The organism is Flintibacter porci (assembly GCF_041925195.1).
Lineage (GTDB): Bacteria > Bacillota > Clostridia > Oscillospirales > Oscillospiraceae > Lawsonibacter > Lawsonibacter porci.
Genome location: NZ_JBHEVB010000003.1, coordinates 55420 through 110521, shown reverse-complemented (window position 1 = coordinate 110521; position 55102 = coordinate 55420). Strand labels below are relative to the sequence as shown.

56 protein-coding genes (2 of these 56 running past the window's edge) are annotated in these 55102 nt (G+C 58.4%); 43 read left to right on the top strand and 13 right to left on the bottom strand.

The genetic code is table 11. The features are described from left to right. The 5 genes from argS to rsmI all read left to right on the top strand — a co-directional run. Positions 1–1072 carry the 3' portion of an arginine--tRNA ligase gene (gene argS / locus ACEVJL_RS04040; protein ID WP_235395846.1) on the top strand. The gene continues 677 nt to the left of window position 1, outside the view, so only the last 1072 of its 1749 coding nucleotides appear in the window; its start codon lies beyond the left edge, outside the window; the stop codon is at positions 1070–1072. Positions 1073–1144: 72 nt separating this feature from the next. Further along, the gene (locus ACEVJL_RS04035) at positions 1145–1480 is read left to right on the top strand and encodes a hypothetical protein (RefSeq protein ID WP_235395848.1); all 336 of its coding nucleotides are present in this window, start codon (positions 1145–1147) and stop codon (positions 1478–1480) included. Continuing rightward, positions 1480–2118: an NUDIX hydrolase gene (locus ACEVJL_RS04030; RefSeq protein WP_374736941.1), complete on the top strand. Its 639-nt coding sequence runs from the start codon at positions 1480–1482 to the stop codon at positions 2116–2118. The genes ACEVJL_RS04035 and ACEVJL_RS04030 overlap by 1 nt, the downstream gene beginning before the upstream one ends. Further along, on the top strand, positions 2111–2737 hold the full coding sequence (locus ACEVJL_RS04025) for a tRNA1(Val) (adenine(37)-N6)-methyltransferase (RefSeq protein ID WP_374736940.1): 627 nt from the start codon (positions 2111–2113) through the stop codon (positions 2735–2737). The genes ACEVJL_RS04030 and ACEVJL_RS04025 overlap by 8 nt, the downstream gene beginning before the upstream one ends. A gap of 18 nt (positions 2738–2755) precedes the next feature. Beyond that, positions 2756–3589 (top strand): 16S rRNA (cytidine(1402)-2'-O)-methyltransferase, encoded by an 834-nt coding sequence (gene rsmI, locus ACEVJL_RS04020; RefSeq protein WP_302667994.1) that lies wholly within the window; start codon positions 2756–2758, stop codon positions 3587–3589. A 57-nt stretch (positions 3590–3646) separates the two neighbouring features. Here the strand turns inward: rsmI and ACEVJL_RS04015 are convergent, their stop codons facing one another. Next, positions 3647–4540, bottom strand: a complete 894-nt coding sequence (locus ACEVJL_RS04015; RefSeq protein ID WP_374736938.1) for a LysR family transcriptional regulator — start codon at positions 4538–4540, stop codon at positions 3647–3649. 193 nt (positions 4541–4733) lie between these two features. On the opposite strand from ACEVJL_RS04015, the gene citD reads away from it, so the two are divergent. The 8 genes from citD to ACEVJL_RS03975 all read left to right on the top strand — a co-directional run bounded on the left by citD (position 4734) and on the right by ACEVJL_RS03975 (position 11106). Next, positions 4734–5036 (top strand): citrate lyase acyl carrier protein, encoded by a 303-nt coding sequence (citD, locus tag ACEVJL_RS04010; RefSeq protein WP_235395858.1) that lies wholly within the window; start codon positions 4734–4736, stop codon positions 5034–5036. After that, positions 5033–5947, top strand: coding sequence for an aldolase/citrate lyase family protein (locus ACEVJL_RS04005; protein WP_374736937.1), 915 nt, complete (start codon positions 5033–5035; stop codon positions 5945–5947). Before citD ends, ACEVJL_RS04005 begins: the two co-directional genes overlap by 4 nt. Beyond that, on the top strand, positions 5944–7512 hold the full coding sequence (gene citF / locus ACEVJL_RS04000; protein WP_374736936.1) for a citrate lyase subunit alpha: 1569 nt from the start codon (positions 5944–5946) through the stop codon (positions 7510–7512). Before ACEVJL_RS04005 ends, citF begins: the two co-directional genes overlap by 4 nt. A 64-nt stretch (positions 7513–7576) precedes the next feature. Then, positions 7577–8617 carry a [citrate (pro-3S)-lyase] ligase gene (citC, locus tag ACEVJL_RS03995; protein WP_374736935.1) on the top strand — a complete coding sequence of 347 codons (1041 nt, stop codon included), beginning with the start codon at positions 7577–7579 and terminating at the stop codon, positions 8615–8617. A gap of 14 nt (positions 8618–8631) precedes the next feature. Next, a complete protein-coding gene (citG, locus tag ACEVJL_RS03990; protein ID WP_374736934.1) occupies positions 8632–9987 on the top strand; it encodes a triphosphoribosyl-dephospho-CoA synthase CitG in 1356 nt (451 codons plus the stop codon). A gap of 23 nt (positions 9988–10010) precedes the next feature. Beyond that, the gene (locus ACEVJL_RS03985) at positions 10011–10343 is read left to right on the top strand and encodes a chromate transporter (protein WP_374736933.1); all 333 of its coding nucleotides are present in this window, start codon (positions 10011–10013) and stop codon (positions 10341–10343) included. Positions 10344–10351: 8 nt separating this feature from the next. Next, positions 10352–10573 (top strand): hypothetical protein, encoded by a 222-nt coding sequence (locus ACEVJL_RS03980; RefSeq protein ID WP_374736932.1) that lies wholly within the window; start codon positions 10352–10354, stop codon positions 10571–10573. Continuing rightward, on the top strand, positions 10570–11106 hold the full coding sequence (locus tag ACEVJL_RS03975) for a chromate transporter (RefSeq protein WP_374736931.1): 537 nt from the start codon (positions 10570–10572) through the stop codon (positions 11104–11106). The genes ACEVJL_RS03980 and ACEVJL_RS03975 overlap by 4 nt, the downstream gene beginning before the upstream one ends. Positions 11107–11140: 34 nt before the next feature. Here ACEVJL_RS03975 and glgB read toward each other — a convergent pair whose 3' ends face one another. Continuing rightward, entirely contained in the window at positions 11141–12928 is a 1788-nt protein-coding gene (gene glgB / locus ACEVJL_RS03970) for a 1,4-alpha-glucan branching protein GlgB (protein WP_374736930.1), read from the bottom strand. A gap of 139 nt (positions 12929–13067) precedes the next feature. Between glgB and ACEVJL_RS03965 the strand changes: the two genes are divergently transcribed. From ACEVJL_RS03965 to ACEVJL_RS03930, 8 genes are all read left to right on the top strand, one after another. Further along, positions 13068–13622: a TetR/AcrR family transcriptional regulator gene (locus ACEVJL_RS03965; RefSeq protein WP_325207371.1), complete on the top strand. Its 555-nt coding sequence runs from the start codon at positions 13068–13070 to the stop codon at positions 13620–13622. Between the two features lie 282 nt (positions 13623–13904). After that, the gene (locus ACEVJL_RS03960; protein WP_374736929.1) at positions 13905–14324 is read left to right on the top strand and encodes a DUF3887 domain-containing protein; all 420 of its coding nucleotides are present in this window, start codon (positions 13905–13907) and stop codon (positions 14322–14324) included. A 23-nt stretch (positions 14325–14347) separates the two neighbouring features. Then, positions 14348–17020: an alanine--tRNA ligase gene (alaS, locus tag ACEVJL_RS03955; RefSeq protein ID WP_374736928.1), complete on the top strand. Its 2673-nt coding sequence runs from the start codon at positions 14348–14350 to the stop codon at positions 17018–17020. A gap of 120 nt (positions 17021–17140) precedes the next feature. Next, complete coding sequence (locus ACEVJL_RS03950) at positions 17141–17635, top strand: RNA polymerase sigma factor (RefSeq protein WP_302667984.1); 495 nt, start codon at positions 17141–17143, stop codon at positions 17633–17635. After that, positions 17622–18644, top strand: coding sequence for a hypothetical protein (locus tag ACEVJL_RS03945; RefSeq protein WP_374736926.1), 1023 nt, complete (start codon positions 17622–17624; stop codon positions 18642–18644). The genes ACEVJL_RS03950 and ACEVJL_RS03945 overlap by 14 nt, the downstream gene beginning before the upstream one ends. 159 nt (positions 18645–18803) lie before the next feature. Beyond that, a complete protein-coding gene (locus tag ACEVJL_RS03940; protein ID WP_374736925.1) occupies positions 18804–19298 on the top strand; it encodes an RNA polymerase sigma factor in 495 nt (164 codons plus the stop codon). Next, positions 19285–20301, top strand: coding sequence for a hypothetical protein (locus tag ACEVJL_RS03935; protein ID WP_302667982.1), 1017 nt, complete (start codon positions 19285–19287; stop codon positions 20299–20301). The genes ACEVJL_RS03940 and ACEVJL_RS03935 overlap by 14 nt, the downstream gene beginning before the upstream one ends. Before the next feature lie 67 nt (positions 20302–20368). Continuing rightward, entirely contained in the window at positions 20369–20707 is a 339-nt protein-coding gene (locus ACEVJL_RS03930) for a histidine triad nucleotide-binding protein (protein ID WP_008981778.1), read from the top strand. 62 nt (positions 20708–20769) lie between these two features. On the opposite strand, the gene ACEVJL_RS03925 is transcribed toward ACEVJL_RS03930, so the two are convergent. Then, positions 20770–21465, bottom strand: coding sequence for a helix-turn-helix domain-containing protein (locus tag ACEVJL_RS03925; protein ID WP_302671001.1), 696 nt, complete (start codon positions 21463–21465; stop codon positions 20770–20772). A gap of 563 nt (positions 21466–22028) precedes the next feature. On the opposite strand from ACEVJL_RS03925, the gene cysE reads away from it, so the two are divergent. From cysE to ACEVJL_RS03900, 5 genes are all read left to right on the top strand, one after another. Continuing rightward, positions 22029–22700, top strand: coding sequence for a serine O-acetyltransferase (gene cysE / locus ACEVJL_RS03920; RefSeq protein WP_008981781.1), 672 nt, complete (start codon positions 22029–22031; stop codon positions 22698–22700). 15 nt (positions 22701–22715) lie between these two features. After that, entirely contained in the window at positions 22716–24158 is a 1443-nt protein-coding gene (cysS, locus tag ACEVJL_RS03915; protein ID WP_374736924.1) for a cysteine--tRNA ligase, read from the top strand. A 168-nt stretch (positions 24159–24326) separates the two neighbouring features. Next, complete coding sequence (gene rbr / locus ACEVJL_RS03910; protein ID WP_110440064.1) at positions 24327–24863, top strand: rubrerythrin; 537 nt, start codon at positions 24327–24329, stop codon at positions 24861–24863. Between the two features lie 199 nt (positions 24864–25062). Continuing rightward, complete coding sequence (locus tag ACEVJL_RS03905; RefSeq protein WP_110440065.1) at positions 25063–25686, top strand: DUF6198 family protein; 624 nt, start codon at positions 25063–25065, stop codon at positions 25684–25686. Positions 25687–25834: 148 nt separating this feature from the next. Further along, positions 25835–26251, top strand: coding sequence for a WapI family immunity protein (locus ACEVJL_RS03900; RefSeq protein ID WP_374736922.1), 417 nt, complete (start codon positions 25835–25837; stop codon positions 26249–26251). Positions 26252–26439: 188 nt separating this feature from the next. On the opposite strand, the gene ACEVJL_RS03895 is transcribed toward ACEVJL_RS03900, so the two are convergent. The 3 genes from ACEVJL_RS03895 to ACEVJL_RS03885 all read right to left on the bottom strand — a co-directional run bounded on the left by ACEVJL_RS03895 (position 26440) and on the right by ACEVJL_RS03885 (position 28883). Further along, entirely contained in the window at positions 26440–27186 is a 747-nt protein-coding gene (locus ACEVJL_RS03895; RefSeq protein WP_151076173.1) for an amino acid ABC transporter ATP-binding protein, read from the bottom strand. Beyond that, positions 27170–27907, bottom strand: a complete 738-nt coding sequence (locus ACEVJL_RS03890) for an amino acid ABC transporter permease (RefSeq protein ID WP_235395900.1) — start codon at positions 27905–27907, stop codon at positions 27170–27172. The genes ACEVJL_RS03895 and ACEVJL_RS03890 overlap by 17 nt, the downstream gene beginning before the upstream one ends. Before the next feature lie 94 nt (positions 27908–28001). After that, positions 28002–28883, bottom strand: coding sequence for a transporter substrate-binding domain-containing protein (locus ACEVJL_RS03885; RefSeq protein WP_374736921.1), 882 nt, complete (start codon positions 28881–28883; stop codon positions 28002–28004). Between the two features lie 282 nt (positions 28884–29165). Between ACEVJL_RS03885 and alr the strand changes: the two genes are divergently transcribed. Then, the gene (gene alr / locus ACEVJL_RS03880) at positions 29166–30284 is read left to right on the top strand and encodes an alanine racemase (protein ID WP_020989925.1); all 1119 of its coding nucleotides are present in this window, start codon (positions 29166–29168) and stop codon (positions 30282–30284) included. 179 nt (positions 30285–30463) lie between these two features. Further along, positions 30464–32296, top strand: a complete 1833-nt coding sequence (locus ACEVJL_RS03875) for an LTA synthase family protein (RefSeq protein ID WP_374736920.1) — start codon at positions 30464–30466, stop codon at positions 32294–32296. A 28-nt stretch (positions 32297–32324) separates the two neighbouring features. Here the strand turns inward: ACEVJL_RS03875 and ACEVJL_RS03870 are convergent, their stop codons facing one another. Next, positions 32325–33713 carry an alanine/glycine:cation symporter family protein gene (locus ACEVJL_RS03870; RefSeq protein ID WP_374736919.1) on the bottom strand — a complete coding sequence of 463 codons (1389 nt, stop codon included), beginning with the start codon at positions 33711–33713 and terminating at the stop codon, positions 32325–32327. Positions 33714–33853: 140 nt separating this feature from the next. On the opposite strand from ACEVJL_RS03870, the gene nrdR reads away from it, so the two are divergent. Continuing rightward, positions 33854–34309 (top strand): transcriptional regulator NrdR, encoded by a 456-nt coding sequence (gene nrdR, locus ACEVJL_RS03865; RefSeq protein ID WP_008981790.1) that lies wholly within the window; start codon positions 33854–33856, stop codon positions 34307–34309. 41 nt (positions 34310–34350) lie between these two features. Here nrdR and ACEVJL_RS03860 read toward each other — a convergent pair whose 3' ends face one another. Next, on the bottom strand, positions 34351–34782 hold the full coding sequence (locus tag ACEVJL_RS03860; protein WP_325207895.1) for a hypothetical protein: 432 nt from the start codon (positions 34780–34782) through the stop codon (positions 34351–34353). Between the two features lie 123 nt (positions 34783–34905). Then, the gene (locus ACEVJL_RS03855) at positions 34906–37014 is read right to left on the bottom strand and encodes a glutamine synthetase III family protein (RefSeq protein ID WP_302667498.1); all 2109 of its coding nucleotides are present in this window, start codon (positions 37012–37014) and stop codon (positions 34906–34908) included. Positions 37015–37301: 287 nt separating this feature from the next. On the opposite strand from ACEVJL_RS03855, the gene dapF reads away from it, so the two are divergent. The 4 genes from dapF to glmS all read left to right on the top strand — a co-directional run bounded on the left by dapF (position 37302) and on the right by glmS (position 42350). After that, positions 37302–38141, top strand: a complete 840-nt coding sequence (gene dapF / locus ACEVJL_RS03850) for a diaminopimelate epimerase (RefSeq protein WP_484489533.1) — start codon at positions 37302–37304, stop codon at positions 38139–38141. A 76-nt stretch (positions 38142–38217) separates the two neighbouring features. Next, positions 38218–39441, top strand: a complete 1224-nt coding sequence (locus tag ACEVJL_RS03845; RefSeq protein ID WP_374736918.1) for an LL-diaminopimelate aminotransferase — start codon at positions 38218–38220, stop codon at positions 39439–39441. Between the two features lie 199 nt (positions 39442–39640). Continuing rightward, a complete protein-coding gene (locus ACEVJL_RS03840; protein ID WP_374736917.1) occupies positions 39641–40216 on the top strand; it encodes a sugar O-acetyltransferase in 576 nt (191 codons plus the stop codon). A 301-nt stretch (positions 40217–40517) separates the two neighbouring features. Beyond that, entirely contained in the window at positions 40518–42350 is a 1833-nt protein-coding gene (glmS, locus tag ACEVJL_RS03835) for a glutamine--fructose-6-phosphate transaminase (isomerizing) (RefSeq protein WP_374736916.1), read from the top strand. A gap of 53 nt (positions 42351–42403) precedes the next feature. Here the strand turns inward: glmS and ACEVJL_RS03830 are convergent, their stop codons facing one another. Both ACEVJL_RS03830 and ACEVJL_RS03825 read right to left on the bottom strand, forming a co-directional pair. Then, positions 42404–42784 carry a DUF4363 family protein gene (locus ACEVJL_RS03830; RefSeq protein WP_191905318.1) on the bottom strand — a complete coding sequence of 127 codons (381 nt, stop codon included), beginning with the start codon at positions 42782–42784 and terminating at the stop codon, positions 42404–42406. Between the two features lies 1 nt (position 42785). Then, a complete protein-coding gene (locus ACEVJL_RS03825; protein ID WP_235395915.1) occupies positions 42786–43463 on the bottom strand; it encodes a DUF421 domain-containing protein in 678 nt (225 codons plus the stop codon). 214 nt (positions 43464–43677) lie between these two features. Between ACEVJL_RS03825 and ACEVJL_RS03820 the strand changes: the two genes are divergently transcribed. From ACEVJL_RS03820 to ACEVJL_RS03785, 8 genes are all read left to right on the top strand, one after another. Beyond that, positions 43678–44766, top strand: a complete 1089-nt coding sequence (locus ACEVJL_RS03820) for a carbamoyl phosphate synthase small subunit (RefSeq protein ID WP_235396335.1) — start codon at positions 43678–43680, stop codon at positions 44764–44766. Next, the gene (gene carB / locus ACEVJL_RS03815; RefSeq protein ID WP_374736915.1) at positions 44766–47975 is read left to right on the top strand and encodes a carbamoyl-phosphate synthase large subunit; all 3210 of its coding nucleotides are present in this window, start codon (positions 44766–44768) and stop codon (positions 47973–47975) included. The genes ACEVJL_RS03820 and carB overlap by 1 nt, the downstream gene beginning before the upstream one ends. 340 nt (positions 47976–48315) lie before the next feature. Next, on the top strand, positions 48316–49857 hold the full coding sequence (guaA, locus tag ACEVJL_RS03810) for a glutamine-hydrolyzing GMP synthase (RefSeq protein ID WP_151076162.1): 1542 nt from the start codon (positions 48316–48318) through the stop codon (positions 49855–49857). A gap of 148 nt (positions 49858–50005) precedes the next feature. Further along, positions 50006–50980 carry a tyrosine-type recombinase/integrase gene (locus ACEVJL_RS03805; RefSeq protein WP_374736914.1) on the top strand — a complete coding sequence of 325 codons (975 nt, stop codon included), beginning with the start codon at positions 50006–50008 and terminating at the stop codon, positions 50978–50980. A gap of 384 nt (positions 50981–51364) precedes the next feature. Next, positions 51365–51781 (top strand): hypothetical protein, encoded by a 417-nt coding sequence (locus tag ACEVJL_RS03800; RefSeq protein ID WP_374736913.1) that lies wholly within the window; start codon positions 51365–51367, stop codon positions 51779–51781. Between the two features lie 29 nt (positions 51782–51810). Then, complete coding sequence (locus ACEVJL_RS03795; RefSeq protein ID WP_374736912.1) at positions 51811–51993, top strand: hypothetical protein; 183 nt, start codon at positions 51811–51813, stop codon at positions 51991–51993. Positions 51994–52041: 48 nt separating this feature from the next. After that, positions 52042–52473, top strand: a complete 432-nt coding sequence (locus tag ACEVJL_RS03790) for a hypothetical protein (RefSeq protein ID WP_374736911.1) — start codon at positions 52042–52044, stop codon at positions 52471–52473. Positions 52474–52477: 4 nt separating this feature from the next. After that, entirely contained in the window at positions 52478–52693 is a 216-nt protein-coding gene (locus ACEVJL_RS03785; protein ID WP_374736910.1) for a hypothetical protein, read from the top strand. A gap of 60 nt (positions 52694–52753) precedes the next feature. Here the strand turns inward: ACEVJL_RS03785 and ACEVJL_RS03780 are convergent, their stop codons facing one another. Both ACEVJL_RS03780 and ACEVJL_RS03775 read right to left on the bottom strand, forming a co-directional pair. Next, complete coding sequence (locus tag ACEVJL_RS03780; protein WP_227151604.1) at positions 52754–53050, bottom strand: DUF2752 domain-containing protein; 297 nt, start codon at positions 53048–53050, stop codon at positions 52754–52756. Continuing rightward, positions 53047–53541 carry a zinc-ribbon domain-containing protein gene (locus tag ACEVJL_RS03775; RefSeq protein ID WP_374736909.1) on the bottom strand — a complete coding sequence of 165 codons (495 nt, stop codon included), beginning with the start codon at positions 53539–53541 and terminating at the stop codon, positions 53047–53049. The genes ACEVJL_RS03780 and ACEVJL_RS03775 overlap by 4 nt, the downstream gene beginning before the upstream one ends. Before the next feature lie 116 nt (positions 53542–53657). Between ACEVJL_RS03775 and ACEVJL_RS03770 the strand changes: the two genes are divergently transcribed. Together ACEVJL_RS03770 and ACEVJL_RS03765 are read left to right on the top strand one after the other, a co-directional pair. Then, positions 53658–53852, top strand: a complete 195-nt coding sequence (locus ACEVJL_RS03770) for a ribbon-helix-helix protein, CopG family (protein ID WP_227151602.1) — start codon at positions 53658–53660, stop codon at positions 53850–53852. A gap of 629 nt (positions 53853–54481) precedes the next feature. Beyond that, on the top strand, positions 54482–55102 hold the start of the coding sequence (locus ACEVJL_RS03765) for a hypothetical protein (RefSeq protein WP_374736907.1). Its footprint extends 1515 nt past the window's final position; 621 of the gene's 2136 nt are visible here — the first part of the coding sequence; the start codon lies at positions 54482–54484; its stop codon lies off the right edge, out of view.

The following is a 55102-nucleotide window of genomic DNA, read 5'->3' as shown; positions in this document are numbered from 1 at the left end:
CAGCTGGAAGGACCTGCCCGAGGAGGAGCGGCTGGACAAGCTGGCTGAGTACGGCCTGTCCGTGAACATCCCCCGCATGGAGTCCGACCTGAAGCGCTACGGCATCGTGTACGACCAGTGGTTCTTCGAGTCCTCCCTGCACAACAGCGGCTATGTGGCCGAGACGGTAGAGCTGCTGGAGAAGAAAGGCTGGACCTATGAGAAGGACGGCGCTTTGTGGCTCAACACCACCAAGCTTCTCAAGGAGAAGTTTATGCGGGAGGGCAAGACCCAGGAGCAGGTGGACAAGCTGGACCTGAAGGACGACGTGCTGCGCCGGGGCAATGGGTTCTACACCTACTTTGCCGCTGACATTGCCTACCACCGCAACAAGCTGGAGGTACGCGGCTTTGACAAGGCCGTTAACATCTGGGGCGCTGACCACCACGGCCACGTGGCCCGTCTCCAGGCCGCTCTGGACGGACTGGGACTGGACGGCTCCCACCGCCTGGTGGTGGTGCTGATGCAGCTGGTCAACCTGATGCAGGACGGCAAGCCTGTGCGTATGTCCAAGCGTTCCGGCAAGACCATCGCCCTGCACGACCTGCTGGACGAGATCAGCGTGGACGCTGCCCGGTACTTCTTCAACTCCCGGGCCTCGACCAGCCCCCTGGACTTTGACCTGGATCTGGCGGTGCGGGAGGACAGCGAAAATCCCGTGTACTATGTCCAGTACGCCCACGCCCGTATCTGCTCCCTCATTGCCCGTCTGGCCGAGGAGGGCGCTCAGGTGCCCAAGGCCGGGGATGTGGACGCCGCCGTGCTGAACACCCCCGAGGAGCTGGCCCTCATCAAGGCTCTGGCTCAGTTCCCCGAGGAGATCCACCTGGCCGCCCGGGACTACGATCCCAGCCGCATCAACCGCTATCTGGTGGCCCTGGCCGGTGACTTCCACCGCTTCTACAACGCCTGCCGCATCAAGGGCGAGGAGCCCCAGGTGCTGGGCGCCCGGCTGAAGCTGGCAGACACCGTGCGTTCCGTGCTGGCCAACGGCATGGGTCTGCTGGGTGTCAGCGCGCCGGAGAAGATGTAATCAGAAAGGGAAAACCCTTTTACGCCGAAAAACACGCCCTCGCGGCGTGTTTTTTGGCAGAGAGGAGCATGTATGGCGTCAAATAAGCGGGAGCGCTTCCGGGAGCAGAAGGATTTTTTGCAGAAGAACCGGAATACCATCGTCTATCTCATCGTGCTGCTGGCTCTGCTGGGCAGCCTGATGGGATGGCGGCTGCTGCCCGATCAAGTCTCCGTCCAGGTAGCAGGCAGCGGCGTGGACGTGATCCGGCGGCCTAAAAACGTGATGCTGCTAGTCCATCTGGGGATGACCGGAGCTTTTTGCGCCCTGTTTTGGCGCTGGCCCCGGGAGATCGCCTATTTTGTGGGGGCGGTGATCAGCCTGCTGCTGGTATTCAATCTGCTGGCCGCCAACCTGGGGGTAGCCTGATGGAACTGGAGAAGCTGAACAAGCTGCTGGAGGTGCGCACCCCCGGCCTGATGGATGCCACAGGGCGCTACGCCGTGCTGGTTCCCCTGGTGGAGAGTGAACAGGGCTGGCAGGTCCTCTACGAGGTGCGAGCCGCCAAACTTCACCGCCAGCCGGGGGAGGTGTGCTTCCCCGGAGGAAAGATGGAGGGGACAGAGAGCCCCGAGTCCTGCGCCCTGCGGGAGACTTGGGAAGAGCTGTCCATCCCTCAAACTCACATCCGCCTGCTGGGACGGCTGGACTTCATCGCCCACCGGGCCAACTTTATCCTCTACCCCATCCTGGGGGTGGTGGACCGGGAGGGTCTGGAGTGCATGAAGAAAAGCCCCGCCGAGGTGGAGGAGACCTTTCTGGTCCCTTTGGATCACCTGTGCAGCCATCCGCCTCTGGAGTATAGCTACAAGCTGATGCCCCAGACAGGGGAGGGCTTCCCCTATGACCTGCTGGGTATTCCCCGGGACTACAAGTGGCAGCCCGGCGGAGAGAACGTGCCGGTCTACCCCTGGCAGGGAAAGGCCATCTGGGGGCTTACCGGGCGGATCACCCGGCACCTGGTGTCCCTCATCCGGGAGAGCGGGGGAGAGGCGGTCCATGAGTAAGCTGGAGCAGTTGGGCCCTTACCAGCTGGAGCAGCGGCCCGGAGTTTTCCCGCTGGGAAGCGATACCCTGGCTCTGGGACGGTTTTCCACGGTGCGCAAGGGTTGGCGGGTGTGCGACCTGGGGACAGGCAGCGGTGTGCTGCTGTTGCTGCTGGCTGCCCGGGAACCTCAGCTGGAGCTGTTTGGTTTGGATCAGGACCCGGCTGCCGCCGCGCTGGCCCAGGACAACCTCCGGCGCAACGGCCTGGATGGGCAGATCTGGACCGGGAGCTGGTCCCAAACCCCTTTCCCGCCGGGCAGCTTTGATCTGGTGGTGTCCAACCCGCCCTACTATGCCCCGGGCAGCGGCAAAGACGGCGGCCCGGCCCGGATGGAGCGGGAGGAACTGGACGCCCTGTGCCGGGCAGCGGCCCGGCTGCTGCGCAACGGCGGGCGGTTTGCCCTGTCGTTTCCCACCCAGCGGATGGTTGACCTGTTGGAGGCCATGCGCCGCTGGGACCTGGAGCCCAAGCGGCTCAAACTGCTGTCCCACACCCCTACCAAGCCCCCCTACGCCCTGCTGGCCGAGGGGGTACGCCAGGGCAAGCCCGGTTTGCAGGTGCTGCCCTGTCTGGAATAAAACGAGGAGGTTCATCCCATGTCCGGAACCTTATATTTAGTTCCCACCCCCATTGGAAACCTGGGGGATATCTCGCCCCGTATGGCCCAGACCATGGCCCAGGCGGACTTCATTGCCGCCGAGGACACCCGGGTGACCATGAAGCTCCTCAACCATCTGGAGCTGAAAAAGCCCATGGTCTCCTACTACCGCCATAACTCGGAAAACAGCGGCCAGAGCATTTTGCAGCGGCTGCTGGCCGGGGAGAGCTGCGCTCTGGTCACCGATGCGGGTACCCCCGCCATCTCTGATCCGGGAGAGGATCTGGTGGCCCTGTGCGCCCAGAACGGCGTGCCGGTGGTGTCCATTCCCGGTCCCTGCGCCCTGGTCACCGCCCTGGCGGCCTCGGGCCAGCCCACGGGACGCTTCACTTTTGAGGGGTTCCTTGCTATGAACAAGAAGAACCGCCGCCGCCACCTGGACTCTCTTAGGGGGGAGGAGCGGACCATGATCTTCTATGAGGCGCCCCATAAGCTGCCCGCCACCCTGAAGGACTTGGCGGCCACCTTCGGGCCGGAGCGCCCCATTTCTCTGTGCCGGGAGCTGAGTAAGCTCCATGAGGAGATCCGCCGCACCACCTTGGGAGAGGCGGCAGACTACTACGACCAGAACCCGCCCCGGGGGGAGTTTGTGCTGGTGGTCCGGGGAGCGGAACCTACCCAGGAAGAGGAGGCCACCCTGGAGGACGGTTTGGCGCGGGTGCGCGCCCTGCGGGAGGAGGGAGCTTCCCTGCGGGATGCGGTGAAGCAGGCGGCCAAGGAACTGGGCCTGTCCCGCAATGAGCTCTACGATATGGCGGTCAGCGACAAGTAATATAGATGAAATAAGGCGGCGGAAGTGGAAGCACTTCCGCCGCCTTTTGTATGTGGGTCAGGAGCCGTCGGGGGCCAGACTTTGGGCCACCAGGTGCAGGATCGTCTGGACGTAGCGGGGTAGACGCTGTCCCTGCCGGTAGCAGGCACAGAAGTGGCGCTGGTTGTCGTAGCCGGCCAGGGGATAGAAGCAGCCCTGTCCGGCGGTGTAGCTGTGGGCGCACAGCATATAGCACCCGCAATTTACCGTGATCTGCCGGGCGGCCTCCATGTTGTCGCTCTCCAGAAAGAGGGTGGGGTTCAAACCGTGCTCCTGAAAGAGCCGGTCCTGGACGATCCGGACATTGTGGCCGGTTTTCAGCGAGACAAAGGGGGCGTCCATGGCCTGCTCCAGCTGGATGGGGGTGCCGGATGGCAGAGCCTGGGCCAGAGGGGTGTCATAAGCGGCCAGGATTCCGATGGTCTCCCGCTGGATCAGTTGATAGGCCAGGCCGGGGATGCCGCCTTCCGTGGAGGCAAAGGCCAGGTCCACTTCCCCCTCCAGCACCATCTGCTCCAGCATGGCGCTGCCCGCTTCCCGCAGCTCCAGACGGACCTGGGGAAAGGATTTGATGAATTGGGGCAGGACCTGAGGGAGCAGGCGGGCGGAGCGCTGCATGCTGATGCCCAGACGCAGCCGTCCCCGATCCTCCTGGCGGATCTGCTGGATCTCATTTTCCAGGATCTCGTTGGCGCTGAGCATGGCCTGGGCGGCCCGGAGATAGCACTCCCCGGCGTAGGTGGGACGGAAGGGCTGCACCGTGCGGTCAAACAGCTCTACCCCCAGCCCCCCCTCGATCTGCCGCAGCATCTGGCTGAGAGAGGGCTGGCTGATATACAGCTTTTTTGCCGCCGCCGTGACGCCCCCCTCCTGGGCAATGGTGTGGATGTAGCGGGCCTGTTTCAGATTCATATGCTCCCCCTCCTCTCTGAAAAATGAGCCGGTTTTATTTCCTTTATCCTCAGCATAATGCAGCTGGAACCTGCCGTCAAGAAAAACATAGTATAAATCCTATGGATACTATATTATAAATTGTATTTGACCTATAATATTGGGCATGTTACCCTATAATTAGCAAAGAAAATCTCTTGAAGGAGGACATGTCATGGAAATTTTGAAGCCGGCTATGGCCGGTACCCTGGAGTCCAGCGATGCCCAGGTCACCGTGGAGCCCGGTACTGACGGAATCCAGCTGACGCTGTCCAGCAGCGTGATGAATCAGTACGGCCGCCAGATCAAGGCCACCGTGCTGGAGACCCTGGAGCGTCTGGGCGTGGAGAACGCCCAGGTCACTGTGGTGGATAAGGGCGCTCTGGACTGCACCCTGAAGGCCCGGGTGGAGTGCGCGGTGTTCCGCAGCTGCGGCCAGTCTCAGGCCAATATTCCCTGGGGAGGTGCGGTGCAATGATTCCTCGTCCCAGACCCGAGCGGTTCCGCCTGCGCCGGACCATGATGTTTATGAACGCCCAGAAGCCTGGACTCATTAAAGACGCCTACATCTACGGCTGTGACTCTATTATGCTGGACCTGGAGGACGCGGTGGCCGAGAACCAGAAGGACGCTGCCCGTTTCTCTCTGTACCACGCCCTGAAGACTATCGACTATGGCGACACCGAGGTTATCGTCCGCATCAACGGCCTGGATACCCCCCACTGGCAGGAGGATATCCGGGTGTGTGTGGCCGGCGGAGCCGACGGCATCCGCATCGCCAAGTGTGAGAGCGCCCAGGATGTGAAGACCGTGGAGGCCGCGGTGGAGGCCGCCGAGGAGGAGTTCGGGGTCGAGAAGGGCCGCACCCTGCTCATGGCCGCTCTGGAGAGCCCCAAGGGTATTCTGAACGCCTATGAGATCTGCGCCGCCTCTGACCGTATGTTCGGCGTGGCCATCTCTGGCGGCGACTTCCGCAAGTGCATGCAGACTACTCCCCAGCCCGACGGCGTGGACATGCTCTTCGCCCGGGGCCAGATGCTGCTGGCCGCCCGTGCCGCCGGCATCCAGTGCTTTGACACCGTATTTACCAACCTGGACGACCAGGCAGGCTTTGAGGCCGAGGTCCTGCAGAACAAGGCCATGGGCTTTGACGGCAAGAGCCTCATCAACCCCAAGCAGATCCGCTTTGTCCACCAGGTTTTCGCCCCCACCGAGAAGGAGATCATCCAGGCCGAGAAGATCGTCCGTGCCTACCGGGAGCAGTCCGCTGCCGGTGTAGGCGTGTTTACCGTGGATGGCAAGATGATCGACATCGCCTTTATCCCCGGCGCCGAGCGCACCCTGCGTCTGGCCCGGGCCTGTGGATTGTATGAGGGGGATCTGGTATGATTAACAAAGTAGGACGGGACATTCCCGACGCTCTGCTCACCAATGGCCGTGAGGTGTACCAGGGCAAGAACTATATGGACGGCAAGTACATCCAGAAGGCCTCTCCCCGCACCCGCCGGTGCGAGAAGCCGGTGGACACCAAGGTGGTGGACTCCCTGGTGGAGGCCCTCAAGCAGTGCGGCGCCAAGGATGGCATGACCTTCTCCTTCCACCACCACCTGCGGGACGGCGACTATGTGGTCAACCAGGTGATGGCTGCCGCCATCGAGGAGCTGGGCCTCAAGGACCTGACCATCGCCGCCACCAGCCTGGGCTCTGCCCACGATCCCATTGCCGATTACATTGAGGAGGGCAAGGTCATCGGCATCCAGACCTCCGGCATCCGTGGCCGTATGGGCGAGGTGGTCTCCGCCGGCAAGCTGAAGACCCCCGCCATTATCCGCAGCCACGGCGGCCGTCCCCGTGCCATTGAGGCCGGCGAGGTCCACATCGACATCGCCTTCGTTGCTGCTCCCACCAGTGACCCCATGGGCAACTGCCGGGGCATCGGCGGCAAGAGCAACTGCGGTTCCATGGGCTACGCCATGTCCGACGCCAAGTACGCCGACCATGTGGTGGTGGTCACCGACTGCCTGGTGGACTTCCCCAATATGCCCGCCAGCGTGGAGGCCATTGACGTGGACGCTGTGGTGGTGGTAGACTCCATTGGTAATCCCAAGAAGATCGCCTCTGCCGCTGCCCGCATCTCCCAGAACCCCCGGGACCTGATGATGGCGGAGAACGTGGCCAAGGTCATCGCCTCCACCCCCTACTTCAAGGAGGGCTTCTCCTTCCAGACCGGCGTAGGCGGCCCCTCTCTGGCGGCCAACCTGTTTTTGGAGCAGTACATGGACGAGCGGGGCATCAAGATGGGCTGGGCCATCGGCGGTATCTGCGGCCCCATGGTGGAGCTGCTGAAGAAGGGCAAGGTGGGCAAGGTCATCGACGTGCAGGACTTCGACCTGGACGCGGTGAACTCCATCAACCAGACCCCCAATCACTTTGAGATGAGCGCCTCCCAGTACGCCAACCCTGCCAACAAGGGCGCCTTCGTCAACAGCCTGGACTTTGTAGTGCTGGCCGCCCTGGAGATCGATACCGGCTTTAACGTCAACGTGCTCACTGGCTCGGACGGCGTGCTTCGCGGTGCCCCCGGCGGACATCCCGATACCGCCGCCGGCAGCAAGTGCTGCATCATCGTTACCCCCCTGGTCCGCGGCCGCATGGCTACCGTCTGTGAGCACGTGGTCACCGTCACCACCCCCGGGGACTGTGTGGACGTGCTGGTCACCGACTACGGCATCGCCGTCAATCCCCTGCGTCCCGACCTCATCGAGTGCCTGGACCAGGCGGGCATCCCCCACGTGACCATCGAGGAACTGAAGGACAAGGCCTACTCCCTGGTGGGCCGCCCCGACGATCTGGAGTGGGAGGACAAGGTGGTTGCCATTCTGGAGGCCCGGGATGGTACCATCCTGGACGTGGTGCGCAAGATCAAGCCCTACGACCCCAACAAAGCGGAATAAACCAAACGAACGACCGACACGGGGGCTGTTTCAGTCCCCGTGTTTTTTAAAAGGAGGAGACCCCATGGCCTATACCCTCAGTGAGATCCGCCCCGACGATAAGCGCGGACAAACAAAACTCCGCGCCCTGCTGGATGGGGAGGGGATCACCCTGGATGGCAATCTGGACTACACCTGCGGCCTGTTTGACGAGGACTACCAGCTGGTGGCTACCGGCAGCACCTTTGGGTGCACCCTGCGCTGCTTTGCGGTAGACCACCGCCACCAGGGGGAGGGCCTTCTCAACCAGGTGGTCTCCCATCTGATGGAGCGCCAGACGGAGCGGGGAATTCTCCGCCAGTTTGTCTACACCAAGTGCAAAAGCGCCAAGTTTTTTCAGGACTTGGGCTTTTATGAGATCGCCCGGGTGGAGGGAACTCTCTCCTTCCTGGAGAACCGGCGGGGCGGGTTTTCCTCCTTCTGCAAAAAGCTGGAGCAGGACCGCCGTCCCGGCAAGTCGGGGGCTATCGTCATGAACGCTAACCCCTTCACCCTGGGCCACTTGAGCCTGGTGGAGAGGGCGGCCAAGGAGTGCGACACGGTACACCTCTTCGTCCTCAGCGAGGAGGCAAGCCTGGTGCCCTTCGATGTGCGCTGGAAGCTGGTGACGGAGGGAGTGGCCCATTTGAACAATGTCATCTGCCACCCCAGCGGTCCCTATATGATCAGTTCAGCCACCTTCCCCAGTTACTTTTTGAAAGACGAGCAGGCGGTGATCACCGGCCATGCTAAGCTGGACCTCACGCTGTTTGGCTCCATTGCCCAAGCTCTTGGGGTGCGCGTGCGCTACGTAGGGGAAGAACCCCGCAGCCTGGTCACCGGCCTTTATAACCAGATTATGGCACAGGAGCTGCCCCAAATGGGCATCCAGTGCGTGGAGGTGCCCCGCACCCAGGCAGACGGACAGGTCATCAGCGCCAGCGCGGTGCGCCAGGCTATCCACGACGGCCGTATGGAGGAAATTCAAAATCAGCTGCCCCAGACCACCTGGGACTTTTTCCACTCCCCTCAGGCTCAGCCCGTCATCAACGCCATCCGCGGCAGCGCGGAAGTCGTCCACTACTAAAAGGAGGTCCCCCAATGGAACATGCCGTCACCCTCATGGAGATGCTGGGTGCTCGGGAGGCCCGGGCCATGCGCCAGCAGCAGCTGTTGGAGGAATATCAGCTTCCTGTTATCTCCTTTTGCCTGAACATTGCCGGGCCGGTGAAAAACTCCCCGGTCCTCCGCCGGGCCTTCCGGGAGGGGCTGGAGCGTCTGGCATGCGCCCTGCTGGCTCAGCGGCTGGAGGTTGTCCATCGGGAAGAGGTGGACCAGCCTACCGGATGTGAGGCCCTGTGGGTGGTGCGGGGAGACGGCCGGGCGGTGAAGGAACTGTGCGTGGAGCTGGAGGACCGGGACGCCCTGGGCCGCCTCTTTGACCTGGATGTTCTGGACCCGGTGAGCGGCAAGTGGGACCGTACCCAGCTGGGACAGCCGCCCCGGAAGTGCCTGGTGTGCGGCAAGGAGGGCAAAGGGTGTGCCTCCCGCCGCCTCCATACCGTGGAGGAGCTGCAAGGAGCCACCCAGGTCATCCTGGAGGACTATTTCGGCAAAAAAGACCAGCAGGCCCTGGGTGCTCTGGCGGCCAAGGCGCTGCTCTATGAGGTGTGCACCACCCCAAAGCCCGGTCTGGTGGACCGAAAGAATAATGGCAGCCACCGGGATATGGATGTGTTTACCTTCCTGGACAGCACCGCCGCCCTGCTGCCCTACTTGGAAGAGGCAGTGAGACTGGGGATGGAAACAAGAAATCTTCCGCCCCAGGAGACCTTCCGCCGCCTGCGCCAGGCGGGTGCGGCGGGAGAACGGGCCATGTTCCGGGCCACCGGGGGCGTGAACACCCACAAGGGAGCGGTGTTTACCCTGGGAACCGTGTGCGCCGCCGCCGGACGGCTGTGGACCGCGGAGGGGTTCTCCAAGGATTTGGATGCTGCCCTGGCCCTGTGCGGAGAGATGAGTGCTCAGGCAGTGCAGGAGGATTTTGAGGCCATCCGCCGGGAGGGAGCCCACACCACAGGTCAGCGGATCTACCTGGAGCATGGCCTGGAGGGAATCCGGGGCGAGCTGTCCCGGGGATTGCCCGCCGTGGCACAGATCGGGCTGCCCACCCTGCGCCGTCGCCTGGAGGCAGGAGACAGCCTGGAGCAGGCGGGAGTCCAGGTGCTCCTGGCGCTGATGGCTCAGGTGGTGGATACCAACCTCATTGCCCGGGGCGGCCTGGAGGGTCAGCAATGGGCGATGGAACAGGCTAAAAATCTGACGCAGGACAGAGCGGTTTCGCAGGAGAAGGCAGAGAAGCTGGACCGGGCGCTGATCGAGCGCAATCTGTCTCCCGGCGGCTGCGCCGATCTGCTGGCCATTACCTACTTTTTGGAGTTTTTAAGCCGCATGTGACCGCGTGGAGAGAGGTGGGTATCATGAAGCGGTGGAAGATGCTGACAGGACTGCTGCGGGACTTTATGAAGTTTGGCCTGTTTACCTTTGGCGGAGGGTGGAGCATCGTGGCCCAGATGCAAAAGCGCTATGTGGAGCAGCTGGGCCTGCTGACCCAGGAGGAACTGCTGGACCTGACCAGTGTCGGGCGCAGTCTGCCCGGCACCATGATCGGCAACGTAGCCATGCTGTTTGGCTACCGGATGGCCGGATTTTGGGGTGGTGTGGCCTGTGTGGTGGGTATGGTGACGCCTCCTATGGCGGTGCTGACGGTAATTACCTTGTTTTATTCCGCAGTGCCCATAACCCCTGGGTGATGGCGGCCATGATGGGAGTGCGGTGCGCTGTGGTGCCCATCATTGCCAGCGCCCTGGTGGGGATGGTGAAGGGAGCGTTCCGCTGGCCGCCCTGCGCTGTGGTGACGGCGGTGAGTTTCTGCCTATACCTGTTTCTGAATGTCAACTGCGTGTGGCTGGTGGTCATCGGTGCGGTGTGCGGACTGATCCTCAGCAAGTACATGGAGGGGAAGGGGGAAGAAACGCCGTGATCCTTCTTCAGCTTCTCTGGAGTTTTACCAAAATTGGCTTTACCAGCTTCGGCGGCCTGTCCATGATTCCCCTCATCTCCAGTGAAATGCAGGTCCACCAGTGGATGACAGCGGAGGAAGTGTCCGACATCGTGGCCATTGCTGAGATGACCCCAGGGCCGCTGGGCCTCAACTGTGCCACCTTTGCCGGAATGCGCACCGCCGGTTTGCCCGGCGCCATCGCCGCCAATCTGGGGGTGCTGATGCCCACCTTGACCGTGTGTGCTCTGGCCGCCCTGTTTTTCCATCGCTTCCGCAATAGTCCTGTGATGCGCCGGGTGATGGTGGGGGTGCGCCCCGCCTGTGTGGGTATGGTGGCGGGAGTGATGGTATCCCTGAGCGGGACCAACTATATGGAAAACAGCGTCCTAAACCTGCCCAGCGTAGGGATTGGTGTGCTGGCGCTGGTGCTGCTGCTGAAATTCAAAGTGAGCATCCCAAAGGTGATCGGCCTGTGCGCCTTGTTGGGCCTGATCTGCTTTGGAATATTTTAAAAAAGCCGGTGCGCGTCTGCGCACCGGCTTTTGCTTATTGGAGCTGATAGAGCCGCCCGGAGAAGGGGGGCAGAGTCAGGGTCACCTGGCCGTCCGTCACAGGAATGTAGTTCTGGGGCTGCTGCGTGCCGCCGCCGAAGGGGGCGCTGTCACTGTCCAACAGCAGGGTGAGTTCCTGGGCATGGGGAATCTTCAGCTGGTAATTCTCCTGGCACTGGTCGGAGAAGTTGAACACCGCCGCCAGCCGCTCGCTGCCGCTGCGGCGCTCCAGGGCGTAGAGGCAACGTCCCTCCTGGTGGCAGTCCAGCCAGACAAAGCCGTCTCCCTGGTAGTCCTCCGCCCACAGGGCGGGGTGCTCCAGATACAGGCGGTTGAGGGCCTGGAAGAAGTGGTAGAACCCGTCGTGGATGGGGTAGCGCAGCACATCCCAGTCCTGCTCCCGGCTCTCGTCCCACTCCCGCAGCTGGCCAAACTCGCTGCCCATAAAGTTGAGCTTTTTTCCCGGATGGAGGAACATGTAGAGATACAGTGCCCGGGCCTGGGGGAACTTCTTCTCGTAGTCCCCGTTCATCTTCTGCAAAATGGTGGCCTTGCCGTGGACCACCTCATCGTGGGAGAAGGGGAGCAGATAGCGCTCGTTGTAGAAGTACTGCATGGAGAAGGTGAGCTGGTGGTATTTCTGGGAGCGCTCCCACGGGTCGGACTGAAAGTAGGAGAGGGTGTCGTGCATCCAGCCCATATCCCACTTGTAATCAAAGCCTAGGCCTCCCTGGTCTGCCGGGCGGGTCACCCCGGGGTAGGTGGAGGAATCCTCGGCAATGAGCATCGCGGTGGGGTGGCGCTCCTTGAGCCCGCGGTTTAGTTCCCGTAAAAACTGGATGCCGCCCTGGTTGGTGCCCCGTGCCTCGTCTCCCTGCCAGTAGAGCAGGTTGCGCACCGCGTCCATGCGCAGACCGTCAAAGTGGAACTCTTCCAGCCAGTAGTGGGCGGCGGACTGGAGAAAGCTGCGCACCTCCCCACGGGAGTGCATGAAGTTGCAGCTGCCCCACTCACTGCGGCCCACATCCCAGCTGGGATATTCATAGAGAGGCGTGCCGTCATAGTTCCACAGGGCGTAGTCGTCCACCGCAAAATGGACGGGTACAAAGTCCAGAATGACCCCGATGTCCGCTTGGTGGCACCGGTCCACCAGGGTCATGAGTTGCTGGGGGGTACCGTAGCGGGAGGTTGGGCTGAAAAAGCCGGTATTCTGATAGCCCCAGGAGGCGTCGCTGGGGTGCTCGCTGAGAGGCATGAGCTCAATGTAGTTAAAGCCCGCCTCTTTCACATAGGGGATGAGCCGCTGGGCGATCTCCTCATAGTTAAACCAGCCGTTGGGATCGTCCGGGTTGGTGCGCCAGGAGCCCAGGTGGACCTCGTAGATGTTGACCGGGCGGCAGCGGCCGTCGGTGCGGCGGCGCATCCAGCTCTCATCCCGGAAGGTGTAGGAGGAGAGGTCCTGGAGAATGGAGGCATTGTGGGGACGCAGCTCCATAAAGAAGCCGTAGGGGTCACAGTGGTCCAGCCAGCTGCCGTCGGGGCGGTAGATGCGGTATTTATATTTTATCCCCGGCTTGGCCTGGGGGACGATCCGCTCCCAAAAGTTTCCGTCGTATACCTTGGCCATGGGCAGCTCTTCCCAGTTGCTGAACTCCCCAATGAGGGAGATCTTCTGAGCGCTGGGGGCAAAGGTGCGGAACACCGCACCATCCCCGGTGAGATGGGCGCCCAGGTAATGATAGGCATCAAAGGAGCGGCCGGTATAAAATCCATAAAAATCCATGGGGTCCTCCTAAAATAATAGACATGAGTCGGAAAAGTGACTATACTTATTATAACGAACCCAGAGGCCGGTTCCACCGGCGAAAATAGAAAAGAGTTGGATAAACGACACTTGACGGAAATTGTCGGGGAGGTGTCCTATGGACCTGCGTGTGGAAAAAACCAAGGGGAGCATCGTCAATGCCTTCCTCAGCCTGCGTGCAAAAAAGCCGCTGGAGAAGATCACGGTCAAGGAGCTGTGCCAGCTGGCCCGAATCAACAAATCCACCTTCTATACCCACTACTCGGATATCTTTGCCCTCTCTCATGCCCTGGAGGGGGAGGTGGTGGAGGCCATTCTGGCCGATATTCCCCACCCGGAGAGGATCTTTGACAATACTGAGGAGTTTACCCGGGATCTGTTCCGCTCCTGCAATGCCCGCTCCGCCATGATCCAGACCCTGTTTTCCGGCAGTCGGGAGGGGCGGCTCATTGAGACCTTGGAGGCGGGGCTGAAAGAACTGGCCTTTCAGCGCCGGCCGGAGTACCGCCAGGATCCAGCCAGCCATATCGTGCTCAGCTTTGTCATCTACGGAGGCTACTACGCCTACCGAAAGAACCTTGGTTACGGTCTGGAGCAAGTGGTGGAGCTGGTGGGCCGCCTGTCCCAGCAGGTGGGGGACTTTTTCCCGCCGGGCGGGGAAGCGCGGCCTTGACAAGGGCAAAAAATGTGATACAATACCTTTGTTACACGCAAAGATGGAGCAAAGCTTCGGACGATGGCCCAGAGCGAGGGGGAGCAGGTGAAAGCCCCCGGCCGGCAGCCGAGGCAGGCCACTCCGGAGCGGCCCGTGACGAGCGGGACGGCTCATCCCCGTAAGCGGATGGCTGAGATGCCCATTTTGGGATAATCAGGGTGGTACCGTGGAATTTTCCGCCCCTGGCTGTGGTCAGGGGCGGTTTTTTTGTACCGCCTGAGGAGAAAAGGAGGGAGAGGGATGAAAAAGAAGCTGTGGGCGCTGGCGGCAGCCCTGCTGGCCTGTCTGGTGGTGCTGTGTGCCTGTAAGGGCAACCCCCTGCCTCAGGGCATGGAGGAAGACAAGGTGCTGCAGCAGGGCCGCAGCGTGATGAAGCTGCTTAACCAAGGCGACTGGCAGGCGGTCTATGACCAGCTGCGCTCTGACGCCAAAGAGACCACCAGCCCGGAAAACATCGAGAGCTATATGAACTCCGCCGTGGAAAAGGCGGGTACCTTTGAAAAGGAGGAGGACAGCATGGCCACCGGTCAAAAGCTGGACTCCGGCGAAGAATACGCCACCGCCGTGTTCTACTGCAAACATTCGGAGAAAGACGTCGTCTACCGCATTGCCTTTGACACCGATATGGTGCTCATGGGCCTGGAAATCCAGACAAAGTAAGAGAAATATTGGAGGTAATACCCATGTACGATCCCAAGCCCTTTGGCTTAAACGAACTGCGCGAAATGTTCCTGTCCTTCTTTGAGACCAAGGGACATCTGCGTCTGCCCAGCTTTTCCCTGATCCCCCAGAATGACGCCAGCCTGCTGCTCATCAACTCCGGCATGGCGCCCATGAAGCCCTTCTTCACCGGCGAGCAGGAGCCTCCCCGTCACCGTGTGACCACCTGCCAGAAGTGCATCCGCACCGGCGACATTGAGAACATCGGCAAGACCGCCCGCCACGGCACCTACTTTGAGATGCTGGGCAACTTCTCCTTCGGCGACTACTTCAAGAAGGAGGCCATCCACTGGGCCTGGGAGTTCCTGACCAGCAAGGAGTGGGTGGGCCTGGACCCCGAGCGCCTCTATCCTTCCGTATTTGCCGGCAATGAGACCACTCCCGCCGACGATGAGGCCTTCCGCATCTGGAACGAGGAGATCGGCATCCCCGCCGAGCGCATCTTCAAGTTCGGCAAGGAGGATAACTTCTGGGAGCACGGCTCCGGCCCCTGCGGTCCCTGCTCCGAGATCTACTACGACCGCGGCGAGCAGTGGGGCTGCGGCAAGCCCGGCTGCACCGTGGGCTGCGACTGCGACCGTTATATCGAGGTCTGGAACGTGGTGTTCTCCCAGTTCGACAACGACGGTGAGAACCACTACACCGAGCTCAAGCAGAAGAACATCGATACCGGTATGGGCCTGGAGCGTCTGGCCTGCGTGTGCCAGGGCGTGCCCTCCCTGTTTGACGTGGATACCGTCATGAATATCACCCGCAAGGTAACCGAGATCACCGGCGCCTCCTACGGCCAGAGCCACGCCACCGACGTGTCTCTGCGCGTGATCACCGACCACATCCGCTCCGCTACCTTCATGATCTGCGACGGCGTGCTGCCCTCCAACGAGGGCCGCGGCTATGTGCTGCGCCGTCTGCTGCGCCGGGCCGCCCGCCACGGCAAACTGCTGGGTGTGAATGATCCCTTCCTGTACACCGTGTGTGACACCGTCATCCACGAGAATGAGGGCCACTACCCCGAGCTGCGGGAGCGCCAGGACTATATCACCAAGGTCATCCGCGTGGAGGAGGAGAACTTCGCCAAGACCATCGACGGCGGCCTGAAGATTTTCAATGATATGCTCTCTGAGCACAAGGCCAAGGGAGAGAGCACCTTCTCCGGCGCCGACGCCTTTAAGCTGTATGATACCTATGGCTTCCCCATCGACCTGACCCTGGAGATGGTGGAGGAGCAGGGCATGAAGCTGGATGAGGCTGAGTTCCACAAGCAGATGGACGAGCAGCGCCAGCGCGCCCGGAAGGCCCGTGAGGCTCTGGGTGACCTGGGCTGGGCCGGCGTGGAGTTCGGCAAGGATGTGCCCGAGACCGAGTTTGTGGGCTATGACCACACCGCCATTGACGACGCCAAGGTGGTGGCTCTGGTGGTGGAGAACGAGCAGGCTGAGGAAGTCATGCCTGGTGTCGAGGCCATCGTGGTGCTGGACAAGACCCCCTTCTATGCTGAGATGGGCGGCCAGGTGGCCGACCACGGCGTGATCTCCGCCGACGGCGTTATCTTCCAGGTCACCGACGTACAGAAGAACAAGGGCGGCAAGTATATGCACACCGGCAAGCTGACCCAGGGCGTGCTGAAGGTGGGCGACACCGTCTCCGCCTCCATTGATGTCAAGCGCCGCAAGGCCGTTATGCGCGCCCACTCCGCTACTCACCTGCTGGACAAGGCTCTGCGCACCGTGCTGGGCGACCACGTCCATCAGGCCGGTTCTCTGGTGGAGGAGGACCGCCTGCGCTTCGACTTCACCCACTTCTCCGCTCTGACCGCTGAGGAGCTGGCCAAGGTGTCTGCCATGGTCAACGAGGCAGTGCTGGAGGGCTACGACATCCACACTGACGTGCTGCCCATCGAAGAGGCCAAGAAGAAGGGCGCCATCGCCCTGTTTGGCGAGAAGTACGGCGATACCGTCCGCGTGGTGGACATGGGCGAGGGCTACTCCGTGGAGTTCTGCGGCGGCACTCACCTGGACAACACTGCCAAGGTGGGCGTGTTCCACATCTCCAGCGAGTTCTCCGTGGCCAGCGGCGTGCGCCGTATCGAGGCTACCACCGGCCAGGCCTCTCTGGACGTGATGAACCGCAACCAGGAAATGCTCTTCCAGGCTGCTGCTGCCCTGAAGGCCAAGCCCGGCGAGCTGCGTGAGAAGGCGGAGCAGACCATGGCTGAGGTGAAGAGCCTGCACCAGATGGTGGATAAGTTTAAGGCCAAGGAGTCCGCCGGCGAGGCCGACCGCTTCCTGTTCGGTGCCCGTCAGGTGGGCGAGCTGAAAGTGCTGACTGCCACCATCGCCGACGCCAACGCCAACAGGCTGCGCCAGATGGGCGATATGCTCCGGGACAAGGCTCCCAACGTGGTGGCGGTACTGGCCACCGTCAACGGCGAGAAGATCACCTTCCTGGCCGTGTGCGGCAAGGAAGCCGTAGCCAAGGGTATCAAGGCCGGCGAGATCATCAAGAACGTCACTGCCATCTGCGGCGGCAAGGGCGGCGGCAAGCCGGACAGCGCCATGGGCGGCGGAACTGACATTTTGAAGCTGGACGATGCTCTGGCCTCCATCGACGACTTTGTTGCCGGAAAGCTGAACTGAGCTTACTGAGCGATCAAAATAAGGGACGGTCCCCGGACCGTCCCTTTTCTTTTCCTTCTTTGCAACATTTCTTCCACCTCAATCGTGTACCAGATAGAAAGACAAAAGGAGGTGTCCGGAATGAACCGTATACGCAGCAAAGAGGAAGTGGCCGACCTCTATCGCCGCCATGGGACCATGGTGTATCAGATCTGTCTGATGCTGCTGAAAAACGTGCCGGACGCTGAGGATGCGACCCAAACCGTCTTTCGCAAGGTGATGGAGCAGGACAAGCCTTTCCGTGATCCGGAGCATGAAAAGGCGTGGTTTATCGTCACCGCCCGCAATGAGTGCCGGGACCAGCTGAAGCACTGGTGGCGCAGAAACCGGGAGAGTGAAGCCGCGCTGCAGAACATGACCTGTGAGCAGCCGGAGGATCTTGGGCTGAAAGAGCTGATCTGGAGTCTGCCGGAGCATGACCGTCTGGTGCTGTATCTCTACTACTACCAGGGCTATACCGCCCAGGAGATTGCAGAGCTGTTGGGTAAGAATCCGTCCACGGTTCGCACCTGGCTGGTTCGGGCACGGAAAAAGCTGAAATTAAGAATGGAGGCGGAAGGATATGACATCCCATGATTTGAATCGGGCGTTTGAGGCGTTTGCCCCTACGGCAGAGCAGGAACAGGCCATGCTGGACCGCCTCCTCACCGAGCAGAAGGAGGTCAGACCTGTGAATCGGATCAAAAAGATGACGGTTGTTTTGGTGGCCGCGGCGCTGATGCTGATGGCGTGCGCATTTACCGTGGTGACCGGATTGGACCAGCGGATTTTGTCGTATTTTGGCGGCGGAGAGGAGCAGGCCCAGCTGGTGTCCGGCGGCGTTGTAGAGGTGGAGAAAAGCTTCCACTATGAAAATGGATGGGCGATCCACATCCGGCAGGTGCTGGAAGACCGGTATTCTCTGGCGGTTTTGGCTGAGGTCGTTGCCCCGGAGGGGACCGTGCTGGACGGGGAGAACTACTACTTCGAGCTGGGCATGGAGGTGGACTCCCAGACGCAGGGCCAGGAGGGAGTGGCAAGTTGGGGCTACGGCCCAGTCATCCTGGAACAGGGAGATGGGCAGGACAATCGGCTCACCTTCCTGTGCACCAGAGGGTCCCAGCAGGCCGAAGGCCAGAGCCTGAATGGGCAGAGTTTGACGCTGACTCCCATGTGGCTGCAGGAGAGCGGAGGTAGAAAGCTGAGTGTGGATTTCTCCGAAGAGAAGCAGAGCTGCACCGTACAGCTGCCTGAGGAGGACAGCGGCATGACTTATGAGGTCAACGCCCCCATCCAGGTAAGCGGGGAAGAGATGACCCTGGGTGAGTTCTATCTCTCCCCCATCAGCGTGGCCTTCTCCCTGCAAGGTGAGGGGAACGATTCCCGGATGTGGGGACCGACGGAGATGAGCTGGATGGAAGAAGGGGCGGTCCTGCACATGGCAGATGGTGAAACGGTGGCCGTGGGGCGCGTAGTGTCCCAGACCTACGACCAGAACACCGGAGCGGCATACTGTGTCTTCCAGACGGAGGAGATCGTAAAGCCGGAGAATGTGGTCTCGGTTACGCTTCTGGGGCAGACCATCCATCTGGATACTAAGACCTAATGAAAGTCAACATATATCTGCAAGTGAAACAGTATCCTGTGTGGTACAATGAAACAGGGACGGCTTTCGGGCCGTCCCTGAAATATTTTTCAGGTTTCTCAACATTCTGCCCCGCTGCATTGTGTTATAAGCAGAGAGACAGGAAAGGAGGTGTCGCGGATGGGAACAATTCGTACCGGAGAGGAAGTGGCCGCCCTCTACCGGCGGCATGTGGGCATGGTCTATCAAATCTGCCTGATGCTGCTGAAAAATGTGCCTGACGCGGAGGACGCCACCCAGACGGTCTTTCAAAAAGCAATGGAGTATGACAAGCCCTTTCGTGATCCGGAGCATGAGAAGGCGTGGCTCATCGTCACCGCCCGCAATCACTGTAAAATCCAGCTCAAGCACTGGTGGCGTACCCGGCGGGCGGGGGAGAAAGCACTTCAAACACTGACCTGGGAACAGCCAGAGGACGGGGAACTGTGGGAATACATCCTATCCCTGCCTGAGAAGGAACGGATGGTTATCTATCTCTACTATTATCAGGGATATTCCACGCTGGAGATGGCGGAGATTTTGGAGAAGAACCCATCTACCGTCCGCACATGGCTGGTACAGGCCAGGTGGAAGCTGAAAGACATCTTGGAGGTGAACGAGTATGGAAAACCGTGAATTAAAGCGGGTGTTTGACCAGGTGAAGCTGTCCCCGGAGCGGCAGGAGGCCATGCTGGAGCGCCTCCTGAGCGGGGAAAGGAGCGGAAAAACCGTGAAACCGATGAAAAAGATGGTGGCAATACTGGTGGCTGCGGCGCTGCTGCTGATGGCCTGTGCGTTTACCATGGCGACGGGGTTGGACCAGAGTATCGTGGAGTATTTCAAGGGGGAGCCGGAGGACGCCAGTCTAATGTCAGCGGGGATCGTACCTGTGGAGCAGAGCCACACCTACGACAACGGCTGGACAGTGGAAATCAAGCAGGTACTTATGGACCGTAATTCCATTACCGCCCTGGTGGAACTCACAGCTCCGGAGGGGGTCGTTCCGGAGCTGGAGTACCGTATATTCGATATGGAGCCCGTTATTACCAACGCCCAGGGAGAAGAGCTTCTGCTGGGCGGCGTGCCCAGAGAAATTCCGCTGGAAGACCCGGATCCGGAGGACAATCAGGCTACCATCCTGTGGAGCTATGATGTTCTGCTGGGGGTGGAGGAAATGTGGGGCGGGAGCTTCACTCTGATCCCTCGCCAGTTCTTCTGGAGTACAAAAGAAGGACCTGTGCAGTTTTCCGATGGGTGGAGCTGTACCGGAACACTGCCCTCAGAGGATGCCGGATTGCTGTACCGGATGGATGAGCCCTTCTCCCTGGAGGGAAAAGAGCTGGGACTGAAGAGTATCTACATTTCTCCCATTCGGTTTGTGTTTACCCTGGAGGCTTGCGACCCTACCATGGACACTTTGCATGAGGAGCGGGGGAGCGTGTCTTTGACCCTGGAGGACGGAAGTATCGTTAAAATGGAGGAGGGGATCTATTCAGCGTCCGCTGATCAGACAGGGGAGACGGATGACTGCCGTATCCAGTTCCAGCCGGAGAAGCTGGTAGACCCTGAAAATGTGACCGCAGTGACGCTCTATGGTCAGACCTTCTCTCTAAATGGGCTCCAGCCTGTGACGGAGTAAAAAAATCTTGCAATCCCGACAAATTGGGGTACAATGGTCTTACTTGACAAACAAAGGAGGTTTATCCATGTCAGATTGTCTGTTTTGTAAGATCGCAAACGGCCAGATCCCGTCCAACAAGGTCTATGAGGACGAGACGGTCTATGCCTTTTACGACATCGAGCCCCAGGCGCCCACCCATTTTCTGGTGATTCCCAAGACTCACATCGCTTCCGTGGCTGAGGTCACTCCCGAAAATGCTACGGTGGTGGCCCACATCTTTGCTGTCATCTCCAAGGTGACCAAGGAGCTGGGTCTGGAGAGCTACCGGGTGGTCTCCAACATTGGCGAGCAGGCTGGTCAAAGTGTGCCCCACCTGCACTTCCACGTGTTGGCTGGCCGCGACATGACCTGGCCTCCGGGTTGATTGATTGCAGAAAAAACATAGCGCCCCTCGTTCCCTGGTTTGGGAGCGAGGGGCGCGTTTTATCAAAACACAATCATTAAAATCAGAAGGGCGCAGATAACACCTAAGATTACCGCTCCCACGGTGGTCCAGAAGGACAAACCCTGCTGGGGGCTGGGTTTGTAGGGACGGTCCATCAGCCGGGGCAGTGGTGCGTTACCGGTGGGGTCAAAACAGACCAGCAAATCACCTGGATGGGCAAAGCGGCTCTGGAGCGCCCGGGCCTGATCCAGTGTCAGGCCACGGAACAGCGCTCTGGGAGCCTGGCACAGGATTTTATGGGTGTACCCCAGCAGATCCTGGTTTGGGAGGGAAAAGGCGGGCTTGTATACTCCCTCCTCGCAGATCTGGTACAAAGTCAAGTTGTCCTCTGGGGAGGTAAGAGCAGATTTCAGGACCAGGGCGTACTGAACTTTTGGGGACGCTTTCAGAGAGCACCCGCAGTTGGGACAGAAATTGTCCAGTCCTGTTACAATGGCCTGACAGTCGGGGCAGCGGGCGGGGATGGAGGCATCGTCTGTCTCCTTGCCCAGCAGCAGCCAGTCGGAGGACACGCCGAACAGCCGGCACATCTCTGCCAGATAGGCCACGTCGGGGTTGTTCTGGCCGCTTTCCCACTTGCTTACCGCCTGCCGGGAGACGCCCAGCTTTTCCCCCAACTGTTCCTGAGACAGCCCAGCCTGCTTTCGGGCCAGGGCAATGCGTTCCTTTAATTCCATGGAAATCCCTCCATTTCTCCGACCTTTTTCTGGTTTCAGCATAGCAAAGGACGGGGCAGTTGACAAGAAAAAGAAGCTGGAATCCTGTCAACCTCAGGTTGACAGGGGGGATTGTCGGGCAAAAAACGGGGCGGACTTGACACAAACGCCAAGCAATGGTAATATACTGACTTGTAAAGCGCAGAGAACGGAAAAGTAACGTCCTATCCAGCAGACAGAGAGAGCCCTTCACCGGCTGAAAGGGGGCTTAGGTTGGCGGATGTGAAGTGCGTCCGGGAGCGCGGCGGGTAATGCCGCCCGGCTTGGCCCCGATAGCGGTCAGACAAGCGAGAAATGAGAGTGGAACCGCGATTCGTCGCCTCTTATGCCCGAAGTGGGCGTGAGAGGCGTTTTTGTTTTTCTCCAAACGGACCGAAGGAGGTGCAGTGATATGTGTAACACAAACGGAATGATCTTGGAGGCGTGTCGATGTTGGGACGTAGCCGAAACCGTAAGCATACCATATCATGCGCCCCAATCGGCGCCGGCCGGAGCCCGTGTGCCCCGGAGAAAAGGAGGATACTATGTTTCATTCCCTGATGGAGACGCTGGAGGCCTATCAGCGCCGTGACCCGGCGGCTCGTTCCAAGCTGGAGATCTTTTTGCTGTACCAGGGGGTCCACGCCACCCTGTATCACCGTCTGGCCCACTGGTTATACTGCCATAACTGGAAGTTTTTGGCCCGGTTCGTCTCCCAGTGGAACCGGTTCTGGACAGGCATCGAGATCCACCCCGGGGCCAAGATCGGCCGCCGGTTCGTCATTGACCACGGCATGGGCATCGTCATCGGCGAGACCGCCGAGGTGGGAGACGATGTGCTTCTCTACCATGGAGTCACCCTGGGCGGTACCGGCAAGGACCAGGGCAAGCGCCACCCCACCATCGGGAACAACGTGCTCATCGGCTGCGGAGCAAAAATCCTCGGCCCCTTCAAGGTGGGAGACGGAGCGCGCATCGCGGCCAACTCCGTGGTGCTCAGCGAGGTGCCCGAGGACGCCACCGCCGTAGGTATCCCCGCCCAGATCGTCCGCATTGCCGGGCGCACCACCCACTATGCCGACGACGTGGACCAGACCAGCGTGGAAAACCCGGTGGAAGAGCGCATCGAGGCCCTCTCTGCCCGGCTGGAGCTGGTGGAGCGTCTGCTGGATGAACAGTACCAAAGCGGAAACTTTGTTCCCAAGAACATGAGATAAAAGGAGGAGACAGCTATGCTGCTTTATAATTCTGCCACCCATAAAAAAGAAGAGTTTACCACCCACACGCCCGGCCATGTGGAGATGTATACCTGCGGCCCTACCGTCTATCACTTCGCCCACATCGGCAACCTGCGTTCCTACATTATGGAGGACGTGCTGGAGAAGTTCCTGCGCTACTCCGGCTATGATGTGAACCGGGTCATGAATATCACCGACGTGGGCCACCTCAGCTCCGACGCCGACACCGGCGAGGACAAGATGCTCAAGGGCGCCAAGCGGGAGCACAAGACCGTGATGGAGATCGCCCAGTACTATACCGACGCCTTCTTCTCCGACTGTGCCAAGCTGAACATCAAGACTCCCGATACCGTTCAGCCCGCCACCGGCTGCATTGATGAGTACATCAAGATCGTCTCCGGGCTGCTGGAAAAGGGCTATGCCTATGTAGCCGGCGGCAACGTGTACTTTGACTCCTCCAAGCTGGATCGCTACTACATCTTCAACGACCACAACGAGGAGGACCTGGCAGTCGGCGTGCGCGAGGGCGTGGAAGAGGACTCCAACAAGCGCAACAAGAACGATTTCGTGCTGTGGTTCACCAAGTCCAAGTTTGAGGACCAGGCCCTGAAGTGGGACTCTCCCTGGGGCGTGGGTTATCCCGGCTGGCACATCGAGTGCTCCGGCATCTCCCTGAAATATAACGGCGAGTATCTGGACCTGCACTGCGGCGGCATCGACAATGCCTTCCCCCACCACACCAACGAGATCGCCCAGTCTGAGAGCTACCTGGGTCACCCCTGGTGCAAGCAGTGGTTCCATGTTCACCACCTGAATACCAATTCCGGCAAGATGTCCAAGTCCAAGGGTGAGTTCCTGACCGTCTCCCTGCTGCAGGAGAAGGGCTATGATCCTCTCAGCTACCGTTTCTTCTGCCTGCAGTCCCACTACCGCAAGGGCCTGGTGTTCTCCTGGGAGAACCTGGACAACGCCCAGGGCGCTTACCAGAAGCTCATCAAGCGCATCGCGGCCCTGAAGGAGGGCGGCGAGCCCGACCAGGCGGTGGTGCAGGAGTACCGGGAGAAGTTCCTGCAGCAGGTTGGCAACGACCTGAACACCTCCATGGCGGTGACCCTGCTGTACGACGCCTTGAAGGCTAAGACCGACGACGCCACCAAGCTGGCCATCCTGGGCGACTTTGACCAGGTGCTGTCCCTGTCCCTGCTGGAGAAGGCGGCTCAGGTGCGCAAGGAGCAGGCTGCCCAGAAGACCACTTCTGCCGGCGACTACACCATCACCGGCGAGGGTGACCCTGCTGTAGACGCCCTGGTGCTGGAGCGCTATCAGGCCAAGAAAGCCAAGGATTTTGCCAAGGCTGACCAGATCCGGGATGAGCTGAAGGCTCAGGGCATTGAGATCACCGACGTGCCCGGCGGCGCCTCCTGGAAGCGCGTGTAAAAACGAGAAAAAAACGTAGAATCCCCCCTTCAGTATCTGGGAATACTGAAGGGGGATTTTTCTTAAAAAACCCAAAGAGTGATTGACAAAGCTTTGGGCAGGTGCTATAATGTAACCAATTAAACGAGAATTATTCGCATTAAATATTTTTTAAGGGAGGAACTTACGATGCCTGAACTGAAGGGTAGCAAGACCGAGCAGAACCTGTGGACCGCTTTTGCCGGAGAGTCCCAGGCTCGCAACAAGTACACCTACTTTGCCTCCAAGGCGAAGAAGGACGGCTATGTGCAGATCTCCAAGATCTTTGAGGAGACCGCTGCCAACGAGAAGGAGCACGCTGAGATCTGGTTCAAGCTGCTGGGCGGCATCGGCACCACTTCTGAGAACCTGAAGGCTGCCGCCGAGGGTGAAAACTACGAGTGGACCGACATGTATGCCACCATGGCCAAGGAGGCCAAGGAGGAGGGCTTTGACCACATCGCGTTCCTGTTTGAGGAAGTGGCCAAGATCGAGAAGGAGCACGAGGAGCGTTACCTCAAGCTGCTGGCCAATGTGGAGGGCGGCCTGGTCTTCTCCCGTGACGGCGACATGATCTGGCAGTGCAGCAACTGCGGCCACATCCACGTGGGCAAGCAGGCCCCCGAGGTGTGCCCTGTGTGCGCTCATCCCAAGGATTACTTCCAGCTGAAGGCTGAGAACTACTAAGCGAAATAAGCACCAGTCGGGTCGGACAAAATGTCCGGCCCGACTTTTCGCTTCCCACCCGCATAAAAATATGGAATATGACGAGAAGTGGAAAATAATTGTGAAAAAGGGCGAAGATGATATAAACAGCCAATAACTGTTGCCAAAAATGGGGAAAACAGATATAATGAAAACAGACGGGATAAAAGGAGTTGTTATTTTGTTTTCCCTGTTGAAGCCAAAGAAGTGTCTGCTGGCATTGCTGGGCAGCGCAATCTTAGCCTTTGGCCTTTACAATGTGCACGCTTTATCCGGCGTGACCGAGGGCGGCGTGTTGGGTATGACCCTGTTGCTGCACCACTGGTTTGGAATTTCACCGGCGGTGACAGGTTTGGTGCTCAATGCCGTGTGCTATTGGATGGGATGGCGCCTGCTGGGCAAGGAGTTTATTGGCTACTCCATCATTGCCGGCGGCGGATTTTCCTTGTTCTATGCCCTGTTTGAGCAGTTCGACCCCATCTGGCCGCAGCTGGCCCAATACCCCCTGTTGGCGGCGGTGCTGGGCGCTCTGTTCGTAGGGATCGGCGTTGGGCTCAGCGTCCGGGCGGGAGGAGCTCCCGGCGGGGACGATGCCCTGGCTATGAGCATGTCAGCAGTCACGCACTGGAACATTCAGTGGGCTTACCTGATCACCGATCTGGTGGTGCTGGGGCTGTCGGTAAGCTATATCGACCTCAAGCGCCTGGCCTGCTCCCTGCTGACGGTGCTTTTGTCAGGACAGATCATCGGGTTTGTCCAGCGATTCAAGAGCCCTGAGAAAAAGGCAGTGCCGGAAAACACATAAAAAAACCGCGGCAGATCAAATGGTCGGTGTTCGTAAGGCAGCGAACAGCCACAGCAGTTTGCACTGCTGTGGCTGTTCTTGTAGTTTATCCGGCCATATGATAATATGGAGCCGAACAGACCCGCAAATCGGGATTCGAGGTATTATCATGTATAGATTAGAATCAGAAAACTTTCTTTTGGAATTAAATCCAATGATATATGAAAATGATCTTTCATTTGCAGTAAACACCAGTCTGGGTATAAAGGTATTCAGTTATGGATTTTCCGCTGACTCTGTGATGGATATTGATGTTCGAGGACTTGCGGGCTTTTCTATATCTCTAAATAGACTATATGAAACACTCAAAGGCTCTGCGAGATTAGAAGATCCGTATGGTGTACATAGCTATATAGAGTTTATAGCTTGTAGCGGAGGTCACATCAAAGTTAAGGGTAGTATTCATAATGGAAATGCCTATGGATATGAACAGGAACTTGCTTTTGAAAATGAACTCGACCAGACCTATCTAAAGAGTTTTGTAAAGGCTTTGTTTAACGACTACAAAAAATATGTAGAGCGATAACTTCCAGTTTGTCGAACAGATAACAAGGGCGCACTTCTATACGGGTTCAACCCGTATGTGCACTTTGCGTTACTGCGCTGCGAAAGCGGCTATCCTCTCAAGGAAAAAGGCGTGACTTTCGCGGTCACGCCTTTTTCCTATTTTACTGTCTTACGAACACCCCGCTAACGATCTGCCGCGGATATTTTTTATAAAACCTTGCTCAGGAAGGCCTGTGTACGGGGGTTCTGAGGGGAATCAAACAGAAAACGAGGGGAGTTTTCCTCCAGAATAGCGCCGCTGTCCATGAAGATGACCCGGCTGGCCACCTCGCGGGCAAAGCCCATCTCGTGGGTAACCACCGCCATAGTCATGCCCTCGTGGGCCAGGTCCCGCATCAGGTCCAGAACCTCGCCTACCATCTCCGGGTCCAGAGCGGAGGTGGGCTCGTCAAAGAGCATGACCTCAGGCTCCATAGCCAGAGCGCGGACGATGGCAATACGCTGCTTCTGGCCGCCGGAGAGCATGTTGGGATACTCATCCGCCTTGTCGGCCAGGCCGATGCGCTCCAGCAGCTTCATGGCCTGGGCGTCGGCCTCATCCTGCTTCTTCAGACCCAGCTGAACGGGGGCCAGAGTGATGTTCTTCTTCACCGTCATATGGGGGAAGAGGTTGAAGTGCTGGAACACCATGCCCATCTTCCGGCGGTGGAGGTTGATGTCCACCTTCTTGTCGGTGATGTCCACGCCGTTGAAGTAGATGTGTCCGCTGGAGGGGACCTCCAGCAGGTTCAGGCACCGCAGCAGAGTAGACTTACCGGAACCGGAGGGGCCGATGATGGCAACCACCTCGCCCTTCTTGATGGAGAGGGAGCAGTCGTTAAGGGCCTTCACCGCTCCGTGGTTGTATTCCTTGATGACGTGCTCAACACGGATGAGCTCAGCGCTTGTCGCCACGACGCATTCTCCTTTCAATGGCCTCGATGGCCTTGCTGGCGGGGAAGTTGATGCAGAAGTAAATGATAGCAGCCAGGACCAGGGGACCCACTGCGATGTAGGAGTTGGTAATGACCGTCTTTGCGCCCCACATCAGATCGTACACGCCGATCACGGAGCAGATGGAGGACTCCTTCACCATGGTGACGACCTCGTTGGCCAGGGCAGGGAGTACATTCTTGACCGCCTGGGGCAGGACTACCAGACGCATGGACTGCCAGGAGGACAGGCCCAGAGAGCGGGCGGCCTCGGTCTGGCCTGCATCCACCGCCAGAATACCGGCCCGGAAAATCTCAGCCACGTAGGCGGAGCTGTTCAGCGCCAGAGCCACTACGCTGGGGATAAACAGATCCAGACGCAAGAAGCCGAAAATGGTCATCTTGGGCACCTCGATGAAGGAGAATACACCCAGATAGATGATGTACAGCTGCACCAGCATAGGCGTGGAGCGGAAGATGGCGATGTAAGCGCCGGAGATCCAGCGGATAATGCGGCTTTTGCTCAGCCGCATCAGGGCCAGCAAAAGGGCGGGGATCACGGCCAGCAGCACCGCCACAACAGACAGCATCAGGGTGTACTTCACGCCCTGTACAAAATAGAAGGTGTACTTGGGCAGGAAGGTGAAGTTGATGAAGCTGGCGGGACCGGGATTGGTAAACATTTGGAGGAAGGATTCAAGCATAGTTGTACTCCCTTATCTTTCTTTCAAAATTCCCAATACACAGCCGTGCAAAGCCGCAAATGCGGCTTTGCACGGCAGATAGAACGAAACGAATTTACTGAGCCTGAGAAACCAGATCGTTGGCCTGCTCGATGAAGTCGGTCATAGCGCCGCCCTCGGCAGTCACCTTGGCGATGGTCTCATTGATGGAGGGCAGCAGACCCTTGGGATCGCCCTTGGCAACCCACACACGGTAGGGCTCAGCAGCCTCACCCAGGTCGATGCTCTCGACGATGGCCAGCTCGTCGTTGGAGGCCACGTACTTCTGAGCCACAGCGGCGTCCAGAACCACGGCGTCGCACTTCTCAAACTGGAGCTGAGCAATCAGATCGGTGACCTTGGGCAGCAGCAGGTCCTGCACATCGGTCATATGGGGCTTCTCGGGATCGGTACCCAGGACGATGTCAGCCTTGGTGGTGCCGGTCTGGGCGCCCACGGTCTTGCCGGAGAAGTCCTCCAGGGTCTTGTACTGATCCAGGTCAGCCTTTCTCACAACAATGAGGGGAGCCTCATCGGTGTAGTAGGGATCGGAGTAGTCAGCGGCGGTAGCGCGGTCATCCTTGAGCTCCATGGCGGCGATGACCATGTCCACATCACCCTTGTTCATCAGGTTGAGCAGCATGTCAAAGTCCATGTCGCTGATCTCCAGCTCTGCGCCCATATCCTCAGCGATCTGCTGGGCCAGGAACACGTCGATGCCCACGATCTTGTCCTCGCCGTCCTGAAGGACGTGGAACTCGAAGGGAGGATAGTCAGCGGAGGTGCCCAGGACCAGCTTCTCAGCGCCGGTGTTGGAGCCGCTGGTGCTGCTCTGGGAGCCGGAGGTATCGGTGTTGGAGCCAGAATTAGAAGCGGAACCGCCGTTGCTGCTGGAACAAGCGGTCAGCCCAAGACCCAGGGCCAGAGCCAGGGACAGAGCAAGAACATTCTTTTTCATTTTGCATAATCTCCTTTACATACCATTCATCCAGGCCCACCGGGCTTGGATAGGTTGTGTAAGAGTATACCACCGGAAAATATTCAACGTCAATAGATAACTATGCAAAAAGTGAGCGCTGGAATAAATTTTTTTAGCACAAATGACACGGGGCGGTAATTTCCGGTTGAAACAGGGAGAAAAAGAGGATATAATCAGGTGACAATAAAAAAATCTTTCGAGGAATGGGGCAGATCACCGGGGGACGGAGGTTTGTTCGGCGAGAGGGAGACAGAAAGAAAAATGAATATTATTTTGAATAATTCGATTTTATCTGTGGATATGAAACGAGTACGGCGCAACGTGGCTACCGTTCTGGAAGAGCTGCAGGGAGCGCAGCTGATCCCTGTGCTGAAGGATAACGCCTATGGCCTGGGACTGGAGGCCATGGGCCATGTTATGGAGGAATTTCCCCAGATCACCACTCTAGCGGTGGCCCAGGTGGGGGAGGGCGCGGCTCTGCGCCAGGCGGGCATCACCCGGGAGATCCTGATCTTGGGCGGTGTGCCCGCCCATTTGCTGCGCGCAGCGGTGGAGCTGGACCTCACGCTGTCGGTGGGACGGCTGGAGCTTCTCCCGGTGCTGGCACTGCTAGGACAGTCGGCAGGCCGGCGGGTAAAAATTCAAATCAAGATCGAGACCGGGCTCAACCGCACCGGCGTAATGCCGGGGGCGGAGCTGGCCCATCTGCTGGAGGAGTGGCGAAGTGCCCGGAATCATTTCCAGATCATGGGCGCCTTCAGCCACTTTGCCGACCTGGAGGACACAGAGCGGACCCGGCAGCAGTATGAGCTGTTCCTGGAAGGTGTGGAGCAGCTGCAGGCGGGAGGAATGGAGATCCCTCTGCGGCACATTTCGGCCAGCGCCGCCCATGAGCAGTTCCCCCAGTACCGGCTGGACGGGGTGCGCATCGGCCGGCGGCTGTACATGGACCACCCCACTCAGCCCACCGGACGGGTGAGTGAAACGGCCACCTGGCGCACCTGGATCACCGGCCTTCGTACTCTCCAGGCCGGCTCGCCCCTGGGTTACGGCGGAAAGGTATTTCTGGAGCGGGACTCCACTGTGGCTACCATCGCCGTGGGATACGGTGATGGGCTCAGTGAAGAGCTGGTACGGGTCCATGGGCCGGTGCTGGTAGGGGGAGAGCGGGCCCGGCTGATGGCCTGCTGCATGGATCAGACTCTGGTGGACGTCACCGGCATTCCCTGCCGGGTGGGCGACCCGGTGACCCTGTTTGGCTGGGACGAACAGGGAAACCTGCTGGCCTCTCAGGAGGTGGCCCTGCTGGTGGGAGAGGACGAGGGCTGCGGACTGACTGCCCAGCTCAGCCCCCGGGTTGCCCGGATTTACAGCAAATAAAGAAAAAATGGGAGCGGGAAGGAAACCTTCCCGCTCCGTTTGCGTCTAACAGGACAAGAGTGAAATTCCGGAAAATATCTTGCAAAATTTTTGAAAAGTTTTATTCTAAAAGGTAGCGGCAGCGCAATGGAACTGCCGCTTTGATACCACAGGCGGTTCAGACCGCCAAAGGAGATCCTATGAGAGCTTTATTGTACCGCGATACGTTCCCGCGGCTGGTGGCCGACTTGCGCAGCCAGCCATGGAAATGGATGTCCAGACTGGTATTCCTGCTGGGACCCTGGGCAGCCTTCTGGATGGTGGAGATCCTCAACCAGAACGATGTGTTTTCCGACCTGCAGGCCTGGCAGGTGCTGATGAATCTGGTCTGGTATTACATCCTGTTCTTTGTGTGCCGGCTGGTGCTGGGGCGCCGCCGCCGGGCAGCCGGACTGGCCATCTGCCTGAGTTTTTTGATTGGACTGGTAAACCACTATGTGCTGCGCTTCCGGGGCCGCATTTTTTTTCCTGCCGATGTGGCCAGCTGGAAGACGGCGGCCAATGTGGCCGACGCCTTTGACTTTTCCATTGATACCTATATGGAGCAGGCGGCGGTGCTGCTGGTAGCTTACCTGTTTTTGGTGTGGATGTGCCAGCCGCAGCCCAAGCGGGACAAGCTGCCTCTGCCGGTGGGAATCGTGGGCTGGATCTTCTGCATCGGCTACTCTTTTGCCTTCTTCTTTACTGGCATGCTGCCTGCCCTGGGGATCTATACCCAACAGTGGGTCACCCAGGCCAACGGCTTCCTCCTGAATTTCACGGTGGCCCTGCGGTATAGCTCGGTGGATAAGCCCGATGATTACAGCCATGACCTTGTGCTGAAACTGATGGACGAGTACCCCGGTGTGGAAGAAAATGTGGACACGACCAAGCCCATCAATATCATTGTGGTCATGAATGAGTCCTTCTCCGACCTGACCATCTTTGACAATCTGGAGGTCTCTCAGGACCCCACCCCCTTCCTCCACTCCCTCAGTGAGAACACCATTAAAGGCTGGATGTACTCCCCCGTTACCGGAGGAGGTACTGCCAGTGTGGAGTTTGAATACCTCACCGGGTTCTCCACCATCTTCCAGCCTCCCCACACAGTAGCCTACCAGCTCTACACCAAAGAAGGGATGCCCTCCCTGGCATCCCTGTTTGGAGTGAACGGCTATGAAACTACCGCCTTTCACCCCTATAAGTCCTCGGGATGGAACCGGCCCATCGTGTATAACAACATGCGCTTTGATAACCAGCTCTACCAGGAGGATGTGGACAACGCCTATATGATCCGCAACTACATCTCCGACCAGTCGGACTATGAGACCATCTTCCAGATCACCGATGCGGAGCAGGGAGACCCCAACTTCATTTTCAACGTCACCATGCAGAACCACAGCAGCTACGCCCAGGGCTGGAACAACCTGGAGAAAACGGTGACGGTATCCGATGATCTGCGCCAGGCGGATTATTCCTCGGAGCAGTACTTATCTCTGGTGCTGGAGAGCGACCAGGCGCTGGAGCAGCTGGTGGCCCACTACGAACAGAGCAGTGAGCCCACCATGATCGTCTTCTTTGGCGATCACCAGCCGCCTCTGAAAAACGCGTTTTATGAAAAACTCTACGGAAAGCCTCTCTCGGAGCGAACCACCGAAGAGGTGATGCAGCAGTACCAGGTCCCCTTCTTTATCTGGACCAACTATGATATTGAGGAGCAGGAGGGGTTAATGATCAGCCCCAACTACCTGGGTGTGCTCACCGCCAAGCTGGCGGGGATGCCGCTGACCGGCTTTATGAACTTCCTCTCTCAACTCTATGAGGAGATGCCTGCCATCACCCCGGTGGGGATCCTCACGGCAGATGGGGAGTATCTGGAACGGGAGGAGCTCAATGAGGAACAGCAGCAGTGGCTGGAGACCTATGAGACCCTCAACTACTGCGGTATGGTGGACCTGTTTGATGAGGCCCGCCCCATGTTCTGCCTGGATTAAACGAAGCAAAATGCCCCGGTGTGACATGTCACACCGGGGCATTTTGTTGCTGAACCCATTGCTGCAGCAGACGCAGGGCCTGGGGAGCCAGCAGAAGCAGAGCCAGCAGGTTGGGAATGGCCATCAGGGCATTGCACAGGTCCACCAGCTGCCAAAGTCCTGCGCTGTTCCCGCAGGCCCCCAGGACTACACATCCCAAAAAGACAGCACGGTACAGGGGGAGGAGGCGGTCTCCGCCCGTGAGGAAGCGCAGGCTCTGCTGACCGTAGTAGCTCCAGCCGAGAATGGAGGAGAAGGCAAACAGAAGCAGGCTGATCCAAACGATCCATGCCCCTGCCTCTCCCAGTACGGCGGAAAAAGAGCGGGCAGTGAGGGGAACGCCCAAGGCCCAGTCGGGAAGCGTGCCCTGGCGCAGCTGAGAGAGTACCGTCTCTGGCTGGTACACGCCCCCAACCAGAATGACCAGGGCGGTGAGGGTACAGGTGAGCAGGGTAGCGAAGAACACCTCAAAAATGCCCCACATGCCCTGACGGGCGGGGTGATCCACTTCGGCGGCGCCGTGGGCCATAGCGGAGGTGCCCAAGCCCGCCTCATTGGTGAACACTCCCCGAGCCACCCCGTGGCGCAGAGCCTCCGCCGCTGTCCAGCCCAGACCGCCTCCCAGCGCGGCCTGGGGCGTGAGGGCGCAGCGGAAAATGAGAGAGAGGGCCTGGGGCACCTGCGGCCAGCGCAGCAGCAGCACCAGCGCGCCTCCACCCAGATATAGCAGTGCCATGGCGGGGACCAGAGCCTGGGACACCCGGGCGATGCGGCCCAGTCCTCCGGTAAGGATCATCCCCGCCGCAGCCACGGTGCCCAGGCCGATGGCCAGGGGCGGCCAGCCAAAGGCTCCGTGGAGGGAGGCGGCGATGGAACCCGACTGGACCATCCCGCCCCCAGCCAACGTGGCGGGGAGACAGGCCAGAGAGAACCAGACCGCCAGCAGGGGAGAGCCCACCCCATCCCGCAGATAGAACATAGGACCGCCCTGGCGGCCGCCGCCGGGAGCTGGGCGCTGGTAGCGCACAGACAGCAGCTTTTCCCCGCAGCTGGTCATCATCCCCAGCAGGGCGGACACCCACATCCAAAAGACTGCCCCTGGACCGCCCAGACACAGGGCGGCGGCCACCCCGGCGATACTGCCCGTCCCCATGGTGGAGGCCAGGGCGGTGGCCAGGGCCTGGATGGAGGACAGACCGCCTCCTTTTTTCTCCGCGGTGGGATGAAACAGACTGCCCAGCGTGGTACCAAGCCACAGCCGGGCGTGGAAAAAGGGGAAAAACCCTGAGCCAAGAGAGTAGACCAGCCCGGTAAGCAGAAAGCCCCCCAGCAGCCAGGGGCACCAGAGATGCTGTGTCAGTGTGTGCAGGACGGACATGGCGTCACCTCCACTTAACTGGTATGTCCCAGAGAAGAAAAACAGCACCGGAGAAGAAAATAAATTTCGGTGGGGACTACCACAGCAGGAAAAAATGTGCTACACTAAAACAAAGACGCCTGAATTGGGAGGAACTGCCAATGAAATGCCCCTATTGCGCCTATCTGGAGAGTAAAGTGGTGGATTCCCGCCCCGCTGAGGAGGGAGCCAGCATCCGCCGCCGCCGGGAGTGCCTGTCCTGCCATAAGCGGTTTACCACCTATGAGACGGTGGAGAGCCTACCTTTGGTAGTGGTCAAGCGGGACGGCAGCCGCCAGAGCTTTGACCGCAACAAGGTCATGGGCGGTTTGATCCGGGCCTGTGAGAAGCGGCCGGTGTCGGTGGGGACCCTGGAGGGCATCGTCAACGAGATCGAGCAGAAGCTGCAAAACGAGATGGAGCGGGAGGTCAGCTCCGCCCAGATCGGCGAGCTGGTGATGGAGCGCCTGAAAAAGGTGGACGAGGTGGCCTATGTACGCTTTGCCTCGGTCTATCGTCAGTTCAAGGACATCAATACTTTTATGCAGGAGCTCAACAAACTGCTGAAGGACAAATAAGAATGAAAAAACTGCCCGCGGCTTGGCCGCGGGCAGTTTTTTCACAAAAAGCGCTTCATCTGTTGAATGTTTTGTTCCTCTGTCTGTAACAGCTGCCGGCCCAGCGAGACCAGTTCCGGGTCAGACTGATCCGAGAGCTGATGCAGACGCCGGGTCATCTCCACCGTGCCCATGGTGCTGCCCTGGATCATCATCTCCGCCAGCTTGGAAGTAGAGGGGTCCAGAGCGGTCTGGGCCCGGAGCATCATCCCCGACATGGCCAGCGCGGCACTGCCCGGACCTTTCAGATGAAGACCCTTCTCCTTGGCGTAACTCTGGGACCGGGCGGCGATGGAGCGGTACTCCCGCAGCTGGTCCTGAAGGGCGGAGGTCATAGCCCGGCTCTGGGGCAGAGAGAGGGCCTGGGGCAGGGTGCCGACGCCCATGGCGGCATTTTTGTGAATAAAACGCAAAAGTGCTTCGCTGTCTTCCAACGTGGATCACCTCCCAGCCTAGACTGTGTCGAAAAAGAATGGACGATGCGAGAAAAAGGCTGGAAAGGAAAAATGCCCATAAAAAATTGCCCACCTACCGGCGGGCAATTTTTTTATATCCTTTTAAACCTCGAACATCAGATCGCCATAGGTGGGGACAGGCCAGATGGATTTGTCCACCATCAGCTCCAGGGTGTCGATGGGGTAGCGCAGGGCGTCCATGGCAGGTACCACCGCGTCGTGGTAGGCCAGAGCCATCTCCTTGACCCCGTCGATGGAGTCTACCCGGCCCATCAGGGGCTTGAGCTGCTCCAGAGCGGTGGAGGCGTCGGCCAGGTAGCGGCTTACCTCCTGCAGCAGCTTGCGCTGCACCGACAGCTCGGCCTGAGGACAGGCAGAGGCCACGGCGTTGATGGACTGAGCCAGGCGGGTGGTGTAGTGAATGACAGCGGGGATGTAGTGTTTGGCGGCCATATGGATCATAGTGTTAGCTTCGATCTTGATGACCTTGATGTAGGTCTCGTACATGATCTCAGCCCGGGCCTCCAGCTCCTGGGGCGTGTAGATGCCAAAGCGGGTGAACAGGTTGATAGCCTTCTGGGTGGTGAGAGCGGGCACCGCGTCCACCAGGGAGGGCAGGTTGGGCAGACCGCGGCGGGCGGCCTCCTGGACCCACTCCTCAGAGTAGCCGTCGCCGTTGAAGATGATGCGCTGATGCTCGGTCATGTTGCGGTGGATGACCTGCATGCAGGCGGTGGAGAAGTCGTCGGCAGCTTCCAGCTCATCGGCAGCCTGACACAGGGCCTCGGCCACGATGGCGTTGAGGGTGGTGTTGGCGTCGGCGATGGAGTCGGAAGAGCCCACCATGCGGAACTCGAACTTGTTGCCGGTGAAGGCGAAGGGAGTGGTGCGGTTGCGGTCGGTGGCGTCCCGGTTGAGAACAGGGACGGTGGATACACCGGAGTCCAGCTTGCCGGTGGCCAGCAGCTTAATGGAGTCCGCGTTGGAGACGATCTGCTCCACTACGCTCTCCAGCTGGTCACCCAGGAAGATGGAGATGATGGCGGGGGGAGCTTCCTGGCCGCCCAGACGATGCTCGTTGCCCACACAGGAGGCGGACTGACGCAGCAGATCGGCGTGGATGTCCACGGCCTTCATGATGCAGGAGAGGACCAGCAGGAACTGGAGGTTCTCGTTGGGGGTGTCGCCGGGGTCCAGCAGGTTCTCGCCGGTATCAGTGCCGATGGACCAGTTGTTGTGCTTGCCGCTGCCGTTGACGCCGGCAAAGGGCTTCTCGTGGAGCAGGCACACCAGACCGTGACGGGTGGCTACCCGCTTCATGGTCTCCATGGTCAGCTGGTTCTGGTCCACAGCCAGGTTGCACATGGTGTAGATGGGGGCCATCTCGTGCTGAGCGGGGGCCACCTCATTGTGCTGGGTGACGGCGGGGATGCCCAGCTTCCACAGCTCCTGGTTCAGGTCGGACATGAAGTCGCCCACCCGCTCCCGGATGACGCCGAAGTACTGGTCGTCCAACTCCTGGCCCTTGGGGGCGGGAGCACCGAAGAGGGTGCGGCCGGTGTAGATGAGATCCCGGCGGTTGAGGTACTTTTCCCGGTCTACCAGGAAGTACTCCTGCTCAGGGCCGACCGAGGGGAAGACCTTCTGGGCCTGGGTGTTGCCGAACAGACGCAGGATACGTAGACCCTGGGTGTTGATGGCCTCCATGGAGCGCAGCAGGGGGGTCTTTTTGTCCAGTGCCTCACCGTTATAGGAGACAAAGATGGTAGGGATGCACAGGATGGTGCCGGCAGTCATCTCCTTGACAAAGGCAGGGGAGGTCATATCCCAGGCGGTGTAGCCCCGGGCGTAGTGGGTGGAGCGCAGGCCGCCGGAAGGGAAGGAGGAGGCGTCGGACTCGCCCATGATGAGCTGCTTGCCGGTGAGCTGCAGGAGGGTCTTGCTGTCCTCGGGGCGGGTCATAAAGGCGTCGTGCTTCTCGGCGGTGATGCCGGTAAGAGGCTGGAACCAGTGGGTGTAGTGGGTGGCGCCCTTCTCAACAGCCCAGTCCTTCATGGCGTTGGCCACGATGTCGGCAGTGGCGATGCTGATGTTGCCGCCGTGTTCCATCACGTCCATGACTTCAGCAAAGACCTTCTTGGGCAGGCGCTCCTGCATGACCGAGGTGCTGAACACGTTGGAGCCAAAGATCTCTGTGATTTTATCGCTCATTGTCTCAAACCCTTTCCTCTGATTTTGGCGGTGCCGGGGTAAAAAAGAAGACAAGACCGCCCTGGGTGGACGTCCTTGCCCCACTTTCCGTAGTGTGGTGCGGTCCTGAGGCCGCGCCCGAATAATAATAATACGATACTACCCAAACCGCAATTTTTCAAGTTTGGATTGCGACAAACTTTCCAAATCAGCTGGGGGCGGATGTGGAAAAATTCACAAAAGAGGAAAAAGGACGGGAAAACAGGAGGGGAGCGGTAGGCGGGTGCTAAGAGGGGGCGAAGGGGCATATGCTTTCCGGTGTAGGTCCGGGCGTGTGCTGCCCGGAGGGGCTGAGCGGGAAAGGAGCGGGCATGCGCTTTACCAAAATGGAGGGTCTGGGAAATGACTATATCTATTTGAACTGCCTCAAAGAGGTCCCGGAGGACCTGCCGGGGCTGGCGGTAACGCTGTCAGATCGCCACTTTGGGGTGGGGGCGGACGGGCTCATCTGCATCCGGCCGGGCCGGGAAGGGGATTTTACCATGGAGATGTACAACGCCGACGGTTCCCGGGGGGCCATGTGCGGCAACGGCATCCGGTGCGTAGGCAAATACGTGTACGACAACGGCCTGACCCGAAAGACCTGCCTGACCATCGATACCGACGCCGGGCCGCGGTTTCTCTGCCTGCATGTGCTGGGGGGACAGGTGCGGGAGGTCACGGTGGATATGGGGGAGCCTAAACTGAGTCCGCCGGTAGAAGTGCAGGGGGAGATGGTGTATCCGGTGGACATGGGCAACCCCCACGGGGTGATTTTCTGCCCGGAACCGGAGAAGATCGACCTGGAGGTGCGGGGAGCGGCTCTGGGGCGGGACCCGGCCTTTCCCGGGGAATGGAACATGGAGTTTGTTGCTGTGGAGGCCCGGGACCGGCTGCGGGTGCGGGTGTGGGAGCGGGGGAGCGGCCCCACCCTGGCCTGCGGGACGGGAGCCTGCGCGGTGCTGGCGGCGGCGGTCAAGTCGGGGCGGTGCGACCGGCGGGCCACGGTGGCGCTGCCCGGGGGCGAGCTGAAGGTGGAGTGGGAGCGGGAGAGCGGCCGTATCCTGCTGACCGGCCCGGCCCGCACGGTGTTCCAGGGGGAAATTTAGATTGACAACCGGGGGAGCATCGGGGATAATATCAACCATGAAACTTTGCCCTTACGGCACAAAGGAGCGGTACGCTATGACCAAAGTGAACCAAAATTTCCTCAAGCTGCCCGGCAGCTATCTGTTTTCTGAGATCGCCCGCCGTCTGGCCGCTTACACCGCCGAGCACCCCGAGGCCAAGATGATCCGTCTGGGCATCGGTGACGTGACCCGGCCTCTGGCCCCCGCTGTCATCGAAGCCATGCACAAGGCAGTGGATGAGATGGGCACCTTTGAGGGCTTCCACGGCTACGGTCCCGAGCAGGGCTACGATTTCCTGCGGGAGGCCATTGCCAAGACCGACTATGCCGCCCGGGGCGTGGATATCAAGCCCAACGAGATATTTGTCTCCGACGGCGCCAAGAGCGACTGCGGCAACATCGGCGACATCTTCGGCGCCGACAACGTGGTGGCCGTGTGTGACCCCGTCTATCCCGTGTATGTGGATACCAACGCCATGGCTGGCCGGGCCGGTGACTTCCAGGAGGAGCTGGGCAAGTGGTCCAAGCTGGTCTACATGCCCTGCGTGGAGGAGAATGGGTTTACCCCCCAGATCCCCCAGGAGAAGGTGGATATGATCTACCTGTGCTTCCCCAACAACCCCACCGGCACCGTGGCTACCAAGGAGCAGCTGAAGGCCTGGGTGGACTACGCCAACGAAAACAAGGCTGTCATCCTCTACGACTCCGCTTACGAGGCTTTCATCACCCAGGACGACGTGCCCCACACCATCTATGAGATCGAGGGGGCCCGCACCTGCGCCATCGAGTTCCGGTCCTTCTCCAAGACCGCCGGCTTTACCGGCAACCGCTGCGCCTACACCGTGGTGCCCATGGAGCTGGAGCGGGACGGGGCCAAGCTCAACGCCCTGTGGAACCGCCGCCAGTGCACCAAGTTCAACGGCGTGCCTTATGTGATCCAGCGGGGCGCTGCTGCCGTCTACACTGAGGAGGGCCAGCGCCAGATCAAGGAAACCATCGCCTATTACCAGGAGAACGCCCGGGTCATCCGGGAGGGCCTGACCGAGGCGGGCCTCACCTGCTTTGGCGGCGTGAACGCCCCCTACATCTGGCTCAAGACCCCCGACGGCATGGGCTCCTGGGAGTTCTTCGATAAGCTCCTGAAAGAGGCCAACGTGGTCACCACCCCCGGCGCTGGCTTTGGTCCCAGCGGCGAGGGGTATATCCGCCTGACCGCCTTTGGCGATGCCGACGCTACCAAGGAGGCCGTGGCCCGCATCCGCACCATGCTGGTCCGGTAAGCCAAATAAAAATACAAAAGACACCGCTCTTCCTAATGTTGGAAGGGCGGTGTTTTTGTTGGGATAGGGCTGAAAACGTATTTCATAAAGAAATCAAAATAAAAATTATTTTTTGTTAAATTCTCTTTACGAGGGGTGGGATGGCCGCTATAATAGGGCTGTTTTTCAGGATAACATCCCGTGAAGGAGATGGAAAAGGATGACAGAGCGAGAGAAAATGTTGTCCGGGCAGCTCTACTGTGCGGATGAACCCGAGCTGAATGCCGCGCGGCACCGGGCCGACCTGCTGTGCCGCCAGCTCAACGCTTTGCCCATGACCGAGACTGAGCTTCGGATGCAGGTGCTGCGGCAGCTGCTTGGCAAGGTGGGGAAGAACTGTGCCATCAATCCCCAGTTTCGCTGTGACTACGGAAGCTACATCCAGGTGGGCGAGAACTTCTTTGCCAACTACAACTGCGTCATCCTGGACTGCGCCCCGGTGACGTTCGGGGACAATGTGTTCATTGCCCCCAACTGCGGCTTCTATACTGCCGGACACCCCCTGGACTATCCCACCCGCAACGCGATGCTGGAGTTTGCCAAACCCATCACCGTAGGCGACAACTTGTGGATCGGGGGCAACGTGGTGGTGCTGCCTGGTGTGACCATCGGTTCCGGGTCGGTGATCGGCGCGGGCAGTGTGGTCAGCCGGGATATCCCGGAAAACGTACTGGCGGTGGGCAACCCCTGCCGTCCCATCCGGTCCATCAATCCGGAGGACCGAAGAATGCTTTGATAAAAAGGCGCACTGCGCTTTTTTATACCATATCGCAGAGAGAAAGGAGGCTATGGGGCGATCCCATCACAAAGCGCCAGCGCCTGTCCTATACGGGCAGGACGACGAGGAGAAGGGAGTATCGAAAGGACAGAACTCTGTCCCGTAAATTCGGCGGACGCCCTTCCGTGCCTGGTCCGGGCGCGTACTCAGCCTACAAATATGCGGGTGACCGCAAAACAGAAGGGCTGGGACCGGATAACGAGGTTCAAATGGCTGCGAGTTTGCCCTCCAGATCCAAGTTTTAGGAGGAACAGTCAATATGTGTGGAATCGTTGGTTTTATCGGCAAGGAACAGGCAGCCCCTATTTTGCTGGATGGGCTGTCCAGGCTGGAGTACCGGGGCTATGACTCGGCGGGCCTGGCGGTGTACGATGCAGAAAAGGGCTTGCAGGTGGTGAAGGCCAAGGGCCGTCTCCAGGTGCTGCGGGACCTGACCCGGGAGGGGCAGGACGTCCCCGGACTGATGGGAGTGGGCCACACCCGCTGGGCCACCCACGGAGCCCCCAACGACGTAAACTCCCACCCCCAGGTGAGCCAGTCCGGCCGTATGGCGGTGGTACACAACGGTATCATTGAAAACTACGCAAAGTTAAAGAAATTCCTGGAGTCCAAGGGGGTTCAATTCGTCTCGGAGACCGACACCGAGGTGGTGGCCCAGCTGCTGGACTACTACTACAAGGGGGACCTGTTGGACGCGGTGTCCAAGGTGCTCCACCGGATTCAGGGAGCCTATGCTCTGGGCATCGTGTGCGCCGACGAGCCGGATAAGCTGGTGGCGGTGCGGAAGGACTCCCCCCTGATCCTGGGCCTGGGCCAGGGCTTTACCATGCTGGCCAGCGACGTTACCGCCCTGATCCGCTACACCCGGGAGGTCTGCTACCTGGATGACGGCGAGATGGCGGTGCTTACCCCGGATGGAGTCAAGGTGTATAACTCCCTGGTCCAGCCGGTGGAGAAGGAGACCTCCTACGTGGATTGGGAGATCTCGGCGGCGGAAAAGGGCGGCTATGAGCACTTTATGTTCAAGGAGATCATGGAGCAGCCCAAGGCCATCCGGGACACCATCTCTCCCCGCCTGCGGGACGGCAAAGTGGTGTTGGACGATGTGACCATCACCAAAGAGGAACTGGAGGACCTGGACCGGCTGTACGTCATTGCCTGCGGCTCCTCCTACCACGTGGGTATGGCCGCCAAGTATATCCTGGAGCGGCTGCTGCGCATCCCGGTGGAGGTCACCCTGGCCTCTGAGTTCCGGTACTGCGCCCCCATTGTGACCAAACATACCCTGGCGTTGGTCATCAGCCAGTCGGGTGAGACCATCGACACCCTGGCCGCCATGCGGGAGGCCAAGCGGCTGGGCGCCCGGATTTTGTCCATCGTCAACGTGGTGGGCTCCACCATCGCCCGGGAGTCGGACGACGTGCTCTATACCTGGGCTGGCCCGGAGATCGCCGTGGCTACCACCAAGGCCTACTCCACCCAGCTGGCGGTGGTCTACCTGCTGGGCCTCTATTTTGCCGACCTGCTGGGTCGGGTGACCAAGGAGGAGTACAGCGTTCTGGTAGAGGAGCTGCGCGCTCTGCCTGCCAAGGCGGAGGCCATTCTGAAGGACACGGAGAAGATCCAGTACTATGCCTCCATCTACTTTAACCACAACTCGGTCTTCTTTATCGGCCGCAACATCGACTACGCCGTGGGCCTGGAGGGCTCCCTGAAGCTCAAGGAGATCTCCTATATCCACTCCGAGGCCTACGCTGCCGGTGAGCTCAAGCACGGCACCATCTCCCTCATTGAGGACGGCACCCTGGTGGTGGCTCTGGCGGGGTGGAACGAGCTGTTTGAGAAGCTCATGAGCAACGTCAAGGAGGTCAAGGCCCGGGGAGCTGACGTGATCGGCATCGCCTGTGAAAACCACAAAGAGGCTCTGGAGAGCCTGGTGGACAGCGCCATGACCATCCCGGAGGTCAACCCCATGTTCCTGCCCTCCCTGGAGGTCATCCCCATGCAGCTGTTTGCCTACTACGTGGCTTTGATGCGGGGGTGTGACATCGACAAGCCCCGGAACCTGGCCAAGAGTGTCACGGTGGAATAATCAAATCGGACAAACAAGAGGACGGCTCAGACAGAGCCGTCCTCTTGTTTTACTTATAAAATATTGACCAGACTGGGCTGCTCCATCTCAGAGAGCAGCTCCAGCTGGGCCACCAGGTCCGCATTGGCGGCGGCGTACTGGTCCAGCTCCTCCAAATCCAGGTACTGGATCACCTGGCGGAAGGTGCGCAGGATCTGGTCGGTGTCCGAGTGGCGCAGAAAGACATGCAGGTAAAAGTGGTGGCCGTTCCAGCTGTCGTAGACCTCCTGGGTGATGGAGCGGGCCTGATCCCACTGGTCCTGCTCCACCAGGGCCTGGGCCTGGTCCAGCTGCTCAGACAGCTGCCGGGTGAGGGTGAGGGAATACCAGGCGTTGACCAGACACAAAGACAACAGCGCGGCCAGAAGAAGGACCGCCATCCAAAGCCGTTTCATCTTATTCCTCCTGTTTAGGCGCCAGATAGACGCCGCCGGTCTCATCCAGCGTCATCAAAAAGACGGCGCTGGGGTCGCTGCAGCCCTGGCGCCCCAGCTCCTTTTCCAGCCAGTTCCGGTCCACGCCCCGGGCGGTAAGGTTGTGCTCCAGTACATGCCCGTCGCTGATGAGGACCAGGGGAAGCCCGGACTCGGTTGGATTCTGGCCCAACTGGGCCAGGGTGGGGGGCTTTTCCTGGGCCTTGGGGAGGACGGAGAGCTGCCCGTTGGTCTCCAAAATGGCGTACCAGACCACGGAGGGGTCGGCGTAGCCCTGGCAGCGCAGCTCCTCCATCAGCTCATCCACCGTCAGGCGGTTGCGGCGCATCTCCCCCTGGTCCAGCTTTCCCCGGCGGATGATCACGCTGGGGCGCCCGCACAGCAGGGCGCGAAAGCCCACGTGCTTCATGGTGAGCACAGAGAGGATCATGGTCAGGGCCAGCAGGGTGAGGATGGGGATCACTCCGGCCAAAAGGGGAATACCGAAATCCTGCATGGGGACCGCAGCCAGGTCAGCAATGACCAGGGACAGCACCAGCTCCGAGGGTTCCAGCTCCCCCACCTGCCGCTTGCCCATCAGGCGGATGCCCACGATCAAAACCAGATATAAGATCACCGTGCGCACAAAACCGGTAAACATTTCCTTCCCTCCCGGCGAGTATTGTTTGTCCAGTTTGCCCAAAATTTACGGCGGATATTCCTTGGAAAAAAGCAGGGAGAAAGATTTCGAAAAAATAACAGATGCCTCTTGCATTGTATAAGAATTTTCGATACAATATCTTGAAACACTTTGAGCATTGCGTTTTTGCGACAGAAAAAAGTGAACTGGAACGGAAGGGCGTGTGAGAGAATTGATGAAAGCGACTTTGATCCTGGCCAACGGAAGCGTATTTTCCGGGACCAGCATCGGCAGTACCTCCGACCGGATCTGTGAGATGGTGTTCAACACCTCTATGACCGGCTATCAGGAGATCCTGACCGACCCCTCCTATGCGGGTCAGGGTGTGGTGATGTCTTATCCTCTGATCGGCAACTATGGCGTCAACAGCGAGGACAACGAGTCCAGCCGTCCCTGGGTGGAGGCGCTGGTGGTTCGTCATCTGTCCCCCCGGGGTAGCAATTTCCGCTGTGAGGACACTCTGGACAACTATTTAAAAAAGCACGATATCAGCGGCATTGAGAACGTGGATACCCGTGCTCTGACCAAGATACTCCGTAGTCAGGGGAGCATGAATGGTATGCTCACCTGTGCGGAGCATTTTAATGTTGCCGAGATCATGGAGAAATTGAAGAACTATAAGGTGACCGGAACGGTAGAGCGGGTCACCCGGAAGGAGCCCGAGGTCTTCCCCGCCTATGGCGAGGAGCGTCACCACGTGGCCATGATGGACTTCGGCGTCAAGCAGAACATGATCGAGTGCCTGCGCCGCCGCGGCTGCAAGGTCACCGCAGTGCCCGCCTTTACCAAGGCCGAGGAGCTGCTGGGCGGCAAGTATGACGGCGTGATGCTCTCCAACGGCCCCGGCGATCCGGCGGAGAATGTGGAGATCATTGCCGAGCTGAAGAAGCTCTATGAGAGCGACATCCCCCTCTTCGGCGTGTGTCTGGGCCACCAGCTGCTGGCTCTGGCCACCGGCGCCAAGACCGGCCGCCTGGCCTACGGTCACCGGGGCGGAAACCACCCCGTGCGGGATCTGGAGAAGGGCCGGGTGTTCATCACCAGCCAGAACCACGGCTATATGGTCCTGTCTGAGTCGGTTGACCCCGCTGTGGCTGAGGTCTCCCACATCAACGTCAACGACGGCACCTGTGAGGGCCTGCGCTACAAGCGTCCCAACTGCTTTACCACCCAGTTCCACCCCGAGGCCAACGCCGGCCCCAAGGACACGGAATATCTGTTTAACCGCTTTATTGAATCCATGGATCAGGGAGGTGCCCGGTAATGCCCAAGTATACCGATGTGAAGAAGGTCCTGGTGTTGGGTTCCGGCCCCATCGTCATCGGCCAGGCCGCTGAGTTTGACTACGCCGGCACCCAGGCCTGCCGTGCTCTGAAGGAAGAGGGTATGGAGGTGGTGCTGATCAACTCCAACCCCGCCACCATCATGACCGACAAGGATATTGCTGACCATGTGTATATCGAGCCTATGAACATCCACTCGGTGACCCAGATCATCGAGAAGGAGCGGCCCGACGCCCTGCTGCCCAACATGGGCGGCCAGACCGGCCTGAACCTGGCTATGGCTCTGTATGAGGACGGCACTCTGGCCAAGTACGGGGTGAAGCTGCTGGGCACCAGCCCCGAGTCCATCCATAAGGCGGAGGACCGCCAGGGCTTTAAGGACTGCATGGAGTCCATCGGCCAGCCCTGCGTCACCTCCAAGGTGGTCAACTCCGTGGAGGATGCCGTAGCCTTCACCAACGAAATCGGCTACCCCGTCATCGTCCGTCCCGCCTACACCCTGGGCGGTACCGGCGGCGGCATCGCCTATGACGAGGCCTCTCTGCGGGAGATCGCCGACCGCGGCATCAACCTCAGCCGCGTCAGCGAGGTGCTCATCGAGCGCTGCATCGCCGGCTGGAAGGAGATCGAGTTTGAGGTCATGCGTGACTCCGCGGGCAACGTGATCACCATCTGCTCCATGGAGAACATCGACCCCGTGGGCGTGCACACCGGCGACTCCATCGTGGTGGCCCCCACCCAGACTCTGGCCAACCGGGAGTACCAGATGCTGCGCTCCGCCGCTCTGGACATCATCTCCGCCCTGGAGATCGAGGGCGGCTGTAACTGTCAGTTTGCTCTGAATCCCGACAGCTTTGAGTACGCTGTTATCGAGGTTAACCCCCGTGTGTCCCGTTCCTCCGCTCTGGCCTCCAAGGCCACCGGCTATCCCATCGCCAAGGTGGCGGCCAAGGTAGCTCTGGGCTACACTCTGGACGAGATCCCCAACGCGGTGACTGGCAAGACCACCGCCTGCTTCGAGCCCACCATCGACTACTGCGTGCTGAAGATCCCCCGTCTGCCCTTTGATAAGTTCACCACCGCCAGCCGTACTCTGGGCACCCAGATGAAGGCCACCGGCGAGGTTATGGCCATTGCCAACTCCTTTGAGGGAGCCCTGATGAAGGCCATCCGCTCTCTGGAGCTCAACGTCCGCGCCCTGAAGCTGGACAAGCTGGAGGGCCTGTACACCGACGAGATCGAGGACCTGCTGGTCCAGGTCACCGACGAGCGTCTGTTCGTGGTGGCAGAGGCTCTGCGCCGCGGTTTCTCCCCCCAGAAGATCAACCACATCACCAAGATGGACATCTGGTTCCTGGATGGCTTCAAGCGCATCATCGACATGGAGGAGGAGCTGAAGGCCTGCAAGGGCACTCCCGATGCCGATACCCTGAAGCGCGCCAAGGAGATGTGCTTTGCCGACAGCTACATTGGTACCCTGTGCGGCATGCAGCAGTCTGAGGTGAAGGCTCTGCGGGAGAAGTACGGCATCATCCCCTCCTTCAAGATGGTTGATACCTGTGCGGCCGAGTTTGATGCCGAGACCCCCTACTACTACTCCTCCTACGACGGAGAGAATGAGGCGGTGGATACCGGCGACGGCCGCAAGAAGGTGCTGGTGCTGGGTTCCGGCCCCATCCGTATCGGCCAGGGCATCGAGTTTGACTACTGCTCCGTCCACTCCGTCTGGGCCTTTAAGCGCCTGGGCTATGAGACCATCATCGTCAACAACAACCCCGAGACCGTCTCCACCGACTTCGACGTAGCCGACAAGCTCTACTTCGAGCCCCTCACCGCCGAGGACGTGCAGAACATCGTAGAGCAGGAGAAGCCCTGGGGCGCCGTAGTCCAGTTCGGCGGCCAGACCGCCATTAAGCTGGCCAAGGCTCTGACCGACATGGGCGTGCAGATCTTGGGTACCCCCGCCGACGGCGTGGACGCCGCCGAGGACCGGGAGCGCTTCGACGAGATTCTGGAGAAGTGCGGGATCCCCCGCGCCAAGGGCCGCACCGTGTTCACCACCCAGGAGGCCCTGAAGGCGGCCAACGAGCTGGGTTACCCCGTGCTGGTGCGCCCCTCCTACGTGCTGGGCGGCCAGGGCATGGAGATCGCCTACACCGACCGCAACATTGAGGACTTCATGCGCATCATCAACATGACTGTCCAGGAGCACCCCATCCTCATCGACAAGTATCTGATGGGCCGGGAACTGGAAGTGGACGGCGTGTTCGACGGCGAGGATATCCTTATCCCCGGCATCATGGAGCACGTGGAGCGTGCCGGCGTGCACTCCGGCGACTCTATTGCTGTGTATCCTCCCATCAATCTGGAGGACAAGCACCGTGAGCTTATCCTGAAGCACACCAAGAACATGGCCAAGCACCTGGGCGTCATCGGCCTCATCAACGCCCAGTATATCCTCTACAACGACGACATCTATGTCATCGAGGTCAACCCCCGTTCCTCCCGTACCATCCCCTATATCTCCAAGGTCACCGGCGTGCCCATCATCGACCTGGCTACCAAGGTCATGCTGGGCCAGAAGCTGAAAGACCTGGGCTACGGCACCGGTCTCTACCCCGAGGCCAAGTACTATGCCGTCAAGGCTCCCGTCTTCTCCTTCGAGAAGCTCACCGACGTGGACACCGGCCTTGGCCCGGAGATGAAGTCCACCGGCGAGGTGCTGGGTCTGGCTGAGACCTATCCCCAGGCTCTGCTGAAGGCCTTCAAGGGTGCTGGTCTGAAGGTGCCCAAGCGCGGCAGCCGGGTCATCGTCACCGTCAAGGACGAGGACAAGGCCGAGATGGTTGGCATCGCCCGGGGCTTTGAGGAGATGGGCATTGAGATTTTTGCCACCTCCGGCACCTGCGATGCCCTCACTGAGGCGGGCATCGCCTGCAAGCGGGTCAACCGCGTCTCCCAGTCCCACCCCAACATCCTGGATATGATCGCCTCCGGAACGGTGGACATGATCATCAACACCCCCACCAAGGGCCGCAAGCACGACAGCGACGGCTTTAAGATCCGCCGCTCCGCCGTGGAGCACAGCGTGACCTGCGTCACCGCCATCGACACCGCCCGTGCGGTGCTCACCGTGCGGGAGCAGAGCCGCAGCGTTGACCTGAAGCCCATCGACATCACCAAGATCTAAGGCGGAAATTCTTTCGCTGAAAACTCAATTCCCCCGGCGACCAAACTCGCCGGGGGATGGGTCTTTTATTTGGGAGAGCTGCCGCAGGGCAGAAAAAAACCACACCCTCCGGTGCGGCCTTTTGGATGGTATATGATTACCGTTCGCTGGCGGATACGTCCTGGTTCTCGTAGATCAGATCCTCCAGATCGGCGGAGGCGTCCCAATGAAAGTCCATTCTGTTCCCTCCTTTCTTCTGCATGGTTTCAGTATAGCCCTTGCGGCGAACGGGAACAAGGAACAATGAGTAAAAGATGTGTAAAACCTGGGCAAAGCGTCCAGCGTAAGAAAGGAAGTTGTTATGTCCCATCAGACTGTGATCGTTCTGGATTTCGGCGGCCAGTATAACCAGCTGATCGCCCGCCGGGTCCGGGAGTGCAATGTGTACTGTGAAGTAAAGCCCTACACCACCCCTCTGGCGGAGCTGAAGGCCATGAACCCCATCGGCATCATCTTTACCGGTGGCCCTAACAGCGTCTACCTGGAGACCTCTCCCCACGTGGATCCGGAGATCTTTACCTGGGGTGTACCCATTCTGGGCATCTGCTACGGCTGCCAGCTCATGGCCCATGCTCTGGGCGGTCAGGTCACCGAGGCCCAGGATGACTCCGCCCGGGAGTACGGCAAGACCAAGACCTACTACGATACCGCCTGCAAGCTGTTCCGGGGACTGCCTGAGGAGGGCATCTCCTGGATGAGCCACGGCGACTATATGGCCAAGGTGCCTGAGGGCTTTGCCCTCACTGCCCACTCCGACGCCTGCCCCAACGTGGCCATTGCCGACGAGAAGCGTGGCTTCTACGGCGTGCAGTATCACCCCGAGGTTAACCACACCGAGAACGGCATCGCCATGATCCGCAACTTCCTCTATGAGGTGTGCCATGCCGCTGGTGACTGGACCATGGAGGACTACTGCAAGACCGCCATCCAGCAGGTACGGGAGAAGGTAGGCAGCGGCAAGGTGCTGCTGGCCCTCAGCGGCGGTGTGGACTCCTCCGTGGTGGCCGCGCTGCTGGCCGAGGCGGTAGGCAGCCAGCTCACCTGTGTGTTTGTGGACCACGGCCTCATGCGTCTCAACGAGGGCGACGAGGTGGAGCAGGCCTTCTCCAAGTGGGATATCAACTTTGTCCGTGTGGACGCCGAGCAGCGTTTCCTGGGCAAGCTGGCCGGGATCTCTGACCCGGAGAGCAAGCGTAAGATCATTGGCGAGGAGTTTATCCGCGTCTTTGAGGAAGAGGCCAAGAAGATCGGCAAGGTGGACTTCCTGGCTCAGGGCACCATCTATCCCGACGTGATCGAGTCGGGCGCCGGTGACGCCGCCGTCATCAAGAGCCACCACAACGTGGGCGGCCTGCCCGACTATGTGGACTTCCAGGAGATCATCGAGCCTCTGCGTATGCTCTTCAAGGACGAGGTGCGTCAGCTGGGCCGCGAGCTGGGACTGCCTGAGTACCTGGTGTCCCGTCAGCCCTTCCCCGGTCCCGGTCTTGCCATCCGTATCATCGGCGACATCACCAAGGAGAAGGCGGACATTCTGCGTCAGGCCGACTTCATCTTCCGGGATGAGATTGCCAAGGCCGGCGAGGACAAGAACCTCAACCAGTATTTCGCTGTGCTTACCAACACCCGCTCCGTGGGCGTTATGGGTGACGGCCGTACCTACGACTATACCCTGGCTCTCCGTGCTGTGACCACCAGCGACTTTATGACCGCCGACTGGGCCCGTATCCCCTACGAGGTGTTGGATAAGATCTCTGTGCGCATCGTCAACGAGGTGCAGGGTATCAACCGCATCTGCTATGACATCACGTCCAAACCCCCCGCCACAATCGAATGGGAGTGAAAAAGTTCTGATTTTTCGATAAAATCAGAGAAAATCCCTGTTTTCTATTGAAAAAGTTGCAGAAAGAAAAAGCAAAAAATTGACAAACCTCCTCATTTTTCAAGCCAAGGTAGCCACCGTGTTTTCAGAAAAATGAGGAGGTTTTGTTATGCCCAGACCGAGTGGGAAAGCTACAATCAGTTTGAAGGGAAATGCCAAGAATCTGCCCGACATTTACTTTCGTGAATTGGTACAGCTCTATTCCAGAGATTGCCGCACAAGGGGCATTGAAGAAGTCACGATTGCCGGGTATGAATACGCCTGTAAAAAGTTCCTTGAATACTTGCAGGAGGACATTCGATGCTCCGATTTGCGTCAAGAGCTGTTCGATGATTACCAGATGGAGCTTGCAACCAGAGTTAAGGCCGAAACGGTCAACAGCTATCTTTTCAAAATTTCGCCCGTCTTGAAGTTCGGCAAGGAACGCGGCTACATCACCGCCGACATTCAGTTGTCGCACATGGCCTATCAGGAGCATTTCAAGGACGTTTATACCGAGGACGAGATCAGAAAGCTGCTGGCCCGCCCCAAGACGAACAAGTTCAACGAATACCGTACCTGGGTCGTTGTCAGCGTATTTTTGGGTACGGGTATTCGCTCCCTTGAACTGAGGTCTATCCGCTGCAAGGACGTGAATCTGAACGAGGGGTATATTACCCTGATTCATACCAAGAATAAGGAGCCGCGTGTTGTTCCTCTGAGCGAAAGTCTGATTATTATTCTCCAGGAGTACATGATGGTTCGCAACGGTGCGGCGGACGATTACCTGTTTTGCAGCATCTACGGCGATATGATGGGACGTGTGACGCTGCAATCCAGCGTGGCCCGGTACAATAAGAGCCGGGGCGTAGAAAAGACTTCTATTCACCTGTTCCGTCATACGTTCATTACGCTGGAAGTGCGGGAAGGTATTGCCCCGCTGGTTCTGCGAAGGATTACAGGCCACAAGAGCCTGAAAGCTCTTGACGGCTATTACAATCACAATATTGCTGACCTAATCACCGCTGTCAATCAAACATCCCCTGTGGAGCGGTTTTCTCAGAAAAAACGCATTGGGTTTGACATGAACAAGAAGAAAAAGTAAGAAAAGAGAGGTTTGCAGCGGGCAAACCTCTCTTTTTTTCTTGAAATAGTGATTTTTCAATGATATTTGAGCAAAAAGGGACAACTTTTGAGAAGTTTTCAGACCTTTTGCGTGAAAAGCGAGAAGATTTCAATACAGTGCAGCATCTTTTTGAAAAGTACGCTTCAAAAATGGCGCAACTGCCGCTTGATTGCTGTTTTCTCTGTGATCTTGCGGCCACTTTGGGGCTGCTTTTTTATTGTTTTGATTATATCACATGTCATAGTTAAAGTACAGGTTTTTCTTCGCCTCATGCTATACTTAAAGCACAAAGAGGGAAACACAAAAGAAAAAACAAAAACCTTTCACAAATCAAAAAATAATGATTAAAAAGGAGAAATCACCATGAAAAAGAACGCTATCATCTACATCGACGACACCACCGCTCAGGTCACCAAGGCTTTTGAGAAGCAGGCCCGCATCTTCGGCACCGAGGAATACAAGCTGTGGAAAGCCTACCGCGAGGACTTCCCCGCCGCCAAGATGGTGACTAAGACCATCAAGAAGAACCCCAACAAGAAGTCCTACAAGAACCTGACCTACGCCAATATGGAGCTGTTCATCACCGAGCAGAACTCCGAGCTGCTGGTGGAGCTGAGAAAGCAGATCAAGCTCTCCAAGGTTCAGAGCAACCCCTACCGCGCTGTTCTGGCATGGTTCCTGTCCGAGTTCCCCAAGTACGATGAGTACAAGGAGTTCTGGGCCAGCATCGAAGCCGAGGCCAAGAATGACACCACCGCCGCCGATGAAGCCGTCGCTTGAAAATACACTTTCAAAAAGGAGATCAAAAAATGGAACTGACCCGCAATCACATGACCCAATACCTGTTACTCTTCTGCCGCACCTTTGAAGAGCGTGACGCAGAGGAAGCCCGACTGGACGCCCTGACCGATGAAGCCCTATGTCAAGAGTTCACCGCTGAATACAACGCCATGCAAGGCGCAGCACCCAGCAAGCCCCTGTACGACCGATAACCCACCAACAAAAACCAACACACATTGAAATTTTAGGAGGAAAATAAAATGAAGAACACTTACAAGATCGACTTTGCCAACAACACCCTGACCATGACCAAGGCTTTTGAAGCCGCTGCCAACGAGTACGGCTCCGAGGAATACAAGCTGTTGCAGAAAATCCGTGCCGACTTCCCCGGTATCGAGATCATCCGCAAGACCCGCCGCCCCTCCAAGACTGCCCGCCCCAACAAGAACCTGACCTATGCCAACATGGAGAAGTACATGAGCGTGTTTAAGAACGCCGCCGAGCTGCTGGCTCAGTTCGAGATCGTCAAGACCTGTTCCCAGAAGGAGAGCAACCCCTACCAGTATGTGAAGGGTTGGTTTGAGGCCCAGTTCCCCAACTACAAGGAGCTGCCTGACTTTGGTAGCAACGCCCCCAAGGTGATTGACCTTGCTGCGTATCAGCAGAAGATGGAAATGAAGAAGGAGGCTTAACCCAATGAAGAATACTTACACCCGTGAAGAGATTGATTGCATGATGGATCAGATTGGTATGCTGATGGACGATCACGGCTGGCGTTGCGAAGATGGTCATTGGCTCACCGATGCAGAGCTTGTCAACTGGACAGATGAAATGGTTATTGAAGCGTATGAGCGTTACGAGCGTTCATGTCGGCGGCCCGGCCTTCGGGACGAAGAGAACACGGGGGCCTAATGAAAAATGGAATACAAAAGCAGAGAGGACGGTACGTTGAAGTTGTACCGCCCTCTTTGTCTATGTAGTTTTGCGTTGTACTATTTTACGGCTTCGGTGAAAATATAAGCCTACATCTATCGCCATAATCACAGCCGCACCCACAAGGACAACAATCAATTTGTTGGATTGATATGCCTCCACCAATCTACCCTGAAAAAGTAAATCTACCGCTGTTTTCAAGCCGCAAGCAAAGCATTTTTCGCCCGTGAAATTACATTTGTATTGAAAGGGTGCTATCCATTGAATGATTATTCCGTTGAGAGCAAAAGCAAAATATAGGCTGTATCTTACTTGACGAAAGACGCTGTTTTTCATTCTTTTGTTGCTTGAATGAGTTTAACTGCGGCAATAATTTGCAAAATAGGAGGCACAGGGAAAAGGATACCATATCCGCAAATTGCAGCAAAGAAGAATACAGGAGAGAAGATTGCAAACAAAATCGTAGTTAGGACAACAGAAATTACGTAAATCCAAGCAAGAGCGGCTCTTGCATGACCTTTTTGGGCCGAAACCATGTTAATGATACAAAGGACAAAGGAGAGAGTGACTAAACCTAACAATCCAAGCAGAAGCATGTTTGTATTTTGGTCTGCTGCACTGCTACCGCTGCTTCCCAAGAGAAGATAATTAGCGACTGTAAAGGCCGCGATTACAAAGGCGATAATGTTTAAGACAAGTGCAGTCTTTATCTTATTGAGTTTAGACCCATTGTTTTGATTTGTGCCACTCTCCACGGGACACCCACATTTGGGGCAAATGACTGCTTCATCAAGCAGTTCGTTTCCGCATTTTGAACAGTATTTCATTTTGTGTCCTCCTTATTCGAACAACTACAAAATTGTAGTTTATTTTAATTACAATATTATAATATATCAAAACTACTGCTGTCAAGGTAAACTAAAACTACAAACGAGGTGACAGCATGGCAGAGGAAATCAAGATCACGAAAAAATCCGCTCGTAGGGGCGATGATGGATATAAAGTTGTGTCCGTTCGCATGAAGGAAGAAATGATTGAGCGACTGGATGTGTTGTCTGCAAAGACAAATCGCTCCCGCAATGAACTTATCAATCTTTTGTTGGACGCAGCAATCGAGATCGTCAAGGTGGAAGAATAATACATTATCACCAGAAGGACAGTTTCAAACTGTCCTTTTCTTTTTGCCTCCGCCGCCTCCGTGATCGGTCGTTTCCGCCGTGTTTCTCAGCGGTCTGGAAAACGGCCAATCAATGATATTCAGAAACGCCCTTTTTCATGCGGAGCTGTGTAATGCGTTCGCGGATAAAATTTGCTTCCACTTCTCCACCTCCTTGTAACAAGGATAGCCATGGAAGCGATTGTGATATACTTGTTAAAGACTTGAAATCACTTGAACAGACCACGCAAAAATGTTATTATAGTCTGGAAAAAGTCCGTGGTCACAAAAAGACGTTTTTAAGACGTTTAACTTTGACACAAGCGAACAGGGGGAGTGCTATGGCGTGGTACACCATCAATCAGACGGCCAGACGGCTCCATTTGCAAGGATGCACCTAAATCCGGGAGGCGTTCATAAGTGGAGAGAACAAGAGCTTGTCGGAACTACTGGCCGGGTATCACAAACCATTGAAATGCTGTGAACTTTGTTTGCGAAACGATGAACAGGCCCATGAGCTTGTGAAGCAACACAATGAGCAGATTGTATGGCCCCACAAGAACAAAGATACGAGCAAGAAATCTCCATAAAACACTATTCGGGAGGTCAGTATGGAACAATACACCGAGAAGCAAAGAAAAGTTTGCTATAGTTTCTATCTGGAGTGCAATGCAAAGGGGCTTAACCCGCTAAAAAACGAAGCGGAGGCCCAAAGAGCCTTGCTACTGGGACAGCAGAACAGTCAACTTGTCAAAATTTTTGGTGGAAAGCTGGACGGACACCAAGTCGATGCCTACCGTATCGGTGAGGAATATAGCGACGCTATGGCAAATGAAGAAGAGCAGAACGAAAAGGAAGAAAAGCTCGCAAAAGCAAAAAAGGTGGATGAAGCTGCCGCCGCATTGGAAAAAGAGCTTGCCCAGCAGCGCGGCCGGGGAAAGCGAGAGTTCTTTTTCAAAAAAACCTTGGAAGATGCAAAGCAAGAATACGATGAACTTCAAAAAGAGATAAACGGGAGCCCCCGTGCGCCGAAGCAGAAGGAAAGCAGCTGGGGCACCATGGGCGGTATCGCCGCAGGTATCACAGGCAGTACCGCTGTTGGTGCAATGGTCGCTGCTGATACAATGATGAAAAATGCGGAAATCCGCAGTTCTAATGCAGCGATGGGTTCTTTAGCAAATATGGCTTTAGCCGCCTTGGGATGGAAAAAGATGACCATCCAAAATAAGATG

What these genes read in the sequence shown, in the direction of transcription:
- ACEVJL_RS04035 (WP_235395848.1), top strand. Translation starts at nt 1,145, where the DNA reads ATGGCGTCAAATAAGCGGGAGCGCTTCCGGGAGCAGAAGGATTTTTTG.
- ACEVJL_RS04030 (WP_374736941.1), top strand. Translation starts at nt 1,480, where the DNA reads ATGGAACTGGAGAAGCTGAACAAGCTGCTGGAGGTGCGCACCCCCGGC.
- ACEVJL_RS04025 (WP_374736940.1), top strand. Translation starts at nt 2,111, where the DNA reads ATGAGTAAGCTGGAGCAGTTGGGCCCTTACCAGCTGGAGCAGCGGCCC.
- rsmI (WP_302667994.1), top strand. Translation starts at nt 2,756, where the DNA reads ATGTCCGGAACCTTATATTTAGTTCCCACCCCCATTGGAAACCTGGGG.
- ACEVJL_RS04015 (WP_374736938.1), bottom strand. Translation starts at nt 4,540, where the DNA reads ATGAATCTGAAACAGGCCCGCTACATCCACACCATTGCCCAGGAGGGG.
- citD (WP_235395858.1), top strand. Translation starts at nt 4,734, where the DNA reads ATGGAAATTTTGAAGCCGGCTATGGCCGGTACCCTGGAGTCCAGCGAT.
- ACEVJL_RS04005 (WP_374736937.1), top strand. Translation starts at nt 5,033, where the DNA reads ATGATTCCTCGTCCCAGACCCGAGCGGTTCCGCCTGCGCCGGACCATG.
- citF (WP_374736936.1), top strand. Translation starts at nt 5,944, where the DNA reads ATGATTAACAAAGTAGGACGGGACATTCCCGACGCTCTGCTCACCAAT.
- citC (WP_374736935.1), top strand. Translation starts at nt 7,577, where the DNA reads ATGGCCTATACCCTCAGTGAGATCCGCCCCGACGATAAGCGCGGACAA.
- citG (WP_374736934.1), top strand. Translation starts at nt 8,632, where the DNA reads ATGGAACATGCCGTCACCCTCATGGAGATGCTGGGTGCTCGGGAGGCC.
- ACEVJL_RS03985 (WP_374736933.1), top strand. Translation starts at nt 10,011, where the DNA reads ATGAAGCGGTGGAAGATGCTGACAGGACTGCTGCGGGACTTTATGAAG.
- ACEVJL_RS03980 (WP_374736932.1), top strand. Translation starts at nt 10,352, where the DNA reads ATGATGGGAGTGCGGTGCGCTGTGGTGCCCATCATTGCCAGCGCCCTG.
- glgB (WP_374736930.1), bottom strand. Translation starts at nt 12,928, where the DNA reads ATGGATTTTTATGGATTTTATACCGGCCGCTCCTTTGATGCCTATCAT.
- ACEVJL_RS03965 (WP_325207371.1), top strand. Translation starts at nt 13,068, where the DNA reads ATGGACCTGCGTGTGGAAAAAACCAAGGGGAGCATCGTCAATGCCTTC.
- ACEVJL_RS03960 (WP_374736929.1), top strand. Translation starts at nt 13,905, where the DNA reads ATGAAAAAGAAGCTGTGGGCGCTGGCGGCAGCCCTGCTGGCCTGTCTG.
- alaS (WP_374736928.1), top strand. Translation starts at nt 14,348, where the DNA reads ATGTACGATCCCAAGCCCTTTGGCTTAAACGAACTGCGCGAAATGTTC.
- ACEVJL_RS03950 (WP_302667984.1), top strand. Translation starts at nt 17,141, where the DNA reads ATGAACCGTATACGCAGCAAAGAGGAAGTGGCCGACCTCTATCGCCGC.
- ACEVJL_RS03945 (WP_374736926.1), top strand. Translation starts at nt 17,622, where the DNA reads ATGACATCCCATGATTTGAATCGGGCGTTTGAGGCGTTTGCCCCTACG.
- ACEVJL_RS03940 (WP_374736925.1), top strand. Translation starts at nt 18,804, where the DNA reads ATGGGAACAATTCGTACCGGAGAGGAAGTGGCCGCCCTCTACCGGCGG.
- ACEVJL_RS03935 (WP_302667982.1), top strand. Translation starts at nt 19,285, where the DNA reads ATGGAAAACCGTGAATTAAAGCGGGTGTTTGACCAGGTGAAGCTGTCC.
- ACEVJL_RS03930 (WP_008981778.1), top strand. Translation starts at nt 20,369, where the DNA reads ATGTCAGATTGTCTGTTTTGTAAGATCGCAAACGGCCAGATCCCGTCC.
- ACEVJL_RS03925 (WP_302671001.1), bottom strand. Translation starts at nt 21,465, where the DNA reads ATGGAATTAAAGGAACGCATTGCCCTGGCCCGAAAGCAGGCTGGGCTG.
- cysE (WP_008981781.1), top strand. Translation starts at nt 22,029, where the DNA reads ATGTTTCATTCCCTGATGGAGACGCTGGAGGCCTATCAGCGCCGTGAC.
- cysS (WP_374736924.1), top strand. Translation starts at nt 22,716, where the DNA reads ATGCTGCTTTATAATTCTGCCACCCATAAAAAAGAAGAGTTTACCACC.
- rbr (WP_110440064.1), top strand. Translation starts at nt 24,327, where the DNA reads ATGCCTGAACTGAAGGGTAGCAAGACCGAGCAGAACCTGTGGACCGCT.
- ACEVJL_RS03900 (WP_374736922.1), top strand. Translation starts at nt 25,835, where the DNA reads ATGTATAGATTAGAATCAGAAAACTTTCTTTTGGAATTAAATCCAATG.
- ACEVJL_RS03890 (WP_235395900.1), bottom strand. Translation starts at nt 27,907, where the DNA reads ATGCTTGAATCCTTCCTCCAAATGTTTACCAATCCCGGTCCCGCCAGC.
- ACEVJL_RS03885 (WP_374736921.1), bottom strand. Translation starts at nt 28,883, where the DNA reads ATGAAAAAGAATGTTCTTGCTCTGTCCCTGGCTCTGGCCCTGGGTCTT.
- alr (WP_020989925.1), top strand. Translation starts at nt 29,166, where the DNA reads ATGAATATTATTTTGAATAATTCGATTTTATCTGTGGATATGAAACGA.
- ACEVJL_RS03875 (WP_374736920.1), top strand. Translation starts at nt 30,464, where the DNA reads ATGAGAGCTTTATTGTACCGCGATACGTTCCCGCGGCTGGTGGCCGAC.
- ACEVJL_RS03870 (WP_374736919.1), bottom strand. Translation starts at nt 33,713, where the DNA reads ATGTCCGTCCTGCACACACTGACACAGCATCTCTGGTGCCCCTGGCTG.
- nrdR (WP_008981790.1), top strand. Translation starts at nt 33,854, where the DNA reads ATGAAATGCCCCTATTGCGCCTATCTGGAGAGTAAAGTGGTGGATTCC.
- ACEVJL_RS03855 (WP_302667498.1), bottom strand. Translation starts at nt 37,014, where the DNA reads ATGAGCGATAAAATCACAGAGATCTTTGGCTCCAACGTGTTCAGCACC.
- dapF (WP_484489533.1), top strand. Translation starts at nt 37,302, where the DNA reads ATGCTTTCCGGTGTAGGTCCGGGCGTGTGCTGCCCGGAGGGGCTGAGC.
- ACEVJL_RS03845 (WP_374736918.1), top strand. Translation starts at nt 38,218, where the DNA reads ATGACCAAAGTGAACCAAAATTTCCTCAAGCTGCCCGGCAGCTATCTG.
- ACEVJL_RS03840 (WP_374736917.1), top strand. Translation starts at nt 39,641, where the DNA reads ATGACAGAGCGAGAGAAAATGTTGTCCGGGCAGCTCTACTGTGCGGAT.
- glmS (WP_374736916.1), top strand. Translation starts at nt 40,518, where the DNA reads ATGTGTGGAATCGTTGGTTTTATCGGCAAGGAACAGGCAGCCCCTATT.
- ACEVJL_RS03830 (WP_191905318.1), bottom strand. Translation starts at nt 42,784, where the DNA reads ATGAAACGGCTTTGGATGGCGGTCCTTCTTCTGGCCGCGCTGTTGTCT.
- ACEVJL_RS03825 (WP_235395915.1), bottom strand. Translation starts at nt 43,463, where the DNA reads ATGTTTACCGGTTTTGTGCGCACGGTGATCTTATATCTGGTTTTGATC.
- ACEVJL_RS03820 (WP_235396335.1), top strand. Translation starts at nt 43,678, where the DNA reads ATGAAAGCGACTTTGATCCTGGCCAACGGAAGCGTATTTTCCGGGACC.
- carB (WP_374736915.1), top strand. Translation starts at nt 44,766, where the DNA reads ATGCCCAAGTATACCGATGTGAAGAAGGTCCTGGTGTTGGGTTCCGGC.
- guaA (WP_151076162.1), top strand. Translation starts at nt 48,316, where the DNA reads ATGTCCCATCAGACTGTGATCGTTCTGGATTTCGGCGGCCAGTATAAC.
- ACEVJL_RS03805 (WP_374736914.1), top strand. Translation starts at nt 50,006, where the DNA reads ATGCCCAGACCGAGTGGGAAAGCTACAATCAGTTTGAAGGGAAATGCC.
- ACEVJL_RS03800 (WP_374736913.1), top strand. Translation starts at nt 51,365, where the DNA reads ATGAAAAAGAACGCTATCATCTACATCGACGACACCACCGCTCAGGTC.
- ACEVJL_RS03795 (WP_374736912.1), top strand. Translation starts at nt 51,811, where the DNA reads ATGGAACTGACCCGCAATCACATGACCCAATACCTGTTACTCTTCTGC.
- ACEVJL_RS03790 (WP_374736911.1), top strand. Translation starts at nt 52,042, where the DNA reads ATGAAGAACACTTACAAGATCGACTTTGCCAACAACACCCTGACCATG.
- ACEVJL_RS03785 (WP_374736910.1), top strand. Translation starts at nt 52,478, where the DNA reads ATGAAGAATACTTACACCCGTGAAGAGATTGATTGCATGATGGATCAG.
- ACEVJL_RS03780 (WP_227151604.1), bottom strand. Translation starts at nt 53,050, where the DNA reads ATGAAAAACAGCGTCTTTCGTCAAGTAAGATACAGCCTATATTTTGCT.
- ACEVJL_RS03775 (WP_374736909.1), bottom strand. Translation starts at nt 53,541, where the DNA reads ATGAAATACTGTTCAAAATGCGGAAACGAACTGCTTGATGAAGCAGTC.
- ACEVJL_RS03770 (WP_227151602.1), top strand. Translation starts at nt 53,658, where the DNA reads ATGGCAGAGGAAATCAAGATCACGAAAAAATCCGCTCGTAGGGGCGAT.